Below are 56351 nucleotides of genomic sequence, written 5' to 3' on the forward strand. Positions count from 1 at the left end.
CCGCGGCCGCGGACACCTCGACAACGCTCGTGGCCCGATGGAAGGTGGGGAACGCCCGCACGTCACGGTCACCATCGACGTCGACGCACTCAAGGACGCGGTGGCGGCGACGGCGCCCACCCCCGCGACCGGTGCCTGGGTGGGGAACGGCTGGGACTACCACTCCGACAACGCAACCGGACCCGTCGGCGAGCACGAGGGTTGCACCAGCCCCGCCGGTTTCAGGCCACCCCGCCGGTACCGCCGCAGAAGGCACGCCAGCATGCCCTGGGCAGGCCCCATCTCCGCCGCCGTCGCCGCCCGCATCTCCTGCGACGCGCAGGTCACCGCGATCTTCGTCGACCGGGGCGGCAACCCTCTCGACGTGGGCCGCACCACCCGCGTCATCTCCCCGAAACTACGGAAGGCGTTGGTGGCCAGGGACTGCGGCTGCGCGTTCCCCGGCTGCGGCCGACCTGCGGCGTGGACCGACGCCCACCACATCCGCCACTGGTCCGACGGCGGCCCCACCGCGCTGGCGAACCTGGTGCTGCTCTGCAAGAAGCACCACACGATCATCCACAGGAACCACTGGTCCGTGCAGATCGAATCGGACGGGTTCCCGTCGTTCATCCCGCCGGCCTGGGTGGACCCGTTGCGAAGACCACGGCCGGCTCACAACCGGCGCGCGATCCACGGGGCCTGATCCAAGGCCCGAATACTCACCCACAACCGGACCGGTTGCGGCCGAGACGCACACGGCTGCAACCGGTCTGCGCTGTGTGACAGGCCGACTGTCAACCGCCCTGAACCGACTCCAGCCCAAACGCGATGACCCGCTCCGGGTGGATGCGGATGAGCTCCGGCGACATGCCCGGCGCCCACGGCGCCACCTCGGTCAACGCCTCCGCCCGACCGCGGATCTCCACGCACCGCACCACCCACGGCTGGACCGAGGCCAGGTCGTCCACCACGAAAGCGGCCCGGTCGTTGGTCGCGAGGTTCCGGAACTTCTTGCTGGCGCCCAGATTCCGGCCACCGATGTCGATGGTGCCGAGTTCTGCGTTGTAACGGAACCCGACCGGACTGTTCTGCGGCGCGCCACGTGGGTTGACCGTCGCCAGCCTGCCGAGCCGCTGGGTACCGAGGTAGGCGATCTGGTCCGCGCTGAGTGTTGCCGAGGCTTCTGTCATGACCATCTCCCGTCGCTGAGTCCACGCAGCCGTCACGCTAGGACCTCGACCTCGGTTCAGGTCAAGCCCGCGGCGCCCGCATCTCCCGTCGGCACAGTTCCCCGAAGACCCCCGCCGCCACCACGAAGAACACCAGCCCCACGAGTGGTCCCAGGAACACCCCGGCGACGACGGCCGTCACCGCGAACAACGCGACCTGCACGTACAGCCTGGCCGGATTCGGCAGTCGGCGGCCTGACGTCGGCGCCATCCACACCGCCCAGACGGCCGCCGCAACCACCGGCATGGCCACCGCAAATATCACCTTCCCGAGCAGCGAATCCGTCGACGCGGCGCCGGCCAGCGCCAGCAACACCAGCATCGACAGCTCGCACAGGAAGGAGACGACCTCGAGCGGGCCGACCCGCGGCACCGCGGTGGCATCGCGCACCTCGTGCGCCCCGCTCACTGCTCGGCCATTCCCACGTTGACGACGACCTTCCCGAAGTTGCGGCCCGCGAGCATCCCGATGAACGCCTCGGGCGCATTCTCCAGGCCGTCCACGATGTCCTCGCGGTACTGCACCCGCCCCTGGTGGATCCACTCGGACATCTCGCCGATGAAGTCGGCGTACATCGCGCCGACGAACTCGCTCTGGATGAACCCCCGCAGGGTGAGGCTCTTGGTGAGGATGTGACTCATCAGCGCGGGCGCCCGGTCCGGCCCCTCCGGCCGCGTGGTCAGGTTGTACTGCGACACCAGCCCACACACCGGCACCCGGGCGTAGGTGTTGAGCCGCGGCAGCACCGCGTCCCACACCGCCCCGCCGACATTCTCGAAGTACACGTCGATGCCGTCCGGGACGGCGGCGGCCAACTGGTCGACGAAGTCCGGCGCACGGTGGTCGACGGCCGCGTCGAAGCCCAGTTCCGCCAGGTACGCACACTTCTCCGGCCCACCGGCGATCCCGACGGCCCGGGCGCCCTTGATCTTCGCGATCTGGCCGACCGCGGAACCCACCGGCCCGGTCGCGGCGGCCACCACCACCGTCTCGCCCGGCTGCGGCTTACCGATCGCCAGCAGACCGGCATAGGCGGTGAAACCCGGCATCCCCAGCACCCCGAGCGCCATCCGCGGCGGCCCCAGTCGCGGGTCCAGCTTGCGGACGTGGTGGGCGTCCGCGGCCGCGTACTCCTGCCATCCCGAGAACGCCAGCACGACGTCGCCCTTGGCGAATCCCGGTTCCCTGGACTCGATCACGTCGCACACGGTGCCGCCGACCATCACGTCACCCACCGCCATCGGCGCGGCGTAGGACTTCGCATCGCTCATCCGGCCGCGCATGTACGGGTCCAGCGAGAGATACCTGGTCTTGAGCAGCAACTGCCCGTCGCCGATCGACGGGATCGGTGCCGACTCGATCCGGAAGTCGGACCTCTGCGGCTCCCCTACGGGACGTGACGCGAGCACGATACGGGTGTTCTCGGCAGGCAGGGTCATGCTTCCTGAGGCTAGTCCCGTCGGACGCGAAATGCGCTGCACACGCACCGGCGCTCCATGCTTCAGCCCAGCAGCTTCTTCTGCACCTTGCCCATCGCGTTGCGCGGCAGCGAGTCCACCACCCGCACCTCGCGGGGCCGCTTGTGCGCCGACAGTTCACCGGCCACGTGCGCGATCAGCGCGTCCGGGTCGACGCCCTCGCCCACCACGTACGCCACCAGCCGCTGCCCCAGGTCGGCGTCGGGCAACCCGACCACCGCCACCTCGCGCACCGTCGGGTGCCCGAGCAGCGAGGTCTCCACCTCGCCCGCCCCGATCCGGTAGCCCCCGGACTTGATCAGGTCGGTCGACTCCCGGCCGACGATCCGGTGGAACCCGCCCTCGTCGATCGCCGCCACGTCGCCGGTCTTGAACCAGCCGTCCTCGGTCCAGCACTCGGCGGTGGCGTCGGGCCGGTTCAGGTACCCGTCGAAGAGCATCGGCCCGCGCACCTGCAGACCGCCGATCGACTCGCCGTCGTGCGGCACCGGCGCCCCGTCCTCGTCGACGAGCCGGGTCGTCACCCCCGTCACCGGCAGCCCGACCCAGCCGGGCCGGCGTTCGCCGTCCGCGCGGGTGCTCAGCGTGATCATGGTCTCGCTCATCCCGTAGCGCTCGATCGGCGTCAGACCGGTCAACGCGACCAGTCGCTCGAACACCGGGACCGGCAGCGGGGCACTGCCGGAGACCAGCAACCGCGCGCCGGCGAGGGCCCGGGCCGACTCCTCGTCGCGGGCCACCCGCGACCACACCGTCGGCACCCCGAAGTACATCGACCCGCCGGCCCGCGCGTAGGCCTCGGGTGTGGGGCTGACGGTGTGCACGAGGCGGCTGCCCACCCGCAGCGGACCGAGCAGACCCAGGATCAGCCCGTGCACGTGGAAGAGCGGAAGTCCGTGCACCAGTGTGTCGTTCGAGGTCCACTGCCACGCCTGCGCCAACGCGTCCAGCCCGGCGGCGATCGCCTGGCGGCTCAGCAGCACGCCCTTGGGCGGCCCGGTGGTGCCGGAGGTGTAAAGGACGAAGGCGATCGACGAGGGGCGCGGTTCCGGGTGCCCGTGCCAGTCGCGGGCATTCACCCGCACCGGGATGACCGGCAGGTCACCTGCTCGGGAACTCGGCGCATCGTCACTGCCCTCGGGAGCCTGCCCGAGCCAGGCCTGGGCGCCCGAGTCGGACAGGATGTGTGCGATTTCCGCTGGACCGGAGTCGGGCGGCACCGGTACCACCGTGACCCCCGCGAACAGGCAGCCGACGACCGCGATCACCGTTGCGGCGCTCGGCGTCGCGAGGACGGCGACCCGCTGGGCTCCGGCGATGCGCCGGGCCAGGGCCCCGGCGCCCCCGACGATGTCGCTGCGGGAGAGCACATCGTCGCCGATCCGGACGGCGTCGGGCAGGTCGTCGCCCCGGGCGACGGCGAGGGGGTTCAGTGAACTCAGGAGCACGCCGCCCAGCGTCTCACACCGCGGCGGACGGCCCGTGGACCAGTTCAGCCGTGCGTCACCAGCGAACGCAGGAAGAAGGTGAGGTTGGCGGGCCGTTCGGCGAGACGCCGCATGAAGTAGCCGTACCACTGCGCCCCGTAGGGCACGTACACCCGCACCTGGTCACCCTCGGCCGCCAGCCGTGCCTGCTCGACGTCCCGGATGCCGTAGAGCATCTGGTGCTCGAACTCCGCCGGACCGCGGCCCACCTGCCCCACCAGGTCCTGCGTCTGTTCGATCACCACCGGGTCGTGCGAGGCGACCATCGGGTAGCCCCGGCCCCGCATCAAAATCTCCAGGCACCGCAGGTACGACGCGTCGACCTCCGAGCGGCGTTGGTATGCAACCGATTCCGGCTCGTCGTACGCCCCCTTGCACAGCCTGATCCGCGAGCCCGCCACGGCGAGGTCCCGGCAGTCCCCCTCGGTCCGGCGCAGGTAGGCCTGCAGCACCGCCCCCAGCCAGTGGAAGTCGGCCCGTAGCTCGGTCACCACGGCGAGTGTCGCGTCGGTGGTGGTGTGGTCCTCCGCGTCGACGGTCACCCACACGCCCGCGGCCTGCGCCGCCGTGCACAGCGCGTGGGCGTGCTCGCGTGCCACCCGGAGACCGTCCCGCGGCAGCGCCAGGCCGAGCGCGGACAGCTTCACCGACACCTCCAGGCGGCGGACGCCGCCGACCGTGGCCTCGGGTTGGTCGGCGAGTTCGCTCAGCAGCGCGCGGTACTCGGCGAGCGCCGCGCGGGCCTGCTCCGGCTCGGTGGTGTCCTCCCCCAGGTGGTCGATGCTGATCGACCGGCCCGAGTCGAGGATCGTGCGGGCGGCCGCCAGTGCGGCCGGCCGGTCCTGCCCCGCGACGAACCGGGTGACGATGGACCGGGTGACCGGGGCCCGGGTGATCGCCGACTTCATCCGCGGCGAACGGGCCGCGGCGAGGATCGCCGGCCGCAGCGGGTTGCCCAACGCCCCGGACACGGCGATCAGTCCCGCGGTCCCATGTGCGGGTACCGATAGTCGGTCGGCGGGACGAAGGTCTCCTTGACCGTGCGGGCCGACGTCCAGCGCAGCAGGTTGATCGGCGAGCCGGCCTTGTCGTTGGTGCCCGATGCCCGCGCCCCGCCGAACGGCTGCTGCCCCACCACCGCGCCGGTCGGTTTGTCGTTGACATAGAAGTTTCCCGCCGTGAATCGTAGTGCGGCACCGGCTCTCTCGATCGCCGCCCGGTCGTCGGCGATCACCGAGCCGGTGAGCGCGTACGGGGCGGTGGTGTCGACGATGTCGAGGACCGACTCGAACGCGTCGGGCGCCGAGTCGTCGTAGACGTACAACGAGAGCAGCGGTCCGAAGTACTCGGTGGCGAAGCACTCGTCGCCGGGGTCGTCCGCGAGCAGCACAGTGGGCCTGACGAAGAAGCCCTCGGTGTCGTCGTACTTCCCGCCGACGGCGACACTCACCCCCTCGGCCCCGCGGGCCCGTTCGATGGCGGCGACGTTCTTCTCGTACGCGGCCCGGTCGATCAGGGCGCCGCCGAAGTTCGACAGGTCGGTGACGTCGCCGTAGCTGAGTTGGTCGACCTCGGAGAGGAAGTCGTCACCCATCTCCGCCCACACCGACGCGGGCACGTAGGCCCGCGAGGCAGCGGAACACTTCTGGCCCTGGTACTCGAAGGCGCCGCGTACCAGTGCCGTCCGCAGCACGTCCGGGTTGGCGGACGCGTGCGCCACCACGAAGTTCTTGCCGCCGGTCTCCCCGACGAGTCGCGGGTAGCCGTGGTAGCGGTCGATGTTGGAGGCGACCTCGCGCCACAGGTGCTGGAAGGTCTTCGTCGAACCGGTGAAGTGAACGCCGGCCAACCGCGGATCACCCAGTGCCACATCCGATACCGCGGCGCCGGGGCCGGTCACCAGGTTGATGACACCCGGCGGCAGGCCGGCCTCCTCGAGCAGCCGCATCGTCCAGTAGGCCGCCAGCGTCTGGGTGGTGGACGGCTTCCACACCACGGTGTTGCCCATCAGCGCCGGCGCCGTCGGCAGGTTGCCCGCGATCGCCGAGAAGTTGAACGGGGTGACGGCGTACACGAACCCCTCCAGCGGCCGGTACTCCATCCGGTTCCACACCCCCGGACCCGACATCGGCTGGTCCGCCAGGATCTGCCGGGCGAACTGCACGTTGAACCGCCAGAAGTCGACGAGCTCGCACGGCGCGTCGATCTCCGCCTGCTGCACCGACTTCGACTGTCCGAGCATCGTTGCCGCGGCGATGGTCTCGCGCCACGACCCGGCCAACAGGTCGGCCGCACGCAGCAGCACCGCGGCCCGCTCGTCGAAGGGCAGGTCCCGCCAGGCCGGACCCGCCGCGACCGCGGCCTCCACCGCGGCGTCGGCGTCCTCGTGGGTGGCGGAGGTCAGGGTGCCGAGCACGGCGGAGTGCCGGTGCGGCTGCACCACGTCGATCCAGTCGCCCGAACCCTGCCGGTGGACGCCGCCGATGACGTGCGAGAGCGGTGTCGGTTCGGCGGCCAGGTCCGCGAGCTTCGAGGCCAACCGCGTCCGCTCGGGACTCCCCGGTGCGTAGGAGTGCACCGGCTCGTTGCCCGGACGAGGAACCTGTGTGACGGCATCCATGCTGCCTCCTGCCCACGGTGACGCTCCCGGGACGGTGCCCCGGCAACGAGGTACTCCGCCCCCAGGCTAGCGCAGCGACAGCGCGCAACAGGAAGGACGCGCGCGATCGATGATCATCGATCGCACGGCTCGCCGCGGGTCGCCCACAGGTACAGCCCGGCCTCGGAGTTGTCCACGGTGAACCCGGCGTCCCGCACGGCACCGAGCAGCACCTCACGGCGCATCCGGTACCGCTCACGCTGCTCGTCCTCGTGGTCGTCGTCGCTCAGCGCCGCGGTCATCGCGGCCTGCACGGGCAGCGGCATGATCATGCCGGCGTGCTTGCGTACCTCGAGCAGCTCCGCGACCAGTGCCGGATCGCCGGTGACGAAGCCGGCCCGGTAGCTGGCCAGGTTGGACGTCTTCGACAGCGAGTGCACGGCCAGCAGGCCAGTGTGGTCGCCGTCGCAGACCCGCGGGTCGAGGACGGAGTAGCCCTCCGCCTCCCAGGTCAGCCCGAGGTAGCACTCGTCGGAGACCACGATCGCTCCGCGCTCGCGGGCGAACTCGACCGTCTTGCGCAGGTGGTCGATGCCGAGCACCTTGCCGGTCGGGTTCGACGGCGAGTTCACGAAGATCAGCGCCGGGCTCTCCGGTCCCAGCCGGGTCATCCCGTCGGCACGCAGCACCCGGCAACCGGCCAGCAGACCGCCGACCTCGTAGGTCGGGTACGCGACCTCGGGAATGACGACCAGGTCGTCCGGCCCGAGCCCGAGCAGCCGCGGCAGCCAGGCGATCATCTCCTTGGTGCCGAGCGCAGGCAGCACCGCATCGGGATGCAGTCCGGTGACCCCGTACCGGCGCGCCAGCGCCCCGACCGCGGCAGCCCGCAGCTCGGGGGTGCCGTGCGTCGTCGGGTACCCGGGCACCTCCGACACCGAGGCCAGGGCCTCACGGATCAGCGGCGCGACCGGGTCGACCGGGGTACCGACGGACAGGTTGACGATCCCGTCAGGGTGCGACTCCGCCTTCGCCTTGGCGGCGGCGAGGGAGTCCCAGGGAAAATCGGGCAGAGCATGCGAGACGGCCGAGCGCGGCAATTTAGTCCTCGCCCATGGGCGGAAGTGCCTTGATGAACGGCGGGTCGTAGTCGACCTTGCCCAGCTTGGCGGCGCCGCCCGGCGACCCCAACTCCACGAAGAAGTCGACGTTCGCGCTGACGTAGTCGTTCCACTGGTCCGGGACGTCGTCCTCGTAGAAGATCGCCTCGACGGGGCAGACCGGCTCACAGGCGCCGCAGTCCACGCACTCGTCGGGGTGGATGTAGAGCATCCGGCCGCCCTCGTAAATACAGTCGACAGGGCATTCCTCGATGCAGGCCTTGTCAAGCACATCTACGCACGGTTCAGCAATCGTGTAGGGCACTGCCGCTCCCCTTGCCTTTCTCCACGGACCGGATGTTCTGGGCGCGTTCAAGCTACGAAACGCCCAGGGCCTCCTAGTATCCCCCTTCCTCGGGACCAACGCCCGCGCAGGGTGCCCTCAGCACACGGGTTCCCGACCTCAGACGGTGCTGCCCCTGCGCTCGGTGGCGTCCACCGCACCGCGGACCGTGTGCCCGTCGACCCACCGCATGGCCATCACCGCCGCCTCCACCAGTGCGCCCCGTTCACCCAGGTAGTCGGCGACCGCACCGACGAACGGCACGCGGCCGAGCACCTGGTACGGCCGGGCCGGCAGCGGCCGCTTGTGCAGTTCGTCGGGGATCGCCCGCAGCGTCCGCGCCGTGTTCCACATGCCGCCGAGCATCGCGAACGGCTTCCAACCCTCGCGCGCCGGAGCATCCTCTCGCGGGTTCGTCAGCTCGGTCCGGGCGTCGGTCTCGCGCTGGCACAGCACCGAAGCCAGCAGGTCGACCTGCGCGCTGCGCTCGGTCACCCCCAGCTCCCGCGCGACGGCGATCAGCACCAGCGCCTGGTTGGCGAACCCCAACAGGTCCTGCAGCGGCAGTCGCTTCGCGATCGGACCGAGCACGCCGGGGAAGGCGACCACGATGGTGTTGACCAGGCCGAGCCGGGTCAGCCACCAGCGGGCCCGGCGCTCGTCGCTGGCCCGCTCCCAGGCCGCGGTGCCCGGCACCTGCGCCACGTCGAGCAGCCACGCCGCCGCGTCCAGCGCCTTATCGGCTGCGTTCCGCTGCTCGGCGTTCGGCCGGAACGTGCGGGCCTTGATGCCGAACGGGTCGGACGCGACCAGGTCGAGCACCGGATTGATCCCCCAGGCGGCACGGTCGAGGACCGCCACCACCCGCTCGTTGCCGATCCGGTCCTTGGCGGTCACCGGACACTCACCCGGTCGGCGTACTTGGTGGTGCGTTCGCGGGCCGGACGGCCGATGCCCTCCGCGATCGCGCGCAGTTCGGCCACGGTCTTCTCCGACCCGTGCTGCGAGCCGGCCATCCGCGAAATGGTCTCCTCCATCAACGTCCCTCCCAAGTCGTTGGCGCCACCCTGCAACATCGCCTGCGTACCTTCGGTACCCAGCTTGACCCAACTGGTCTGGATATTGTGGATCCGGCCGTGCAACATCACCCGCGCCAACGCGTGCGCGGCCCGGTTGTCGCGCCGCGTCGGGCCCGGCCGGGAGGCGCCCGCCAGGTACAGCGGCGAACTCTGGTGCACGAACGGCAGCAGCACGAACTCGGTGAACCCGCCGGTCCGGTCCTGGATACCGCGGAGCACGTTCAGGTGGCCCACCCAGTGCCGCGGCTGGTCGACGTGGCCGTACATCATCGTCGAACTCGACCGCAGCCCCACCTCGTGCGCCGTGGTGACCACGTCCACCCAGGTGCTCGTCGGCAGCTTGCCCTTCGTGAGCACCCACCGGACCTCGTCGTCGAGGATCTCGGCCGCGGTGCCGGGGATGGAGTCGAGTCCGGCCTCGCGCAGGTCGGTCAGCCAGTCCCGCACGCTCTGGCCGCCCCGCGAGGCGCCGTTGACGATCTCCATCGGACTGAAGGCGTGCACGTGCATCGAGGGCACCCGGGCCTTGATCGCGCGCACCAGGTCCGCGTAGCCGGTGACCGGCAGTTCCGGGTCGATGCCGCCCTGCATGCAGATCTCGGTGGCCCCGGCGACGTGCGCCTCCCACGCCCGGTCCGCGACCTCGTCGGTCGACAGGGTGAAGGCGTCGGCGTCGCCCTTGCGCTGCGCGAACGCGCAGAACCGGCAGCCGGTGTAGCAGATGTTGGTGAAGTTGATGTTCCGGTTCACCACGTAGGTGACGTCGTCCCCGACCGCGTCCTTGCGCAGGTCGTCGGCCAGTGCCACCAGCGCCTCGAGCCCGACGCCGTCCGCGTTCGCCAGCGCCAGGTAGTCGTCGTCGGAGCAACCCGCCGGGTCGCGCTCGGCGTTGCGCAGCGCGGCCAGCACGTCGGTGTCCACCCGGGCCGGCGCGCTGAGTTCGAGGACCTGCTCCCGCACCGTCTCCCAGTCGCCGAAGGCGCTGCCCAGGTCGCTGCGGGTCTCGGTGTTGCGGCCGTCGGTGTCGATCTCGGTGTTCAGGTCGACGCGCCCACTCGACTCCCATGCCTCGTCGGGCTCCTGCCACGGCAGGCCCACCGGGACCGTGTCGAGCCGGGCCAGGCCGGTCACCGGGTCCGCCAGCGCGTGCACGTGCGCGGCGATCCGCGGGTCGATCCACGGCGAACCAGCGAGTACGTACTGCGGCTGCGCGGCGGTGCGTTCGGTCAGCGTGTAACCGGCCTCGGCGGTGATCGCGGCCAGGTTGTCCAGGTTGGGCCACGGACGTTCCGGGTTGACGTGGTCCGGGGTGAGCGGGGAGACCCCGCCCCAGTCGTCCACGCCCGACGCGATCAGCGCCAGGCACTCCGCGGGTGAGACCAGGTTCGGCGGCGACTGGATACGCATCCCCGGGCCGAGCACCAGCCGGGCCACGGCGATGGCGGCGCGGAACTCCTCGATTCCGGCGTCGGGCGCCGACCGCATCACGGTGTCGTCCTTGGCCAGGAAGTTCTGCACGATCACTTCCTGAACGTGACCGAAGGCCTTGTGCGACTTCCGGATCGCCATGATCGAGTCGGCCCGCTCGGCCATCGTCTCGCCGATGCCGACGAGAATCCCGGTGGTGAACGGCACCGAGAGCCGGCCCGCGTCCGTGAGCGTGCGCAGCCGGACCGCGGGGTCCTTGTCCGGGCTGCCGTAGTGGCACTCGCCCTTGTCGGTGAACAGCCGGGTGGCGGTGGTCTCGAGCATCATGCCCATCGACGGCGCCACCGGCTTGAGCCGGTTGATCTCCTCCCAGCTGAGCACCCCCGGGTTGAGGTGCGGCAGCAGGCCGGTCTCCTCCAGCACCCGGATCGACACGGCGCGCAGGTAGTCCAGCGTGGAGTCGTAGCCGCGGGCGTCGAGCCACTCCTGCGCCTCCGGCCAGCGCGCCTCCGGGCGGTCGCCGAGGGTGAACAGGGCCTCCTTGCAGCCCAGTTCGGCGCCCCGCCGGGCGATGTCGAGGACCTCGTCGACCTCCAGGTACATGCCGTGCCCCTCGGCCCGGAGCTTGCCCGGCACCGTCACGAACGTGCAGTAGTGGCACTTGTCGCGGCACAGCCGGGTCAGCGGGATGAAGACCTTGCGCGAGTAGGTGACGGTGCGGGGCCGGCCCGCGGCCTCGAGTCCGGCGTCTCGCACCCGCGCCGCGGAGGCGCACAGGTCGTCGAGGTCGGCGCCGCGCGCGTGCAGCAGCACGGTCGCCTCGTCGACGTTGAGGGTGGCCCCGTCCCGTCCTCGACGTAGGGCCCTGCGCAGCGCGGACGCCGACGGCCGCTCCAGTCCGGCCGCCGGTCCGGGGCCGGAAGGCATCGCCGGGTCGGGGAGCATCGCGGAGGTGGCCGGGGCGTCGTCGTGGGATGTCACGCGTTCGATCATGCGCCATGACCCGAGACGACGGCCACTGTAGGTCTCGGCTCGATCAGCCGTGGGGGTACTCGTCCTCGTCCGGGACACTCCGCCGCTGCTCGGCGGCGTCGGCCTCGTTGACCTCGAGCGAGTCGGTGGAGTCACTCGTCTCGGCGTCCTCCGGCTCGTCCGGGGCACCCGCCGGCGTCACCTGCTCGACACGGTCCGCCTCGGGGACGTCGGGCTCGAATCGGTCCATGTGGGTTCCCTTCCTCGCCTGCACCCAGGCTAGCCCTCCGCCCGGCTGGCGGACGGTTCCCGGAACAATCGTCGGGCGGGCACCGGCGACTGCGACACCGTCACCGGTTTTTGGCAGGCTGAGGGCGTGAGCACCCCACCGACCACCACCGTGACCATGGCCGACCCGCAGTGGCGGCCCAGCACCAGGGCACCGCTGCTGTGGGCGGTCAACGCCGCGCTGTTGTGGATCCCGGTGTTCGTGGCGCAGCTGGTCTGGGCCGTGGTCGACGGCACCGCCACCAGCTGGCCGCACGTCGGCGTGTTCGCCGCGAGCGTGGTCGCCGCGGTCGCGCACGTCGCGGGCATGCCGCAGTGGCGCTACCGGGTGCACCGCTGGGAGATCAGCGACGACGCGGTCTACACCAAGACCGGCTGGTTCACCCAGGAACGCCGGATCGCCCCGATCTCGCGGATCCAGACGGTGGACACCGAACGCGGGCCGATCGACCGGATGCTGGGGTTGGCCACCGTGACCGTCACCACCGCCTCGTCCGCGGGCGCGGTGAAGATCACCGCGCTCGACGAGCGGGTCGCCGACGCCACCGTCGCGCGGCTCACCGAGATCGCCGGACGCAACGTCGGGGACGCGACATGAGCACCCCCGAGCCGGCGACCGCGCCGACCCCCACCCCGGCACCCGGTACCGCGCCCCCGGAGTCCTCGGGCGCGGCGGCGCTCGCGGCCGAGGAGGACCAGCCCTGGCTGCGCCTCGACAAGCGGATGCTGCTCGTCCACCCCGTCGACGAGATCGTCAAACTTCTTCCCGTGCTGCTGATCTCGGTGGTGGTCGGCAGTCAGAGCGGAAACCACGCGTGGGGCCTGATCGCGGTCACGGTGCTCGTGCTGTTCGCGATCGCGCGGTGGTTCACCACCAGCTACCGGATCGGCCCGGTGCACGTGCAGCTGCGCAGCGGCGTGTTCCAGAAGAAGCTGCTCTCGGTCCCCCGCAACAGGATTCGCTCGGTGGACGTGGAGGCCGGTCTGCTGCACCGGATCCTCGGCCTGGCGGTGGTACGGATCGGCACCGGCCAACGGGCGGAGAAGCCCGGCGACTCGGCAAAGTTCGAACTCAACGCCCTCGACGCCCGGCTGGTCCCGGCGCTGCGTGAGGCCCTGCTGGCCCGCCGCACCGACGACGCCTCCGAGCCGGCGCCGACGGGCGAGCGGCCCGTGGCGCCGGCGACCGAGATCGCGCACTGGTCGCCGGCCTGGGTGCGGTACGCGCCGTTCTCGACGACCGGCGTGCTCACGATTGCCGCGATCGTGGGCGTCGCCTTCCAGTACGGCGTCGGCGCGCAGATCGCGGAGTCGTCGACGGTCTCGCACGGCATCGACTGGGCGCGCGGATTCGGCACGGCGGCGGTGGTGGTCGTGGGCCTGATCGTGCTGCTGACCGCGGCCAGTGCGCTGGCGTGCGTGCGCTACCTCGTCGCGTTCGGCAACCTCACGGTGACCGACGACCGGCACGTCCTGCATGTCAGCCACGGCCTGCTCCGGAGCCGGCAGACGACGCTGGACCGGGCGCGGTTGCGCGGCACCACGGTGCACCTGCCGCTGCTGCTGCGCCTGGCGCGCGGCGCCCGCCTCGACGCGATCATGACCGGCGTGTCCACCGAACGACAGCACTCGTCGATGCTGTTGCCGCAGGCGCCGCGCGCGGAGGCCGAGCGGGTGAACGCCGTGGTCCTGCGCGAGCACGGCTTCCCCGTCGACGTCGCGACGGCGCTGACGGCACACGGCCCTGCCGCCCGCCGTCGCCGCTACAGCCGGGCGTTGCTGCCGGTGGCGGCCGTCGCGGCCGGTGTCGCGGTCGCGGCCGGGCTGGGCGTTCGGGTGCACTGGTCGGTGTGGGCGGTCCTCGCCGCGGCCGCCGCCGCCGCCGCCGCGCTGGCCTGGGACCGCTACCGGGGCCTCGGACACGCCGCCCCCACCGGCTGGCTCGTCACCAGCAGCGGCTCACTCGACCGCGGCCGGCACAGCCTGGAGGCGGACGGCATCATCGGCTGGACGGTGCGGCAGAGCTTCTTCCAGCGCCGCGCCGGCGTGGCCACCGTGGTCGCGGCGACGCCCGCCGGCACCCGCCGCTACGAGGTCCTCGACCTGCCGGCCGAGCGTGCCTGGGGCCTCGTCGAGGCCGTCACGCCCGGCGCCGGCGACATCTGGATCCGCAGGACCTGACCGCGCGGATCGATGTGGACTCCGGGCATTCTCCAGTGCCGACCGTGCCGCAGCTGTTAGAGATGACGGCTGCAGCACATCGTCTGTCCCACAACCATTATCAGGAGTTCACTTGACTACCCGACTCCGCGCGGCCACGACGAGTCTCGCGACCGTCGCGCTGTTAGCCCTCGGCGCCACACTCATCCCGTCTGCGGCCGCCTCCGCGCAGTCGGCCTCATCCGGTTCCGCCGGCGGACAGGGCCAGCTCCCGGGCGTGAACGACTTCGAGTGCGAGTCGCCGCAGCATCCGCGACCGGTCGTGCTCGTGCACGGCACCGACATGAGCATGGAGGAGACCTGGGGCCCGCTGGCGGCGGAACTCAAGCGCGACGACTACTGCGTCTTCGCGTTGAACTACGGCGGGATCCCCACCTTCAACCTCGACACCTTGACGCTGGGGCCGGGCTGGGGAACCGCACCGATCCAGGACTCGGCAAAGCAGCTGGACAAGTTCATCGAGGAGGTGCGCACCGGCACCCAGTCCTCGCAGGTCGATGTCGTCGGTCATTCGCAGGGCGGCACGATGACGCGCCAGTACCTGCGGTTCCTGGGCGGCGCATCGGGCAACAAGGTTCACACGCTCGCCATGCTCGGGCCGTCGACCCACGGGACCGACTTCGGCGGCCGGTACCTCACCGAGGCCGACGCCAAGGCCAAGGGCGAACCGGTGGCAGCCCAGCAGCAGATTCTCGGGTCGAAGTTCCTGACCGAACTCAACGCCGGCAACCAGGAGACACTCCCGGGGATCGACTACACCGTCATCGCGACGAACACGGACAACGTGATCACCCCGAACCCGACGCCCGCGAACCCCACGAACCTCTCGTTCCTCAACCCTGCCCCCGGAACCGAAGGGTCGGTCCACAACTGGACCGTCCAGGACAGGTGCCAGGACCCGGGCCTCGCCATCTTCCACGCTGACGAGTTGAGCCCGGACAAGCACCCCGAGGGCCTCCTCAACCATCCGGCCCCGCTGTTCCTCGTCCGCCAGGCCCTCGACCCGACGCTCGTGGGCACGCCCCCCTGCTAGGACCTACCGCCGCGGTGGGCCCGGGCAACCCAGCAGGCGCCGCGCGCGGACGCCGGCGACATCTGGATCCGCAGGACCTGACTCGGCGACCCCGCCGCACCCACCGAGGGAGGGCCGCGATGCACGACGACCGGCAGATCGTGGAGGACCGCCTGCGCCGGTTCGTGGACCAGAGACTCGGGCCCGCGCTGTACCGAGATTCCGTGCCCGCGACGCTGACGGCCTGGACGGTGCCCGGCGAGCCGGTGCCGTTCGCCGAGGCGGTGACGCAGGAGTTCACGCCCGTCGACGTCGGGGCATGGTGGGGCCGTCCGTGGGGCACGGTGTGGCTGCACGTCACCGGGGCCGTCCCGCCGCACTGGCTCGACCGCCCGGGCCTTGCAGTGGAACTCGTGGTCGACCCCGGCTTCACCGGCGGTCCGGGGTTCAACGCCGAGGCCCTCGCCTACCGCCCCGACGGCACTGTGGTCAAGGCGATCTCTCCGATGAACGCCTACCTCCCGCTGGACCCGCACGCCCCGCTCGACGTCTACCTCGAACTCGCAGCGAACCCGGACGTGGCCAACAGTTCCGGTTTCCAGCCCACCGTGCAGGGCGACCCCGACACTGCCGGGCAGGACCCGGTGTACCGGCTGCGTCGGGTGGACCTGGCGTTGCGCGACATCACCGTGTGGGAGCTGACGCAGGACATCGCGGTACTCGAAGGCCTGATGCACGCACTGCCGTTCGACCTGCCGCGCCGGCACGAGATCCTGCGTGCACTCGAGCGGATGCTCGACGGCGTCGACCCCGACGACCTCCCCGGCACCGCGGCCGCCGGCCGGGACCTGTTGCGGGAGGTACTGTCCCGGCCCGCGTACGCCAGCGCACACAACCTGGTCGCGGTGGGACACGCGCACATCGACTCGGCCTGGCTGTGGCCGGTTCGCGAAACCGTCCGCAAGTGCGCGCGCACCTTCGCCAACGTGGTGGCGCTGATGGACGACCACCCGGGCTTCCGGTTCGCGTGTTCGTCCGCGCAGCAGCTGGCCTGGGTCAAGGAGGGATATCCCGAACTGTTCGAGCGGATCCGCGAAAAAGTGGTTGCCGGCCAGTTCGTGCCCGTCGGCGGCATGTGGGTCGAGGCCGACACCAACATGCCGGGAGGGGAGGCGATGGCGCGGCAGTTCGTGGCGGGCAAGCGCTTCTTCCTCGACGAGTTCGGGGTCGACACCCCGGAGGTGTGGCTGCCGGACTCGTTCGGCTACTCGGCGGCGCTGCCGCAGTTGGTGGTCGCATCCGGGTCGCGGTACTTCCTCACCCAGAAGATCTCCTGGAACCAGAGCAACAGGATGCCGCACCACACCTTTCGCTGGGAGGGCATCGACGGCACCCGGGTGTTCACCCACTTCCCACCCGTGGACAAGTACAACTCGGACCTCTCCGGTCACGATCTCGGCCACGCGCAACGCAACTACCGCGAACAGGGCGTGGGCACCGTGTCACTGGTGCCGTTCGGCTGGGGCGACGGTGGCGGCGGGCCGACCCGCGAGATGCTCGCCGCTGCGGCGCGCACCCGCTCGTTGGAGGGCTCACCCACGGTGACGATCGACTCCCCCGTCAACTTCTTCCGCCGTGCCGAGGCCGAGTACCCGGCGCCGCCGGTGTGGTCCGGGGAGCTGTACTTGGAACTGCACCGGGGAACCTACACCTCGCAGGCAAAGACCAAGCGCGGCAACAGGAGAAGCGAGCACCTGCTGCGCGAGGCGGAACTTTGGGCGGCGACCGCCACCGTCCGGTCCGGCGCTCGATACCCGTACGGCGAGCTCGAGCAGATCTGGCGGCTGGTGCTGCTCCAGCAGTTCCACGACATCCTGCCGGGCAGCTCCATCGCCTGGGTACACCGCGACGCCGAACGCAACTACGCGGCCGTGGCCGCCCGGCTCGAAGCCGTAATCGGCGTCGCGACGGCCTCCCTCACCGGCCCAGGCGAGACATCCCTGACGCTGAACGCGACGCCGGACACGCGGTCCGGTGTGCCGGCTCTCGGCATCGGCGAACCCGACGACTCCGCCGAGCCGACCCGAGTCACCCGGCTCGGCGACAGTTTCGTCCTCGACAACGGGCTGCTTCGCGCGGTGATCTCGGACGCCGGGCTGCTCACCTCCCTGGTCGACGCCGGCACCGGCCGCGAGGCACTGGCGCCTGACGGTGTCGGCAACCTACTGCAACTGCACCGGGACACCCCGAACCAGTGGGACGCCTGGGACATCGACGAGTTCTACCGTCGAACGGTCACCGACCTGACGGACTCCGACGAGGTGACCATCGACGGCGACGCCGTGGTGGTCCGACGCCATTTCGGCGGTTCCAGCGTGGTGCAGCGGCTCACGGTCCCGCCGGGCGGCCGGTCCCTCGAGATTGCCCACGAGATCGACTGGCACGAGAGGCAGAAGCTGCTCAAACTGGCCTTCCCATTCGATGTGCACGCCGACCGGAGCGCCTCCGAGACCCAGTTCGGGCACGTATTCCGGCCCACCCACTCGAATACCTCGTGGGATCGCGCGAAGTTCGAGATCTGCGCGCACCGGTGGGTGCACGTCGGAGAACCCGGGTACGGCGTGGCGGTGGCGAACGACGCCACCTACGGACACGACGTCGGCCGCAACACCCGCGACGGCGGCGGCACCACCACCACGGTGCGCCTGTCCCTGCTGCGCGCACCGCTGTACCCGGACCCGCAGGCGGACCAGGGCCGGCATGCCATGACGGTCTCCGTGCGGCCGGGCGCATCGATCGGCGACGCCGTCACGGAGGGCTACCGTGTCAACCTGCCACCCCGAACCGTCAGGGGCGCCAATGCAGTAGCACCGCTTGTCCGGGTGTCGAACCCGGCCGTGGTGGTCGAGTCGGTCAAGCTCGCCGAGGACCGCAGCGGCGACGTGGTCGTGCGGCTCTACGAGTCGACCGGCGCACGGTCCGTCGGACGGGTGACGCTGGACTTCCCACACACCGGCACCCGGTTCGTCGACCTGCTCGAACGGCCACTGGACCCGCCACCCGACTGCACGGCCGACCACGGTTCCCCGGTGTTGACGCTGCGCCCGTTCCAATTGGTGACCCTGAGGGTGCAGCGGTGACGTTCCCGACGCTCGACGAGATGGACGCCGCGCTGATCGACTGCCGGCGCTGCCCCCGCCTGGTGGCCTGGCGCGAGCGGGTGGCGCGCGAGAAGCGGGCCGCGTTCCGCGACGAGACCTACTGGGGGCGACCCGTTCCCGGCTTCGGACCGACGGATGCCGCACTGCTGGTCGTCGGGCTGGCACCGGCCGCGCACGGCGCCAACCGAACCGGACGGATGTTCACCGGCGACCGCAGCGGCGAGGTGCTGTACGCGGCGATGCATGCCGTGGGCCTGGCCAGCCAGCCAACCGCCACCCACATCGGGGACGGCCTGACGCTGCGCGGCACCCGGATCACCGCACCGGTGCACTGCGCGCCACCCGCCAACAAGCCGACCACCCTCGAACGGGACACCTGCCGCCGCTGGCTCGACGAGGAACTGCGACTGCTGACGCCGACGCTGCGAGCGGTGCTGGTGTTGGGCGGTTTCGGTTGGCAGACACTGCTTCCCACGCTGCCGGCGGCCGGCTGGGCGGTGCCCGTGCCGAGGCCGAAGTTCGGACACGGGGCGCACGTGATGCTCGAACCGGAGACACCCGGGCGAGAACCGCTGCACGTGTTCGGCTGCTACCACGTCAGTCAGCAGAACACCTTCACCGGACGACTCACGCCCGCCATGCTCGAGGCGGTGCTCGCCGACGCCGGACGCACCGCCGGACTGCTCTAGGAGACGGCACTCCCGGCATCAAGGCTCCCGGTATCGAGGCTCCCGGCGCCCCCGACGTCGGGGGTACCGGCCCAACCGGCGGGGACATGCCCGATGCGCACCCGCTGCGGGTGGTCGCCCACGGCCACGGTCGCCACCTTCTGCCCGGTCGCGAAGTCGATCGCGCTGACCGAATCGCTCGCGCTCTCGGAGATGACGCAGTGCGTTCCGTCTCCGTTGACCGTGGCCCAGTAGGGCTTTGCCGCCGGAACGGTCGGGGACTCCTGCAGGGTGACCGTGTCGACGATGGTCACGTAGTCGTCCATCGTCCCGGCGATGCACAGGTTGCCGCCGTCGGGACTGATGGACATGCCGTGGTGGCGTGAGTCGTTGACCCAGGTGGTCCGGTCCGGATTGGTGTCCGGGTTCTTCGGAAGTTCCTTGACCCGGGTGATCTTGTCAGTCGCAACGTCGTACTCGACGAAGCCGTTGAAGAAGGACACCTGGAAGTACAGCTTGCTCTCGTCCGGGCTGAATGCCACGGGCCGTACCGAGTCCGAGAGATCTTGGCGGCCAAAGGCGTCCAGTCGATCGCGCATGTCGATCACCCTGACCGTCTGAAAGGTCTGGGCATCGACCACGGTGATCCTGCGGTCGCCCTTCGTCGAGTCCTGCGACGGGTCGTCCGTCCCGGTGTTCACCTCGCCGATGGACATGTTCCACAGGTAGCGGCCGCCGTCGGTGAAGACATTCTCGTGCGGCTTGTCCCCGGTCTTGAACGACCCGACCTGTGCACCGGTGCGAATGTCGAGCACATGCACCGTGTTGCTGGTGGACGCGGAGACGGCGACCCGGCTGCCGTCCGGCGAGACCGCCATGTGGTCCGCGCGGAATCCGGACACCGGGAAGCGCCAGTTGATCTTTCCGCTGGCCAGGTCGATCGAGACCACGTCGGCGAAACTTGGCCGGGACGCCACCACCGCGGACCCGTCCGGGGTGGTGTACATGTCGTCGACGAACTGGTCGTGGCCCTCGCCGGCGGTCAGTCGCACCCCGAGGAAGAAGGCCAGCTTGACCGGGTCGAGGTAGATCTCCCCGAGTCGCTCCTGCTTGTCCGGGATGATGTTCACCCGCCCGACCTTGGCGTAGTTTCCGGTCGACTCGATGACATCCGCGGTGCCGTCCCAGTTGTTGCCGACGAAGAGCACCTCGGCGAGTCCGGCCGCGGGCTGCGCGACGGCGGGTCCCGCTCCGGTGCCGACCACGAAGGTGGCGGCGACGGCGGTGACCGTTGCGGCCGTGGCCCAGCCCTTCCGGCGGCCGCGGGTCATCCTGCTCGATGCCTCGATCACGTGTCTGCTCCAGTCGTCGCGCTGCCTCGGTCGACCGGACGCTAGCAGCCGTCCGTCCGCAACCAGCGGCAATCGGCGAATCGAACCCCGGAGGTACTTCTAGCTCGGGCGGGCCGATGTACCGCGCGCGACCGCCGCATCCGAGGCGAACTTCAGCAGCAGCAACCCTGCGGGCACCAGCCCGCAGACCAGCAGCAGCAGGGTGCGCCAGTCCGCGAGCAGCAGTCCGTCCCCGCCGGGGCCGGTCATGCACAGCACGATCCCCACGAACCAGCCGATCACCGGCAGCGCCATCCGCGACGTCCGGTCGGTGACGGTCCGCGCACCCAGCACCAGCAGCACATTGACCACCCCGGCGACCAACACGCTGACCGGGAACGGCACGGTACCGAGCCGGGCGGGCAGGAACAGGACGGCGAGCACGGCGGTGAGGATGCCGTCGAACACCAGCAGCGCGAGGATCGCGGAGTCGAGGATTCCGGGCGCGGTGTGGACTGGTCGAACGCTGGCCGTCATACGACGATCGTAGGCGGCGCGGTCAGTCGACCGGCGGGTAGCCGAGCATGGTGAGCAGGTGGCTCTGCATGTCGACGAACGAGTACAGCCCGTTCATGTACATGTCGTGGTAGAGCGGCGCATTCGGCCGGAGGGAGTCGACGAACGCCACGATCGAGTTCTGCAAGTCCCAGTTCACTGTCGGGTTCCTCCCTGGCCGCCACACCGCCACCCATGTGACGTACCGCACACCCTATGCCGTCGGGGGCGCGCTGTCGCCACCCCGACGGCCGTGCGGGGTCAGCCGACCGGGACGCCGGCGAACAGGTCGTGTTCGCGGCCGTCCGCGCCGACCGGGCCGAGCTCACCCCGGGCCAGGGTGAAGTGTTCCTCCCCGAGGATCGGCAGCGCGACGTTGTTCGACAGCGCGTATTCGGGGCCGAGGTCGGAGACGGAGACCTGGGTGGCGTGGGCGGCCAGCGCGGCCCGCTTGGCGGCCAGTACCCCCGTCACGTCCACCGCGGTGGTCACCGTCTCGTCGGCAACACAGGCCCGCTCCCCGGGCTCCGGCAGGCGCCAGGTCTGCGGCAGCTCCCCGATGGCGCAGATCCCGTTCTCGAGCGCGGCGTGCTCGGTGACGGTCCAGTACAGCTTCGCCACCTCCCAGGGTGCGCCCGTGTCCGGGTGGGCGCCGGTGCCCGCGGCCTCGACGGCGGCGGTGACCAGCCGGTGTGCCTGGATGTGGTCGGGGTGCCCGTACCCGCCGTTCGGGTCGTAGCAGACCACCACCTGGGGCCGTAACTCCCGGATCGCCGACACCAGTGCGGCGACCACCTCGTCGCGGTCGGCGTTGACGAACGCCCGGGGGTTCTCCGCGGACGGCGTGCCCGCCATGCCGGAGTCACGCCAGCGCCCGGCTCCCCCGAGGAAGCGCGGGCCCGCGGCCCCGAGCTCGGCCAGCGCGGCGGTGAGTTCGTGGATCCGGTAGCCGCCGAGCTGGTCGGCGCGGTGGGCCACCAGCTCCGCCCACTCGTCGCCGATCACCTCGCCCTCTTCGCCGAGGGTGCAGGTAAGCACGGTCACCTCGGCACCTTCGGCGGCGTAGCGCGCGATGGTGCCGCCGGTGGTGATGGTCTCGTCGTCCGGGTGCGCGTGCACCAGCAGCAGCCGTCGGGCATTTTCATTGCGCGCCATCACTTCTGCTTCCTCGACCAGTGGGCGGAGTCGGCGAAGATGCCGATCTGGATCGGACCGACCAGGGACACGCCCTCCACGTCCGGGCCGGCGGCGACCACGGTGGTGTCCTGCAGCACCGGCAGCACCGCGGCGAGGTCCCACAGCCGGGGCTCGGCCTGGGCGATCACGTGGGCGACGTCCGCGGTGCCGCGCAGTGCGTCGTCGATGCCGACCTGCAGCGCCGGGTCACACAGCCCGGACAGGTTGCTCGGCCCCGTCCCCGGCGTGGACTCGTCTGTGCCGCTGGGCGTTTCGTCGCCGTCGGGCGACACCGTGGTCGGCACCCCGGGCGGCGGGCAGCTGAACCGCGAGGCCAGCGACGTCGCCGGGTCCGATCCGGCGCGAACCCAGCCGACGATCGCGTCGACCTGTCCGCTCAGCACCGCGCGACCGTACAGCTCGTCGGCCCGTAGCGTCTTCACCGTCACCTCGACACCCGCGCCACGGAGCTGGTCGGCGGCGGTGTTCGCGACCGCGATGGCACTGTCGTCGTTCTCCGGTGCACCGATGACGATCCCGAACTGCTTGCCGTCCTTCATCATCCGGCCCAGGGTGCGTTGCGCCGGGTCGTCGACGGCCGGGACAGCGGGCTCGTACAGGTAGCCGGCCCCGGCGAGCAGGGCCAGCGACTGCTCGGGCGTCTTGCGCGGCGGCGCGGTCGGCGCGTAGCCCGGGTCGGACGGCGCCAGTACCTGGGCACGGACCACCGTGGCGTCCGCCCCGTCGGGAGTGCCGACGCGGGCCAGCAGCTCGGGGTCGAGCAGGCCGAGCAGGCCGCTGCGGACACGTGGGTCCGCCAGCGCCGGTACCCGGCCGTTGAGGGTCAGTTCGAGGACCCGTGGCTGGAAGGTGGTGGCGGCGCGGACCAGCGGGATCGCGGCCAGCTGGGACTGCAGGGGCGCCGCGCCCCGAACCTCGGCCACCTGGGCGTCGCCGGACCGCATCGAGTCGGCCAGTTGCGAATTCGAACCGCCGCGGCGCATCAGGATCCGGTCGGCGACTGCCGGCTGCCCCCAGAACCTGTCGTTGCGCTCGAGCAGGATCTCGTCGCGGCCGCGATCGATGGACTTGATGTGGAAGGACCCGCCGGAGACGGGGATGTTCTCCGCCAGGCCGCGGGCGAACCCACCCGGGGTGTCCTTCACCAGGTGCGACGGCAGCAGGTCGGTGAACAGTTCGCGCCACGCCGGGTAGGGCGAGCGCATGGTGACGGTGACGGTCTTGCCGCCCTCCGACGAACCGATGTCGTCGATCAGGGCGTATCCGGCCGGGTCGACAACCCCGGGCTGGCTGGTCATCTGCTGCCACAGGTACCGGAAGTCCTCGGCCGCGATGGGTGCGCTGTCGGACCACTGCGCCTCGTTGCGGAGCCGGTAGGTGACGGTGAACGGCTGCTGCGCGGTGACGTCCGCGGAGATCAGCAGGGACTGGTCGGGAACCCAGTCGGTGCCGCCGGGATGTCCGGGGGTGGGCACCGGGCGGAACGGGCTCGGCAGCACCATCGAGGTCACCGCGGAGGTCACCGGCGACTGGTCGGAGAGCAGGTGCGGGTTGAAGCCGAGTCCCACGTCGTCGATCGCCACCACGACGGTGTTCTTGGTGGTGACGGTGGTGGTCGGCTTGGGGCTGCCGGTGCTCTCCACCGGTGGCGGCGGATTCGCAGTGCAGCCGACCAGGGTCAGACCGGCGACGAGGGCACCGGCGATCGGCAGGATCCGCCGGTCACGGCGGAGCGACTGGGTTGCGCCGGAGCGGAGCCCGCGGAGCGACCGCATTGCGCCGGAGCGGAGCCCGCGGAGCGACCACATTGCGCCGCGTCGTCCTGCTCGGTGCACTCGACCGTCCCTTCGTTTGCGGCTGAACCGACCGTGCGCGAAGCGCAGACTTTACAGCGCGGCCTTGTCACGCGACTTCGCACGCGAACGCTCGCGCGCGCGGTCGGTCTGCGACAGGTGCAGCTTGCGGACGCGGACCACCTCGGGGGTGACCTCGACGCACTCGTCGGCGGCACAGAACTCCATGGCGCCCTCGAGGCTCAGCTCGATCGGCTTGGCCAGGGTCTCCATCACGTCGGCGGAGGACTGACGCATGTTGGTCAGCTTCTTCTCACGGGTGACGTTGATGTCGAGGTCCTCGGCGCGCGGGTTGATGCCCACGACCATGCCCTCGTAGGTGTCCGCACCCGGCTCGACGAAGAACGTGCCGCGGTCGGCCAGCTGGATCATCGCGAACGGGGTCACCGTGCCGGTGCGGTCGGAGACGAGCGAGCCGGTGTGGCGGGCGCGGATCTCGCCGGCCCACGGCGCGTAGCCGTGGAAGACGGCGTTGGCGATGCCGGTGCCGCGGGTCTCGGTGAGGAAGTCGGTGCGGAAACCGATCAGGCCGCGCGACGGGACGATGAACTCCATACGGACCCAGCCGGCACCGTGGTTGGCCATCTGGACCATCTTGCCCTTGCGGTTCGCCAGCAGCTGCGTGATGGCGCCGAGGTACTCGTCGGGGGTGTCGATGGTGAGCTCCTCGAAGGGCTCGTGCACCTTGCCGTCGACGAGCTGGGTGACCACCTGCGGCTTGCCGACGGTGAGCTCGAAGCCCTCGCGACGCATCTGCTCGACCAGGATGGCGAGCGCCAGCTCACCACGGCCCTGGACCTCCCAGGCGTCCGGGCGGCCGATGTCGAGAACCTTGAGCGAGACGTTGCCGACCAGCTCCTGGTCGAGCCGCGACTTGACCATGCGGGCGGTGAGCTTGTGGCCCTTCACGCGGCCGACCAGCGGCGAGGTGTTGGTGCCGATGGTGACGGAGATGGCGGGCTGGTCGACCGTGATGCGCGGCAGCGCGACGGGGTTCTCCAGGTCGGCGAGGGTGTCGCCGATCATGATGTCCGCGAACCCTGCGACGGCCGCGATGTCGCCGGCGACGGCAACCTCGGCCGGCTGGCGCTCGACGCCGACGGTGGACAGCAGCTCGGTGATCTTGGCCTTGGTGACGACCGGCTCGCCGTCGACCTCGCGCATCCACGACACGGTCTGGCCCTTACGGAGCTCGCCGTTGTGGATGCGGACCAGCGCGAGGCGGCCGAGGAACGCCGAGGCGTCGAGGTTGGTGACGTGGGCCTGCAGCGGCGCCGCGGCGTCGCCCTTCGGCGCCGGCACGTGCTCCATCAGGACCTTGAACAGGGCGTCGAGGTTCTCGGCGTCGGGCGCGGTGCCGTTCGCGGGCTGCTCGATGGACGCCTTGCCCTCACGGCCGGACGCGTAGAGCACCGGCAGGCCCAGGGCCAGCTCGGCTGCCTCGGCGGCCTCGTCGGACAGGTCCGACGCCAGGTCGAGGAGCAGGTCCTGCGCCTCGGTGACGACCTCTTCGATGCGGGCGTCGGGGCGGTCGGTCTTGTTGACCACCAGGATCACCGGCAGCGACGCGGCGAGCGCCTTGCGCAGCACGAAGCGGGTCTGCGGAAGCGGGCCCTCGGAGGCGTCGACGAGCAGGACGACACCGTCGACCATGGACAGGCCGCGCTCGACCTCGCCACCGAAGTCGGCGTGGCCGGGGGTGTCGATCACGTTGATGACGGTGACGGACCCGTCCTCGTTGTGCCGGTGCACCGCCGTGTTCTTGGCGAGAATGGTGATGCCCTTCTCGCGTTCGAGATCACCGGAGTCCATCACGCGGTCGACCAGTTCGGCACGTTCGGCGAACGCTCCCGACTGGCGGAGCATGGCGTCGACGAGGGTGGTCTTGCCATGGTCGACGTGTGCGACGATGGCAACATTGCGGAAGGTGGTGCTAGGCACGCTGCGGTCTCCTGGCTGGCTGATTCCGCCACGCGAAACTTAGGCTCGCACGGCTCGGGCGGCCGCGTCGCGAATGCGAATTCAACAGGCACAGAAACGTCCTGTGCAGGCATTGCGGCCAGCTAGATACTACCTGCCAGAACCAATTCCTCCGAAAAGTGCAGCGTAGATCACCCGAATCTGCTAATCCGCGGCCGCTTCCGAGAACCCGCCGGACGGCCCCACGGCACCCCCAGCCGGGGTGCGAAGTGGTCCATGAACACCCTCGACACCAACTCCCGCCCGCTCGAGACGCCGGCCTTGACGACGACCGTCTCGAGGTGGTCCCGCTCCCCCGGGCGGCGCMCGGCCGGCGCCGCCCGGTCAGTCCGAACTCCTCGCTGCCGAGCTCACTACTGAGGGTCCGCTAACGTGGAGGATGTCCCGGACGACCGGGTCTCACGTTCGAGCGGGAGGACCGGGCCGCGCATGGGCAAGGTCAAGGCGAAGAAGGTCTCACGACTCAAGCCCAAGAAGAAGTGCTGCCGCAGCAAGAAGCGGTGCCTCAAGTGTCCCGTAGTCATCATGCGGATGAAGAAGCTCGAAGACGAGGGCGTCAAGGGCAAGGACCTCAAGAAGGGGCTCAAGAAGGCGCGCGCCGCGTGAGCGCACGCCTCCCCGAGCCCCCACCGGGTCAGCCGTTGGGTGTCCTCGGGTGCCCGACGACCCGATCGTCGAGCCACTTGTAGGCCGGCGGGATGCCTGCCAGGCCGTAGGGCACGTGGTCGACTCCGGGACCGAGGCGTACTGGACGTCGACTCGCGGCCCTGACGAACGGCCCGCTACTGCCGGGCGCTCTCCACCCGTAACAGCGTCAACAGGTCCGGCAACCAGACCCGGTCGTTCGGGACCAGTTCCGCGGCCGAGAGTTCCTCGGGCCCGACCCAGCGCACCGCCGAGTGCTCGAGCGCCGCCGGCTCGCCGTCGAGCAGCGTCACCCGGTAGGCGCGCAGCACCATCCCGTTCGGCAACGGGACGTCCACCCCGACCCTCCCGCCGACCGCGGTCAGCACGCCGAGTTCCTCGACCAACTCCCGGCGCAGCCCCTCGGCGGGCGTCTCCCCGGGCTCGACCTTGCCGCCCGGCAGCTCCCAGAGCCCGGCCAGCTCGGGCGGGCCGACACGCTGCGCGAGCAACAGCCGACCGCCCGCGACGATCGCCGCCGCCCCGACTTCTCGCGCTTCGTCGCTCTGCATGGGACCATCATTGTCATGGCTGACTTGCTGCCGGACACCGAGGTCGACGCCGCGCTCGCCGCACTACCCCACTGGCACCGCGCCGGTGACACGCTGGTCCGCACGATCAAATCGCCGACCTTCCCGGACGCCGTCGCACTGGTCGACCGGGTCGCGGTGGCCGCCGAGACGCGCAATCACCACCCGGACATCGACATCCGGTGGCGAACCGTCACCTTCACCTGCTCCACCCACGCCATGGGCGGAATCACGGCACTGGACGTGGAACTCGCTCGGGAGATCGACCGGCTGGCCGCGGGCTGACCCGCCGCGCCCAGATCAGCCACAGGTAGAACGCCACGGCGCCGATCACGTTCACCGCACCCAGCCAGGCCAGCACACCGGGCCGGGAGATGAGCCAGATCGAGTCCTGGAAGAAGCTGAGCACCCACGGCACCCCGACCAGGATCGCGGTCAGCCAGCAGGCCGCCAGGACCCGCGAGCCGCGCCGGTCCGAGAGCGGGCCGTGCACCAGCCAGATCAGCATCGGGATCAGCCACACCCAGTGGTGCGACCACGAGATCGGCGAGATCAGCAGACCGAACACCTGGACGACCACCAGGGTGCCCAGCAGGTCCTCCGCGCCCAGCGACCGCCACGCGAGCAGCGCCAGTACCGCGGCGACGGCGACGGCGGTGAGCCACAGCCACCCGCTCTCCACGTCGTGGCCGAGCAGCCTGCTCAGTGCGCCGCGCATCGACTGGTTCCACACCGACCCCACCGGACCGATCCGGGAGGCGTCGCCGAGCAGGTGCTCGAAGTACCGCCGCGCTTCCGACCCGACGACCAGGTAGCTCAGCCCCACGGTCCCGGCGAACGCGACCGCGGAGAAGGCGGCGGCCCGCCAGCGCCGCCGCAGCACGAAGTACAGCCCGGTGATCGCCGGGGTGAGCTTGATACCCGCGATCACGCCCACCAGCCCGCCGGCCACCCACCACCGACTGCTGCGGACCGCGACCATCGCACCGAGTGCGAGGAACACGTTGACCTGCCCGTAGTCGAGCGTCGAGCGCACCGGCTCGGTCCACATCCCGATCGCGGTCCACACCATCGCGATCGACGTCCAACGTGGGTCGAGCGCACGCGAGCCCAGCAGCAACTCCAGGCTCATCTTGACCAGCAGGTAGAGCGCACCGATGGTGAGCAGTTGCCAGAGCACCCCGACCAGTCCGAACGGTAGGTAGTGCAGTGGGAGGAACACCAGCGCCGCGAACGGCGGGTAGGTGAACGGCAACGGGAAGTCCGGCGTCAGCTCCGAGTAGGTGTAGTCGTACAGGTTGCCGTCGAGTAGCGCGGCCGAACCGTCGACGTACACGTGCAGGTCGACGAGATTCATCCCGTTCTGGCTGAGGAATCCCCAGGCCATCCGGACCAGCACGGCGACCGCCAGCAGGACCGGCGCGAACCGCAACAGGCGCTCCGCGCGCGGTCCGGTGCGGGGGCTGCGCGCCTCCGTGAGAAGCGCAGGTGCGTGAGGTGTCTCGGACACAGTGTCGGGCTCTCCCGTGTGGTGTGGGGCGACGGGTCGAACCCGAAGTAAGTTCGCGGGCGAGCCTACGGCAGTCACGCGGCGGGCCGCGAAGCCCCAAACCTCCTCCATAACAGTTGCATCAACAACCTCTGGCTTCACTCTGTTCACAGGCTATGGTCACCAGACAGCCGTCAACCGCAGTATGTTGAATAGAATGCCTGGCGACAGCCGAATCGCCGTGGACATGGGCCGCAGATCGGCACCGCCGCGAGGCTGGTTTTTCTAACGCTGTACAACCGCCAGGCTGCCTGCATAGAGTGGCCGCTCGACACGAGTGGCCGGCCAGGCCGGCCGACGCTTGAGAACAAGGATGGGGAGACCGTGCTTCGTACGCGAGGAACGCGCAGAACGATCACCGGGTTGGCGATTGTCGCTGCCGCCGCAATGGCGGTGCCGGCAGGCGTATCCGCCCAGCCCGCACCGGCTCCGATCCCCGAGGGCATCGAGTCGCTGGCGGCCATCGCGCCGGCCATCATCGGCGCCGCTGCCGGACCGATGGACATCGCCGGCGGCCCGCAGGCCGATCTCCTGGCCCAGGCCAAGGCCATGCTGGAGGCCGCGAACCTTCCGCCGCAGACCAAGGCGACCCTCGAGAAGGTGATCACCTTCCTGGACGGCAGCGGCGGCGGCGGCCCCGAGCTCCCCCCGGCTGACGGCCCGGCCATCGCCCAGTTCCTCTACCCGTCCATCGGCAAGGGCTGCATCGACGGCACCGGCGACTCGATCGCCACCGCGCTCGCCGTGCCCGGCCCCGCGCACCTCCCGCCTCCGGGACCGACCGCCGAGCAGGCCGGGTTCGTCTTCACCGCGCTGGGCACCAGCAAGGCGACCGCCGAGCAGCCCAACCCGCTGACGGTCTCGTGGGTCAACATCGACAACCAGCGGACCGGAACGGACACGCTGACCACCGCGTCGCGGATCAACCCGGACGGCCCCGCCACCCTGTCGGCGATCGCCAACACCGGCCGCGGCCGCGTGCTCGCGGTGATCTCCGGCGGTCTCACCACCGAGTCCACCCCCGCACCGGTCACCTGCAGCTTCCTGCCGACCCTCGGGATGGTCACCGTCGGCTGACACCGACACCAGATCCACGTGTGAAGGGCCCCTCGCCTCGGCGAGGGGCCCTTCCGCGTGCGCCGGCCAGGTGGTCGAGCCGGGAGTCCTGTGGTAGACCGAGGAATGACCTCCTCCTCCAGACGCTCCGGGTCCGGTCGTTCGTGGAAGTCCAACCACTCCCGACGCTCGATCCTCTCGATCCGCTCGGAGGGGTCGATCCTCTCGATCGGCTCGTCCTACTCGATTCTCTCGATCGGCAGTGTCGGCTCGATCCTGTCGATAGGCTCGATCGGATCGGCCGGCTCGGCGCTGTCCACCGGTTCGTTCGGCAGCATCGGCTCGGCGCTGTCGGGGCTGTCCCAGTGGTCGGTGCTGTCGTGGCGCGCCACCCGCGAGAGCCCCGGCGAACGTCCGCTGCGCGTGCTGCCCGAGGAACCGGAACTGGCGGCGTCACCGCTGGCACACACCCAGACCTGAGCGAGGGAGAAGATCCACGTGACCGAGCCGACCAGGCCCGAGACCGACCGGCAGACGACGAGTCCGCGCTGGAGCAGGGCCGAACTGGAGAGCGCCTTCGAGGGCTACCAGCGCACCGTCGTCGAGGCCACGGAAACCGGGAACTGGAACCTCTTCGCGGACATGTTCACCGAGGACGCGACCTACATCGAGCACGCGTACGGGAACTTCGCCGGGCGCGAGGAGATCCGCGAGTGGGTGGTCCGCACCATGACGTCCTTCCCCGGCAACCACATGCCCGAGTTCCCCGCAGCGTGGTACACGGTGGACGAGGACCGTGGCGTGGTCATCTGCGAGATACGCAATCCCATGCGCGATCTCGGCGACGGCAGGACCCACGAGGCCTCGAACCTGACCATCCTGCACTACGCGGGCGACGGTCTGTGGTCGTGCGAGGAAGACGTCTACAACCCCATGAAGTTCCTCCAGATGGTCAAGCGGTGGTGCCGCAGCGCCGATGCCGCGGGAACCCTGCCGGACGAGGCCCGGAAGTGGCTCGCCGCGGTCGGCGTGTAGCGGACTACTCCGGCGTCGCCTGGGTGGTCGGCGGCGTGGCGGGGGCGGTCGATCCCGCGGAGATCCCCGCGTAGAGCTCTGCGGCGACCGTGTACAGCAGGTTCACGATGACGTCCATGTCTTCTCCGATTCCGTTGTGGGCATGCGTGTCTGACGACGGTACCGGGCTGACGGGCTGCTTCGGCACGAACCGCCCGACCGTCGACATCCGGCGCGGAGCGCTCTGACGGGGCTACGCTCCGAACATGAGAATCGCAGCAGCTGTAATCACCGCCTCTGCCATTGTCTTCGCCGTCGCGGGCTGTAGCTCGAACAACAATGGCAGCACCGAAACCACCCCGAACAGCGCCAAGGACAACGTGTCCGCCGCGCTCAGTTCAGCGGCCAACGCGGCTGAGGGGGCGGTGTCCTCGGCCAGCGCGGCGGCCGGGTCGGCCATCTCCTCCGCCGGCGCCGCGGCCMGCACGCTGGCCAGTCAGGCCCGAGGCGCCGTAGACACGGCCAAGGTCTCGACCTTCACGGTCGCGTTCAAGACCAGGTACCCGAGCCTCGCGGAGGGCCGTGACGACGCGGTGATCGGCGACATCCTCAACCAGACCTGCGCCGACATCAACGCGAACAAGCCCGAGTCCGAGGTCGTCACCTCGCTCGAGGCCAGGGCCGGGAACGAGGGCACGGCCGCGACCCCGGAGCAGGCGCAGGAGATCTACAACATGGCCAAGCCGCTCTGCTGATCCGGCGACCCGACTGAACCCGGGTGGTGGTCGTTGACCGGTCAGGCCAGCGACCACTGCCCGTAGTCGGCGCGCAGGATCGCATTGAGGTCGACGCCGACGCCGTCGACGGCACGCTTGTCGATCTCGTACTGGTGCAGGTGGGCGTCCGGGTGCACGTAGCCCTTCGGCGTGCCCCAGTTGTGCTGCCAGTAGAACGAACCCAGTCCCGCCGCCCGCAGCGCGTCCAGCGTCCCCGAGTTCGCGTACACGCCGGTGTTCTCGTGTCCCACCACCGACTCCCAGCCCTCGATGTACGGCAGGACCTGGGTCGCGATCTCCGTCGCCGTCGGCTTGTCGTCGATGGACGCGTAGATCGGCCGGTTCTCCGGTCCGCCCGCCGCCAGGTGCAGTTCGAGTCCGCGCTCGGCGTGCCGTCGGCCAGCCTCGAACCCGCCGTGCCAGTCCGCGGTCGCGGCCTTGCCGAACTGGTAGCAGGACACCACCTCGAGGCCGGCATCGGTGAGTGCGGTCGCCTCCGCTGCGCGCATCGGCTTGCCGGTCATCCACGTCGCGTCGGGCCTGGGGTCGGAGACGTAGCGGATCGCGCCGGTGTGCCCGGCGGCCAGGATCGCCGCCGCGTCGGGCACGCCGCCGGAGTAGTCGACGAGTGTCCCCAGGCGGGGCGCGGCGACGGCGGGGGTCCCACCGAGCGCGGCCACCCCGATCGCGGCGGAACCGACCGCCGCATACCTGAACAGATTCCGACGTGACACGTCCACGTTTGCCTCGCAATTGCTGAAGGGGTCGGCCCACCGAAGATCCTGTGCATTCCATCACACCACCGCCAGCCTCGCCAGTTCACTTCCGTTCCACCAGTCACATCGTTCGGTCGCCGTGCGCAAGCCCCCCCAATGCTCCACACAACCCGTCACCACGATGATCGCCCCCTGTACCCTCTCCGCCGGGGGTCGTAGAGGCAGGCACACCGGTGCCTGCCGCCGCGATGGGAGGGATGTGCCGTGCCGTACCTGGCATTCGGGCTGTTGACGCTTGCACTGTGGGTTTTCTGCCTGGTGGACGTACTGACCCGGCAGGACTGGGAGGTACGTCATCTCCCGCGACTCGCATGGTTGTTCATTGTCCTGCTGGTGCCGACCGTCGGATCGCTTCTGTGGCTGATCCTCGGCCGCCCGCAGGGCCCGCCGCGGCCGGCGGCGCAGCGACAGTATTCGTCGCACTTCGGAGAGTACGAACGGCCCGGCCGCCACGTCGCACAGAACCCGGCCGACGATGAGGCCTTCTTACGGCAGTGCCGCGAGCGCGCGGAGGAGCAGCGCCGCATCGCCCGACAGCAGCGCCTGGCTCGCGACCCCGAACAACCCGACGAGCGCTAGTCGCTCGGGTCGTTTCCCGCCACCGTCCGGCGGGCAATCTCGAGCAGGTCCGGACGGCCGAGCACCGTCACCACGTCGCCGACGCACAGGACCGTCGAGGCCGTACCCGGCAGCACGGCCTCACCGCGCTGCACCGCAAGCACGAGGCAGCCGCTGGGCAGCACACCCTGCCCCAGCGGGCGTCCCAGCACCGTGGCGCCCACGCCGACCCGCGCCTCGAGGACCTCCACGTGCGAGCCCACGTTGGCGACTCGCCGCTCCTCTGCCTCCACCTCGGCCCGGTACCCGTGGACCAGATCGCGGACGGCGACGATGCCTCGGACCCGCCGACGGCCGTCGACCACCGTCGTCCACCGGACTCGATCCGACATCGCGTCCAGCGCCTGGTCCAGGTTCCCCGCGACGTCGACGGTCGCGGCGCTCGCATCGACCCGGCGCGCGAGCGGTCCGGTCGCCTGGTCGTCGGGCAGGCCGTCGAGGTCCGTGCGCGTCACCGTCCCGGTGAAGCGCCCCTCCCCGTCGACCACCGGGGCCCCGGGCACGCCGGCCGCGTGCATCCGCTCGGCTGCCGTTGCGCAGGAGGTGTCGGCGCCGAGGACCAGCCGGGGCTCGGACATCGACCCCGCCACCGCGACCCGGCCGAGCAGGGGCATCCCGAGCCGCAGGCGCGCCGCGCGGGACTCTTCGCGGGTGCCCAGTTGCGAGCGGTAGATCGTCTTCCCGGTGCGCTGGACGATGAGGTACGACAGCCCGACGGCGAGCATCCCGGGCGCGAGGACGGTCAGGCTGCCTGTCATCTCCCCGACCATCACCATCACCGCCAGCGGCGCGCGGGCGATGCTGCCGAAGCAGGCCATCATCCCCACGATGACGAACGGCGCCGGGCTGTCCGGGATGCCGGGCGCGAAGGGTTCGAGCAGCCGCCACACCGCGGCCCCGATGAACGCGCCGATCACCATGCCCGGACCGAAGATGCCGCCCGAGCCGCCGGTGGCGATGGACAACGAGGTGGCGAGGATCTTCGCAACCGGCAGCACCAGCACCACCCACAGCGGCATCGCCATCAGGGACTCGCGCCCCAACGACTGCTGCACCCAGCCGTACCCGCTGCCGAGCACCTCGGGCAGCGCGAGCGCGAGCACGCCGACCAGCAGCCCGCCGATCGCCGGCTTGAGTATTCGACTGCACGGGACCCGGGCGGACAGGCCCGCGACGCCGTAGAACATGCCCGCGTACAGCAGCCCGATCAGCCCGCCGAGGACCCCGATGACGGCGAACCACACCAGGTGCAGCGGATCGGTGAACCGGTAGTCCGCCGCCGCGTAGCCGAACAGCGGCTCGAAACCCAGCAGCGAGCCGAACACCGAGTAGCTGACGATCGACGTGATCAGGCCCGGGATCACGGCGTCGAAGTCGAAGTCGTCGCGGTAGGCGATCGAACCGGCCAGCAACGCACCGCCGAGCGGTGCCCCGAAGATCGCGCCGATGCCGGACCCGATGCCGACCGCGACCGCGATCCTGCCGTCGCGTGGCGAGAGGTCGAGAAACCGGGCCAGCAGCGAACCGAAGCCGGCCGAGATCTGCGCGGTCGGGCCCTCCCTGCCGCCGGATCCGCCGGACCCGATCGTGATCGCGGAGGCGACGAGCTTCACGACCACGGCGCGGACCCGGATCTTCCGGGGGTTGTGGTGGATCGCGTCGATCGCGTCGTCGGTGCCGTGGCCGGCGGCCTCCGGGGCGAACGTGAACACGATGAAGCCGGACGCCAGCCCGCCCAGGCACACGATCAGCGGGATGGCCCACGGCCGGGTGAAGCCGCCGCTGCCTGCGCCGCCGCCCTCGCCCGCCGCCTCGGGCGGGGTGTAGCCGCCGAGCACCCCCAGCAGCAGGTGGGTGGCCTGGGTGAGTGCGAGGTAGAAGACGACGGCGCCGAGGCCGGCGATGACACCGATCGCGGCCCCGAGGACGAGCCACTTGCGCAGGTAGCTCGACCGGCCGATCCATCCGCCCAGCGAGGTTCCGGCCGACCGCACGGTCTCGTGCCATCGGTCCGTCGCCGCGCGGGCCGCGGACACCTCAGCCCGGCCCGGCCGTCATGGCACTCGAAGTCGACAGTCGCTGGCCGTCACGATTTCTGAGCCTACGGCAGCTTTTGCCTGCTCGGCGGGGGTTCCCGGGCCAGGGCCGGGCAGCGCCCAGGAAAGGGTCGGGTCAGGACACCGACATGTGCCAGACGACCGCCGCCGCCAGCGCACCGATGCCGTTGAGCGACCAGTGCAGGGCGATCGGGGCGAGCAGGCTGCCGCTGCGCCGGCGCAGCCAGGTGAACACGAATCCGGCCGCCGCTGTCGCGAGCACGGCGCCGACGATCCCGGCGACCTGCCCGAACACTCCCCCGCCCAGGAACCCGGTCAGTCCCTTGTTCCCACTGGTCAAACCCATCGACGACGCGATGTGCCAGAGCCCGAACAGCAGCGACCCGGCGGCGAAGACCCCGCGGGCACCGGTGATCCGGTCGAGGGTGCCGTGCAGGACACCGCGGAATGCCAGCTCCTCGGGGATCACGGTCTGCAGGGGGATGACGATCATCGACGCGATCAACGCGCCCGAGACGGTGGCGTAGCGGTCGGCCATGAAGAACGGCCGGGTCAGGGGAAGCAGCACGCCGATCCCCACCACCGCGAGCACCAACCCGACGGCGCCGAGCGCGTACATCGAGCCCTTTCGCCAGTGCCGCGGCGAGAGCCCCAGCTCCGCCCAGCCGAGCCCGCGCCGCCTGGTCAACGCGACCAGGACGACCGCCGCGATCGGCACGCTGGCGATGCTGGCCCACGCGTTGGTGAAGTGTGCGATCAGGTTCGTGCCGACCAGGACCAGGACCACCACGGCCACGTCGAGGTAGGCGTGAAACGCGTGGCGCTCGGCCGACGGAGCCGGCGCGTCCGCGACTGCCACACCGGCGCCAGGGAGGGCTGCGACTCCCGAAGCGGGCAGGGCAGCGACTCCCGAGGCGGGGAGAGCTGGGCCGAGTTCCCGAAACTGCATTGGACCCAGTGTACGGACGCGCCGTCCGGGGCCACCCGATCCGCGACCTCGGTGTCGGTGTCCTCCCCTACACTCGCGCCATGCCGACCGGGGTGGACCGCAGACGGGTGCTGGCGTACCGCTGGCACGCCCAGCAACTCGACCGCGCTCCCGGGACCGCGGGTCCGACGGACTGCGACATCCTCGACCTCGGCGTCCAGAACACCGGCCCCGACGGCGCCGCCTGGGCGCTGCGACTGCGCGGCGCGGCCGAGCCGGGGCCCGACGAGCGCGGCAGGCTCGCCCTCGCGTGGACGCTGCGCGGAGCGCCGCACCTCTACCGTCGCGGCGACCTGCCCGCGGTCGCCGTCGCCACCGCACCGCTGTCCGAGACCGACGCCGGCAAACGCATCTTCGACGCCAACAAGCCGCTGAAGGCGGCCGGCATCCCCGCGCTCGACGCCCTGCGCACCGTGGCCGGCCTGATGGACGAGATCGTCACCGAACCCACCGTCAAGGGCGCCATGTCCAGCGCCCTCACCGCCCGCGTCGAGGCCCCTTACCTACGGTTCTGCCGGCCCTGCGACGCCACCCACGTGTACGAGATGCCGTTCCGGCTGGCCGCCCTGCAGGCCGGGCTCGAGCTTCGGCCGGGCACCTCCCCGCCGGTGCTCGAGAAGATCCCCGGCTGGCGGCAGGCCGCCTTCGCCGCGTCGGGCGCCGAGGCGGACCCGCGGTTGGACGTCGTCCGCGGCTACCTGCGGTTCTACGGCCCGGCGGCCCCCGCGCAGGTCGCGGCCTTCCTCGACGCCCCGGTCCGGGACGTCAGGGCGCACTGGCCCGAGGACGCCGTCGACGTGCTCGTCGACGGCCAACCCCGCTCGATGCTCGCCGCGGACCTGGACGCGCTGCTGGCACCGCCGGACGACGACTCGGTCCGGTTGCTCGGCCCCTTCGACCCGTACCTGCAACTCAAGGACCGCGAGACGCTGGTGCCGGACCCCGACCACCGCAAGTCGCTGTGGCCCACGCTGGGCCGGCCGGGCGCGATCGCCCGCGGCGGCGAACTGGCCGGACTGTGGCGGCCGCGGGCGTCGGGCCGCAAACTCACCGTGGCGATCACCCCGTGGGGCCGGCTCTCCGCGGCGGTCCGCGCCGGCGTCCTCGAGCAGGCCGAGGCGCTGGCCGAGCATCGTGGCGTCGCGGCGGCCGGGGTGACCGAGGAGGCCTGACCGGGGCCGTCGAGCAGGGCCGATCGGCGCACCATTAGCCTGGACGAGCACTTCGTACCCCCTTGCTCAGGAGAGATGATGGCCGACTTCCTCTACGAGGACCTGCTCCCGATCGGTGAAGACACCACCGAGTACCGGCTGCTCACCGCCGAGGGGGTGTCCACCGTCGAGGGACCCGACGGCCGCACCTTCCTGCAGGTCGAGCCCGAGGCGCTGCGGCTGCTCACCGAGACCGCGCTGCACGACATCTCGCACTACCTGCGCACCGACCACCTGACGCAGCTGGCCAGCATTCTCGACGACCCCGAGGCGTCGAACAACGACAAGTTCGTCGCGTTGGACCTGCTCAAGAACGCAAACATCGCCGCGGCCGGCGTGCTGCCGATGTGCCAGGACACCGGCACCGCGATCGTGATGGGCAAGCGCGGCCAGCAGGTGCTCACCCCCGGTGACGACGAGGAGTCGATCGCCCGCGGCGTGTACGACGCCTTCACCCGGCTGAACCTGCGGTACTCGCAGAACGCCCCCATCACCATGTGGGACGAGAAGAACACCGGCAACAACCTGCCCGCGCAGATCGAGCTGTACGCGGACACGGCCAAGGGCCACGAGAACGCCTACAAGTTCCTGTTCATGGCCAAGGGCGGCGGCAGCGCCAACAAGTCCTACCTGTTCCAGGAGACGAAGGCGATCCTGAACCCGGACTCGATGATGCAGTTCCTCGAGGCCAAGATCCGCGCGCTCGGCACCGCGGCCTGCCCGCCGTACCACCTCGCGATCGTCGTCGGCGGCACGTCCGCCGAGTTCGCGCTCAAGACGGCCAAGTACGCGTCCGCGCACTACCTCGACGAGCTGCCCACCGAGGGCGCGATCACCGGCCGCGGCTTCCGCGACCACGAGCTGGAGAAGCAGGTCTTCGAGCTCACCCAGAAGATCGGCATCGGCGCCCAGTTCGGCGGCAAGTACTTCTGCCACGACGTCCGCGTCGTGCGTCTCCCCCGCCACGGTGCGTCGCTGCCCGTCGCGATCGCCGTGTCCTGCTCGGCGGACCGTCAGGCCAAGGCGAAGATCACCCCCGAGGGCGTCTTCCTCGAGCAGCTCGAGTTCAACCCGGGCCGGTTCCTGCCCGAGGTCACCGACAGCCAGCTCGATGCCGACACCGACGGCATCTCGGGCACCGGCAAGGGCGCCGCGGTCAAGATCGACCTCACCCGCCCGATGCCGGAGATCCTGGCCGAGCTGTCCAAGCACCCGGTCAAGACCCGCCTGTCGCTGACCGGCCCGCTGGTCGTCGCGCGCGACATCGCGCACGCGAAGATCAAGGAGCGTCTGGACGCCGGCGAGGAGATGCCGCAGTACCTCAAGGACCACCCGGTGTACTACGCCGGTCCGGCCAAGACCCCCGAGGGCCTGGCGTCCGGGTCCTTCGGACCCACCACGGCCGGCCGCATGGACTCCTACGTCGAGCAGTTCCAGGCCGCGGGTGGCTCGATGATCATGCTGGCCAAGGGAAATCGGTCCAAGCAGGTCACCGACGCGTGCAACACGCACGGCGGCTTCTACCTCGGTTCCATCGGCGGCCCGGCCGCGCGCCTGGCCCTGGACTGCATCAAGAACGTCGAGATCGTCGAGTACGAAGAGCTCGGTATGGAGGCGGTCTGGAAGATCGACGTCGAGGACTTCCCCGCGTTCATCGTCGTCGACGACAAGGGCAACGACTTCTTCGCGCACACCGGCGAGGTCACCGTGACGATCGGCAAGCGCCCCGGCCTCTAGAACAACACGAAACCGGGCCCCCCGGGATTATTTCCGGGGGGGCGGGTTTGGTGTGGGGGCGGCTCGCCTGAATGTCGGCCAGGATGTTCACCCGCCGCTGCAAGTAGCGCGGAGTCGACCCAAACCAGATCGCCGACCGGGCTGTCGGTGAAGTCGGCCAGTTCCCCTGCCACCCGGTCGAACCAGACGAGGTAGTAGATCCCGAAGGTTCCGGTCAGACCTCTTCCAGCGCCTGCCCGCGACGTTCCGGCAGCGCCGTCGTCGCGACCGCGGCGATCGCGAAGGACACCGCGAACACCCCGAACACCAACGGATTTCCGCCTCCCGTCAGCAGCCACGGCACCATCAGCGGCGCGATGATCGACGCGATCCGGCCGAATGCCGCCGCCGCCCCGGTCCCCGAGCCCCGCGTCGTCGTCGGGTAGAGCTCGGGACCGATCGCGTACAACGCGCCCCAGGCGCCAAGGTTGAAGAACGACAACGCCATTCCCGCCGCCACGATCTGCGTCGGGGTGTCCGCCAGCCCGAACGCGCCCGCCGACACCGCGGAGCCGACCAGGAACAGCGCCAGGGTGCCGCGGCGCCCCCACGCCTCGATCAGCCAGGCCGCGACCGCATAACCGGGCAGCTGGGCGAGGGTGATCACGAGCGTGTACTGGAACGACTTCACCAGGTCGAAACCCTGCTCGACCAGCAGGCTGGGCAGCCAGATGAACGCGCCGTAGTAGGACAGGTTGATGCAGAACCAGACGGTCCACAGCGCCCCCGTGCGCCTGCGCAGCCGGGGCGACCAGAGAGACTCGGCGGCGCCGTCGACGCGGGCCTCTGCCGGCGCCCGGGGCACAGGCTCGGGCTCGGGCGTCAGGACCGCCCGCCCGATCGGGGGCGACTCCTCGAAGGACCGGACCGCGGCCTCCGCCTCGGCGTGGCGGCCGCGCCGTTCGAGGAAGCGGACCGACTCGGGGAGGCCGAGCCGGACCACCACCGCGTACGCGGTGGGCACCACCCCCACCGCCAGCGCCCACCGCCAGCCGTCGTCGCCGAGCGGCACCACGTAGTAGCCGATCAGGGCGGCCAGGATCCAGCCGACCGCCCAGAACGCCTCCAGCGCCACCACCATCCGGCCACGCAGGCTGCGCGGGGCGTACTCGCTGACCAGGGTCGACGCGACGGGCAGCTCGGCGCCGAGGCCGAGCCCGACCACGAAGCGCAGCGCCATCAGCACCGCCACCGAACCCGCCAGCGCGGTGGCGCCGGTCGCGACGCCGTAGATCAGCAGGGTCGCGGCGAACACCTGCCGCCGGCCGATCCGGTCCGCGAGCAGCCCGCCGACGCTGGCCCCGACTGCCATCCCGACGAAGCCGATCGAGCCGATCCAGGACAGCTGGGTCCTGCTCAGCTCCCAGTGCACGGCCAGCGCGGCCATCACGAACGAGATCAGCCCGACGTCCATCGCGTCGAGCGCCCAGCCGACGCCGGACCCGAGCAGCAGCCGGCCGTGCCTACGGGTGAACGGAAGCGCGTCGAGGCGCTCGGTGCGGGTCCGGGTTTCCGGACCCGCGGGCTCCACTACGACGTCCAGAGCGCCGCGACCAGGACGGTGACCACGGACAGCCCGCCGACCGCGTGCACCAGGTTGACGTTGGGCTGGCCCTTCTTCTGCTTGGCCCGGGTGATCTCCGCGAGGGCGACGATGACGAGGGAGAGCACCAGCTTGACGGCGATCTTGGCGTGGATGTAGTTCTTGTCCAGCGCGCCCTCACCGAGGCCGACGATGATCAGCCCGGTCACGAACTGGGCGCGGGCGCCCCACACCATCACCTCGGAGACCCGGGGCGCGTTCAGCACGGCAAAGTAGCCACCGACCAGCGCCGCCATACCGAGCAGGTGGCACACGACGAAGATGTTGTACACGACAGTCATGCCCGCACCCTATCGCGGTGGACGAGTTCCGCCCTCCCCGATCGCGTCTGATCGGGAAGGGCGGAAGGACGTGTCTGCTGGCCGCTTTCGGGCTAGACGGTGCCGGCGAGCCGGGTCGCGAGCAGCGTGGTGAAGCGGGCCGGGTCGTCGAGCTCCCCGCCCTCGGCGAGCAGCGCCATGCCGTAGACGAGCTCGGCGGTGTCCGCCAGGCCCGGGTCCTCGGCACGGTCGGCGTGCGCCGCGCGCATCGCGGTCACCAGCGGGTGCGTCGGGTTCAGCTCGAGGATGCGCCGTGACGGCGGGACCGGCTGTCCGGACGCCCGGTACATCCGCTCGAGGGTCGGCGACATGCTGAAGGCGTCGCCGACCAGGCAGGCCGGGGAGGAGGTCAGCCGGCTGGACAGGCGCACCTTCGTGACCTGCTCACCGAGGGACTCCGTCATCCAGTCGAGCAGTCCCGCGAAGTCCTTCTCCTGCGCCTCGCGCTCGGACTCGTTGGCCTTCTTGTCGTCCTCGCTGTCGAGATCGACCTCGCCCTTGGCGATCGACTGGAACGTCTTGCCCTCGAACTCCGGGACCGACCCGACCCACATCTCGTCGACGGGGTCGGTGAGCAGCAGCACCTCGAGCCCCTTCGCACGGAACGCCTCCATGTGCGGGGAGCTCTCGAGCAGCTGCCGCGACTCGCCGGTCGCGTAGTAGATCTGCTCCTGGCCGTCCTTCATCCGCGTGACGTACTCGGCGAGGGAGGTCGACTCCTCCTCGCTGTGAGTCGACGCGAACGACGAGATCTCCAGCAGCGCATCGCGATTGTCGGTGTCGGAGAGCAGGCCTTCCTTGACCGCGCGGCCGAACTCCGCCCAGAAGGTGCGGTACTCGTCGGGGCGCTGCGCCTTCATGTCCTTGACGGTGGCGAGCACCTTCTTGGTGAGCCGGCGACGGATCGCGCGGATCTGCCGGTCCTGCTGCAGGATCTCGCGGGAGACGTTCAGGGACAGGTCCTGCGCGTCCACCACGCCCTTGACGAACCGCAGGTACTCCGGCATCAGCTGGTCGCAGTCGTCCATGATGAACACGCGCTTGACGTAGAGCTGCACGCCGGTCCGGCCGTCGCGGTTGAACAGGTCGAACGGCGCGTGCGACGGAATGAACAGCAGCGCCTGGTACTCGAAGGTGCCCTCCGCCTTCATCGGGATGATCTCCAGCGGCTCGTCCCAGGCGTGGGCGATGTGCCGGTAGAACTCCTTGTACTCGTCGTCGGAGACCTCGTCGCGCGAGCGCGCCCACAGCGCCTTCATCGAGTTGATCGTCTCGGCCTCGACCGTGACCTGGTCGGCCTCGCCGTCCTCGGTCGCCGGTGTGCGCCGCTCGACGTCCATCCGGATCGGCCAGGCGATGAAGTCGGAGTAGCGCTTGACGAGTTCCCGGATCTTCCGCTCCGACGTGTAGTCGTGCAGGTGGTCCTCGGTGTCCTCGGGCTTGAGGTGCAGCGTCACGGCGCTGCCCTGCGGCGCGTCCTCGACCGTCTCGATCGTGTAGGTGCCCTCGCCGGTGGACTCCCAGCGCGTCGCCTGGCTCTCGCCGGCCCGACGGGTGAGCAGGGTGACCTTGTCGGCGACCATGAACGTCGAGTAGAAGCCGATGCCGAACTGACCGATCAGCTCCTCCGAGGCCGCGGCGTCCTTCGCCTCGCGCAGCTTGCGGCGCAGCTCCCCGGTGCCGGAGCGGGCCAGCGTGCCGATCAGGTCCACCACCTCGTCCCGGGACATGCCGATGCCGTTGTCCCGGACGGTGAGGGTGCGCGCCTGCTCGTCCACCTCGATCTCGATGTGCAGGTCCGACGTGTCCACGTCGAGGTCCTTGTCGCGGAAGGCCTCGAGCCGCAGCTTGTCCAACGCGTCCGAGGCGTTGGAGACCAACTCCCGCAGGAAGGAGTCCTTGTTCGAGTAGACCGAGTGGATCATCAGGTCCAGCAGCTGGCGGGTCTCCGCCTGGAACTCCAGCTGCTCGCGTTCTCCGGTGTGCACGTTCAATCCGATTCCCTTCGACAGCAGAACCTCTGCGCCAGATTTGTCGACGGAATGATACGCCGCACCTCACGGCCGTTCGGGTGGTCCCCGAACACGGGCGAGGCCCGGAGGAGCGATTGCTCCGCCGGGCCTCTTCCGTGGGATTCGGCGGGCTTGCTACGGACCGACAGCCCACAGGGTTGCCAGGTGGGTGGCCGCGTCGGCCCCGAGGAAGGGAAGAAGTGCGTCGAAAATGATCGTGGACATCTGTTGACTCCGTTCGAAGACTCGTCGAGTCGTCACGTGCTGGCCGGAAACCCGCGTACTGGTAGCAGGGTATCGGCGGTGGGGCCGCTCCGCCACCGATTCCCTCAACCCGCCACCGGCTCCTAGAAGACGAAGGGAATCAGCCGCTTGGTCCGTCGCATGTACTCCCGGTACGGATCGCCGAGGCCCTCCGCGAGCACCCGCTCCTCGTACGGGATCCGGACGGCGTAACCGAGCACCAGGCCACCCACCGCCAGCGGGGACAGCCAGTTCGTGTACGCGATCGTGAACCCGAATGCGCAGATCAGCGCGCCGGTGTACGACGGGTGCCGGATCCGCCGGTAGAGCCCGGTGTCGACCACCCGCTGCCCCGCCGTGGTCTGCACCCCGAAGGTGAACGACGCGCCCAGCTCTTGCACGGCGCGCAGTCGCAGCCCCTGTCCGGCGACCGCGATCGTCAGGCCGGCGACGAACAACCAGCCGGCGCCGGTCGTGATCACCGTGGCGGGCACCAGCAGGCTGACCGCGAGGCCACCCAGGTACGCCACCAGCAACCCCAGACCGACCGCCAGCCCGCTGCCCCGGTCAGGGCTCTCGGGTGCGCGATGGCGACGACCGATCCAGATCTCCGAGGACACCAGGGCCACCCCGGCCAGGGCGAGCACCGCGCCCGCCGCCGGGTGCGAGGCGAAGTACGGCTCCGCCGACGTCATCGCCGGAACCGCACAACTGCGGGACGAGCGTCGCCGCACCTCATGCCCCTAGACGATAGGTTCTCCGCGCCGGTTCGGCGTCGACACTGCGTCGCGAACCTCGTCGACCGCCTGGTGGAGCAGTCGCTCGTACTCGTCGACGTCGTCGAGGACGGCGGGGCTGGTGGCGACGCCGATGGTGACGGTGTCACCGATGCCGTGCACCCCGTGGGTCAGGCCCATGAACTGCGAGAGCGCCGGGAAGCCGGAGGTGAACCGGACCGCGCCGCCACCGAGGCGCAGGTCCGCGGGGCCGCGGTCGACGCTCGAGACCACGGTGTCGCCGGTGACGGCGTCGGGGACGGCCGTGAAGTCGAACTGCTCGACGCCCCACCGCACCAGCGGTCCTGGGACCCCGCGCAGCGCACGGTCGGCAGCCGCGGCGGCCGGGTGCTCGCCCCGCACCCGCGCTCGTGCCAGCGACGCGGCGATCGCGGCGGCGCGCTCCCCCAGGTCCGCGGTCTCCGGGTGCAGGTCCACCGCGACATTGCGGAAGTGGTTGCGGGCCAAGGCTGCGCCGGGCTTGGCCACGGTCACCTCGGCGACCAGCCCGTCCGCCCTCCCCCTCGCCTGCAGGTAGCGGGTGAGCGCCAGCGAAATCGCGGTCATCGCACCCACCGTCACGGTGACGCCGTCGCCCCGCAGGTCCGCGGCGTTGCGGACCACCGTCCGGATCTGTCGCCGTTCGTCGGGCCGGGCGTTCGTGAGGCCCTTGGGACGGCTCGGCGGCGACGGCGGGATGCTGCCGTCCGCGGTGCCGCGCTCCAGGTCCTGGTGGGTGCGGTGCGCCCGCGGCGCGGCCGCGGCGAGTTCGGCCAGTTGCATCGGCAGACGGGCCACCGCCCGCACCAGCGCCGACGCCGGTCGCCACGGCTCGGGCCGGGTACCGGACCCGGTGGGGTGCGGGCCGAACAGTTCGCGGGCCAGCCCCGCGGCGCGTCGGCCGTCCGCCAGTGCGTGTGCCACCTGCAGCACCGCCACCGCGGCCGCCTCGTCGCCCCCTGGCGCGCCCTCGGCGACTCCGAAAAGGTGCAGCCGCCAGGGTGTTTCACGTGGGTCGAGCCGGCCGGTGAGCAACCCCTCGACCGCCGACCGGCATCCCGCCCAGTCCGTCGCGGTCTCGTGCAGCACCACCTGGCTGCCGTCGATCTCCCCCGGCACCCAGTACGGGTAGTCCGCGCGGAACGGCACCTCGCGGACGCGTAGTCGCAGGTCCGCGACGGCGCCTGCCCGTGCGAGCAGCTCGATCCGGACCGCGTCCAGGCCGCGCTCCGGGGCGTCGAAGCAGTACAGCAGGAACTGGTCGGTGGGAATCTTCCGCGAGATCCAATAGGTCTGGGCGTCAGGGGGACTCATCCGCGGCACCGCCGGAAGATATCACCGACCGCCGACGCCGGGGCGGCCGCCGTGGCAGGCTCTGGCGGGACCCGGCACCCGCCAGGCGAGGGAGGTTCAGTCGATGCGATTCCCGTGGCGCTTGCCGGCGGCAGGCGCGGTGACCGTGCTGCTCGCGACGGGTCTCGGTGTCGCCGCTCCCGGCACCGCCTGCGCATGCTCATGTGCGGCATTCGCCACGCCGGAGGAGGCCGTGAGCCACGCCTCGGGGGTGTTCGTGGCCCGTGCCACCGACGTGGCATCCGGCGGGTTCACCGACACGTACCAGTTCGCGGTCTCGGAAGTGTTCAAGGGCGACGTCGGGCCGACGACCACGGTCGGCACCCTCTCGGACGGCAACGGCTGCGGAACCGGTTTCGAGGTCGGCCGGGAGTACCTGCTGTTCGTGTCCCGGCCGTACGACGTGAGCGCGGCCTGGGAGGCGTACTCCTGCGGGCCGTACACCGGGACCCCGTTCGACGTGCGGGCGGCGACCGAGCGGGTCTACGGCGCGGCCCGTGCGCCGTCGGCGGACGGGCCGGTCCACCGGATCACCCCGTGGACGCGGATGACCGCCGCCGTCCCGCTGCCGTTGCTGGCAGTGGGCGCGGCGGCGGCCGCCGGGCTGTCCTGGTGGGTCGTCTCGGCGATGCGCAGGCGGCGCCGGTCCACCGACTGACGGCTACTTGCCGGTCAGCGCGCCTCGGCCACCGCCGCGAGCTGCGCCAGCCCCTTCTCGAAGTCCTTGCCCACCATCTTGTCCATGCTGAAGGCGAACCCGAACAGCTTGAAGAACCAGTTCTTCCGGCCGGTCATCTGCCAGCGGACCGTGGTGCCTGTTTCCGTCGGCTCGAGCAGGAAGGTGGTGACGTTCTCGGCCTTGAACGGCTCGAGGAATGTCAGGTCCAGCTTCACCTTCCGCCCGGGCACAGATTCGGTGACGGTCATCGACCCCGACCCCGCCTTCTAGTTTCCCTGCCAGGCGTAGGACGCGCCGACCCCACTGTCGGGCCCGGTGTACGTGCGCGTCATGTCGGGGTCGAGGCCCTCCCACGGCGACCACGCGGTCCAGTGGTGGAAGTCGTCGATCAGCGCGTGCAGGGTCGCCGGATCCGCGGCGATCTCAGCGGATCGTTCGACGAGGAAGGTGTCGGCCGCCATGGGCGTCTCCTGCTTCTGCGTGCGGGGTCTCGGCCCCTGGCTGGTCTCCGGATGCCTCGACGGTCAGCCGGCGGCATCCTCTTTCAGCGTGTGCGCGACGAGGGCGTTCGCGTGTCCGTGGCCCATCCCGTGTTCGGCCTTCAGCCACGCGACGAGTTCCATGTGCCCGCTCAGCTCCGAGGCACGGATCATCGACTTCCACTCACTGATCGGCCGGCCGTACTTCTTCTCGATCGACGGGAAGTAGGAGGCCGGACCCTGCACTGGCTCAGTCATGTTCGCCGACGCTACCGCCCGGGTCCGACATGCGCCCACTCTCGGCGGGCGCCCGGAGCCCCGTGTGCCACGCCGAATTGCCAGGGTCCTCTCAGTCGCTCCTGTCCGGATTCTTACCCGCGACGAGCAGCATGGCCTCATGAAGCAGGTAACCGTCCTCGCCGTCGGCGGCACCGGGGAGTCCCACCCCGACGACCGCCGCACCGAGGTGACGGGCCTGCTGCGCGAGGTCACCGGCGCGCTGGACGCTCGCTTCGACTCGCGGTGGGTCGGCTACCCGGCGTCGTACGGCCCGGTCGCGGCGGGCGGTCTGAGTTTCCGGCGCAGCACCGAGGTCGGCGTCCGGCGGGTGCTCGACGCACTCGAGGTCGCCGACGGGCCGGTCATGCTGATCGGGTACTCGCAGGGCTGCAGCGTCATCCGCGAGGTGCTGGGACACATGGCGGACGGACGCGTCCGCTGCGATGTCGCCGCCGCGGGCCTGATCTCCGATCCGCAACAGCCCGAGGGCGCGGTGCCGGGGTGTCGCGGCCGCGGTGTCGCCGGGACGGGACCTGCCGTACCGGAATCGGTTCCGGTCCTGTGGATCGGACACCCGGAGGACATGATCTGCAACGCCAGCGACGACAGCCTCGTCCGCGACATCGCCGACCTCACCCGCTGGATGTCGATGCGGGACCTGCGCACCTGGCTCGCGAAGACATGGGAACTGATCCGTCGCAACAGCTTCCAGAACGCCACCAAGACCCGCGTGAGCGTCCGGCAGTGGCGCACCGACCTGCGGCGCCTGCGCACCGCGATGCTCGAGGTGCTGGGCTACCTACCCCCGCGCCTGACCTGGCGCGGCATCCAGGTGGCCAACCCACGGGGCGGTCGGCACGTCGCGTACGCCACCGAGCCGCTGGACGCGAGAGGACTGTCCGGATGCGAGGTGCTGGCGCAGTGGATCCAGGTCCAGGCCACGTTCGGACGGTGCCCGACCGGCCGGGCATCGCTCCGCGCTGCTTGACCGCGGCGGGCCGGGGCAACAAAAAACGCCCCCGTAGCTCAACCCGAGTGTGTGAACATCCGGGAGCGACGGAGGCGTCTTTGCATTCCCCTACCAAAGAGCCTGCAGGCTCACTGTAGCCGATCCGGTCCGGGCCGCCGACGGCGGTCGGCACGCACCATCTCCACCAAAAGCGCTGAGTGCCATGAACGGATGAATCCGTACCGCTTGACGCACGGGCCGCCCGATCACCTGGTAGGGATGCGGTGACCTGAAACGAAGGAACGCCGTTGTACCGCCCACCAGCACCGCCACCGGAACCCGTCCCGCGCACCAAACGCGCCCGCAGCCTCCTCCCCTGGATCGCGGGCGCAGTGGGCGTGGCTGCGGCTGTCGGGTTCTTCGCACCCGACGCGCCCGCCCCGTCGTCTACGACGACAGCCTCGACGACGGCGCAGACCACGGCCCCGACGACGACCCGGCGGGCGGACAAGCCGCTCTCCACGCCGACGGAGAAGCCCCTCGCCGCACCGGCCGTGACCGGAAGCGCCGACACCTCAGACTCCGCGACCGGCGCGCTCGCCACCCTCGGCACCCTGCCGGTCAAGGGTCGCGCCCCGAAGACCGGTTACGACCGCGCCCTGTTCGGGCAGGCCTGGTCCGACGACGTGACCGTCGACGGCGGCCACAACGGCTGCGACACCCGCAACGACATCCTGCGACGCGACCTGACCGCGGTCGCGCTCAAACCCGGCGCCAACGGCTGCACCGTCCTGTCCGGTACCCTCGCCGACGCCTACACCGGTGCCACCATCGACTTCACCCGCGGCCAGGACACGTCGCGGGCAGTGGAGATCGATCACGTGGTGGCTCTGTCGGATTCGTGGCAGAAGGGCGCGCAGCAACTCGACGAGCCGGCGCGCCGCAACTTCGCGAACGACCCCCGGAACCTGCAGGCGGTCGACGGCCCGACCAACCAGCGCAAGAGCGACGGCGACGCCGCCACCTGGCTGCCACCGAGCAAGGCGTACCGCTGCACCTACGTCGCCCGACAGGTCGAGGTGAAGGCCGCGTACCGCCTGTGGGTCACCGAGGCCGAGCGAGACGCGATCGCGCGGGTGCTCGGGGACTGCGGCGCGGCACCGGCCCGGGTGGTGCCGGCGGCCGCCGACGAGCAGTCCGACGACAGGGACCGTGCGGTGGCGCCGCGGACGGCACCCGAGCCGGTGCGAGAGCAGGTCCCCGCTCCCCCGGCACCCGCACCGCGCCAACAAGCCCCGGCGCCGGCCCCGCCCGTCGTCGCTCCCGCGCCCGTCCCGTTGGTCGCCCCGCCGGAGCCGGCGCCCCGCGCGGCCGTGTCGTACGCCAACTGCAGCGCCGTCCGCGCCGCGGGTGCGGCCCCGATCCACGCCGGCGATCCCGGCTACAGCAGCAAGCTCGATCGGGACGGCGACGGGGTCGCCTGCGAGTAGCTCCGCCGAACTCGCCGCAGCGGACCCGCCACTCGTGATAGAACACGTTCTAATTGTGTGCGGCGGATCACCGCGCGGCGCACGGCCACGACCGCACGCCACCGAAGGATCTCGATGCACTGGTACACCGGGAACACCGCCTACGACACCGTCCTGACGATCGCATTCGCGTTCGCCGCATTCGTCATCGTCGGCGGTCTCTTCGCGCAGAGTTCGTACGGCCGATTCTCTTCGACCACACTGGGATTCAATCTCAACCCGAAGCTGGGCTGGTGGTTGATGGAGATCCCCGCGACGGTGGTCTTCGCGGTCTTCTACCTCTCGGGACCGAACCGTTTCGAACCCACGTCGCTGGTGCTTGCCGCGATCTGGCTGCTGCACTACGCCAACCGCGGTTGGTTCTTCCCGCTGTCCATCCGGCAGGTTCCCGGCAAACGCAGCACGTTCAACGTGTCGGTCATCGTCATGGGCATGCTGGTGACCTGCATGCACGGCTACCTCAACGGCGCCTTCTTCAGCCACGACTACCTCGGCCAGTACGGCACCGAGTGGCTCACGGACCCGCGCTTCCTGACCGGCGTCGTGATCTACCTCGGCGGGTTCGTCCTGCTGGTGAACTCTGAGTCCATCGTGCGCAACCTGCGCGACAAGGCGAACCCGGGTGCCACCGAGTACAAGGTTCCCTACGGCGGCGGGTTCCGGTTCGTCACCAGCCCCGCCTATCTCGGCGAGCTGATCGCGTGGGCCGGCTTCGCACTGCTGACCTGGTCGCTGGCGGGAGTCGTCATCTTCCTGATCACCGCGGGCAACCTGATCCCCCGAGCCGTCGCCACCCACAAGTGGTACCGGGAGAAGTTCGCCGACTACCCGGACGACCGGAGGGCGCTCGTGCCGTACCTGGTCTGAGATGACAGGTCAGGTCCACCGCACTTCTCCGGAGACGAGCAGTAGGTCGGATTCGCGCACCCGGCGGACACCCTCATCGCGAATCCGACCCACCACGATCGTGACAGCCCGTCGCCGACGGGCTGAGTGAACAGCCTGCCTAGGCCAGGAAGCGGGCCAGCGTCTCTGCAATGCAGACCGGCTTGGCCGCGCCCTCGCATTCGACAGTCACCTTCAGCAGGACCTGGACTCCCCCGGGCACCTCGTCCACGGCAGTCAGCTTCCCGTGAGCCCGGACCCGCGCGCCGGCGGGGACGGGTGCGGGGAAGCGCACCCGGTCGAGTCCGTAGTTCACGGCCGCCGTCACGTTCTCGACGCGGATGATGTCCTCCAGGAACCGGGACAGCAGCGAAAGCGTCAGGTACCCGTGGCCGATCGTTCCGCCGAAGGGGCCCTCGGCCGCCCGCACCGGATCGGTGTGGATCCACTGCCGGTCCTCGGTGCATTCGGCGAAGGTGTCGATCCGGTCCTGCGTCACGCTGACCCAGTCACTGGTTCCGAGATCGGTGCCGGCCGCCGTTCGCAGTTCGTCGAGGGAGCCGAAGGTGGTCCCCCCCGTGATGGTCCGCCCCGTCTTGGTCAGCTCCGTCACGGTCCCCTCCGTCATATGGAGACTCCACCGTCCACGGGAAGCACGACGCCGGTGATGTACCCGGCCTCGATCGAGGCGAGGAACGCCACGGCGGCGGCCATCTCGCGCGGGTCGGCGAACCGGCCCATCGGGACCTGCGAGTTCAACTCGGCCCTCTTGTCGTCCGGGATGGAGGCGATCATGCGGGTCTCGGCGTTCGGGGAGATCGCGTTGACGGTGACGCCGAATCGGGCGAGTTCCTTGGCCGCGGTCTTGGTGAAACCGATGATCCCGGCCTTGGCCATCGCGTAGTTGGACTGACCGGGGTTGCCGCGCAGACCTGTGTACGAGGTGACGTTGACGATGCGGCCGTACCCGCGGTCACGGAAGTGCGGCACGCACGCCCGGGTGAACCGGAAGGTTCCGCCGGCGTGGACGGCCATCACCTGCTCGTAGTCGTCGTCGCTGAGCTTCCACAGCACCCGGTCGCGGAGAATGCCGGCGTTGTTGACGAGCACGTCGATCCGGCCGGTCTCGCCGACCACCTTGTCGACGACCGCCTGAACCGACGCGCTGTCGCTGACGTCGGCCACCGCCGAGCGGCACCCCACGTCCGCCACGGCCTCCACCAGGGCGTCACCGTCGAAGTCGACGAGGTACACCACGGCACCGGCCTCGTGGAAGAAGCGACCCAGTTCCAAGCCGATGCCGCGCGCGCCACCGGTGACGATCACGGACTGCCCCGCGAAGTCGAAGGACAGGCTCGATGCGCTCTGCCGCTGTTCCACAATGGTTTCCGTCATGATCAGTTCAGCCTTTCGAAGATGATTGCCATGCCCTGGCCGCCGCCGATGCACATGGTCTCGAGACCGAACTGCCGGTCCCGTTCCTGGAGCGAGTGCAACAGGGTGGTTGTGATCCGGGCGCCGGTGGCCCCGAACGGGTGCCCGAGCGCGATCCCGCCGCCGTTGACGTTGAGCTTGTCGATGTCGATGCCGAGTTCGCGGTAGGAGGGGATCACCTGCGCGGCGAACGCCTCGTTGATCTCGACGAGGTCGATGTCGGAGATCGACAGACCGGCCTTCGCCAGGGCCCGCCGCGACGCCTCGACCGGTCCGAGACCCATGATCTCCGGCGACAGCCCGCTGACCGCGGTGGAGACGACCCGCGCCAGCGGGGTCAGTCCCAGCTCGGCGGCGCGGCGGTCGCTCATGACGACCAGTGCGGCGGCGCCGTCGTTGAGGGGGCACGCGTTGCCGGCCGTGACGGTGCCGGACTCGCGGAACACCGTCCGCAGCGTCGACAGCTTCTCGACGGTGGTCCCGGCGCGGGGTCCGTCGTCGGCCCGCACGACGGTCCCGTCCGGCAACACGACCGGCGTGATCTCCCGGTCGAAGAACCCGTCCGCGATCGCCTTCTCGGCCAACTGCTGTGAGCGCGCGGCGAACTCGTCCTGCTCGGCCCGGCTGATCCCGCGCAGCGTCGCGACGTTCTCCGCCGTCTGCCCCATCGAGACGTAGATGTCGGGAAGTGCACCCTCGGCCCGCGGATCGGTCCACGCCCGGTTGGTCGCGGCGAGCTCCGCCGTCCGTGCCTGAGCCTGCGCGAAGAACGGATTCTGGAACTGCTCCTCGCCGACGCCCACGCCGTACCGCGAGACGCACTCGACACCGGCCGAGATGAACACGTCACCGTCACCGGCCTTGATCGCGTTCACCGCCATCCGCGTGGTCTGCACGCTCGACGCACATGCGCGGTTCACCGTGGCGCCGGGGACAGCGTCCATGCCCAGCTGAACCGCGACACGCCTGGCGATGTTCTCGCTGTGCTCGCCGCTGTGCTCCCAACCACCCAGGTACAGGTCCTCGACAGAGTTCGGGTCGAGCGCCGGCACCAGGTCCAACGCCGCCCGAACCATCTGCGCTGCAAGATCGTCCGGCCGCATCCCGGTCAACGACCCCTTGCCCGCTCGGCCGATCGGCGAGCGCGCGGTCGCGACGATGACTGCTTCGGTCATGATTCGTAACTCCCGTTCCGCCGGCAGCAGCCGGCACAGGTCACAGCGCCATCGCGCGTGATGACTTCCTTGCGTCCTTCACGGACTCGGTCGAACCGGTCCCCGCCCGCCGCGTCGGCGTTCACCCGAGCGGGCGGGCGGGGCTCCAGTTCCGTTTACTTCAAACCTTTTTCACCGGCGAGTCCGTCGATCCACCGGGAGAGCGCGGCGCGGGTGGCGTCGACATCTCGGTGGTGCACCGCACGGAGGCCGAACTGCGAGGCCGCGTCGGTGTTGACGTCCGCATCGTCGACGAAGGCAACCTTCTCGCTCGGCAACTCGAGCAGGTTCAGCACATGCTCGAAGGCGTCCCGGTCGGGCTTGCGCTTCCCGATCTCCCCCGAGATGACCACCGGGGAGAACAGCGCGTCGATCTGTGCGCGGGGGTAGGTGTTTCCCCAGCTGTTGGACAGCAGGGCCACGCGGATGCCGAGTGCTCTCAGGTCTGCCACGAGTTCGAGCATCTCGGGTGCGAGTCGCATCTCGGCAAACATCCCGGCGAGCAACCCGGTGGACTCGACGGGTCCGTCGTCACGGGAGCGGAGTTCCGCCGCCAGCAGCGAGTCGAACTCGGGGATGCTGATGTGGCCCTTCTCCAACCGGTGGATCGGGGTGCCGTCGGGGGCATCGCGGGACATCCACGACTTCAGCACCCGCGAGAACGAGTCGGGATCGATCCGATCCCGGTCCATCCACGCACGAAGGGAGTCGCCCACCGGCGTGGTCAGAACTCCGCCGTAGTCGAACACGACGGCTTCGACGGACGCCGCGTCCAACCCGGTCCGAGAACCGGCAACCTGCGGGCCCATACCTACTCGGCCCCGCCGACGAGGGTGAGGCCGCCGTCGACCACCATTGTCTGACCGGTGATCCAGGACGCGTCGTGGGACAGCAGGAAGGCGACGGCGCCGGCGATGTCACTCGGGTCGCCGAGTCGCTTGAGCGGGTACACGGAGCTCACCGCTTCCTCCCGCCCCTCGTACAGGGCGGAGGCGAACTTCGTCTTGACCACGGCGGGAGCGACCGCGTTGACCCGGATCCCGGGCCCGTTCTCCACCGCGAGCTGCGAGGTGAGGTGCGTGAGCAACGCCTTCGTGGCTCCGTAGAAGCCGATACCGGGCGACGTCTGCAGGCCGGCCACCGAGGTGACGTTGACGACGGATCCGCCGTGTTCACCCATCCAGGCTCTGTGCGCCTTCTGGATCCACGACAGCGTCGCCAGGCAGTTCACTTCCACGATCTTGCGGGCGGCCGCCGGGTCCAGGTCCATCAACGTCCCGTACACGGGGTTGATGCCGGTGTTGTTCACCAGGAAGTCGAGGCTCCCGAAGTTGTCGACGGCGCGCTGCACCGCCTCGCTCTGGTGATCGGCGTCGTCGCTGCTGCCGGCAACCGCGATGGCGTTCTGCGGACCGCCCAGCGCAGTGACCGCATCACCGAGGGATTCCGGATTACGGGCGGTGACAACAACTTTCGCGCCCTCGTCCACCAGGCGTTGGGCAATTCCCAAACCGATGCCCCGGCTCGCGCCGGTGACGATGGCAACCCGGCCCTCCAGTCGCTTACTCAATGCCTACTCCTTGATGGTCTGAAGGTGGCCCTACTGGACTGACTGCGGCACCCGCCGCTTCCCTCCTCCTCGAGCGGAGGAGGATCGCCGCCCTCCTGGCCGACAAGGTCCGACGACCAGGAGGGCGCGGCGTCGAACTCAGGGTTCGACGATCTGCTTTCCGAAGTTCCCGCCGCTCAGCATGCTGATGAATGCCTTGGGCGCGTTCTCGATTCCCACAGCGATGTCTTCCTTGTACTTGATCTTGCCCTCGGCGAGCCAGCCACCGAGCTCGGAGACGGCCGCCGGCCAGTACTCGCGGTGGTCGGCGATCACGAAGGAGTACACGTTGACGCGGTGCATCAGCAGGTGCCGCAGCCCCTTGACCCCGTAGGGCTCGGTGGCGTTGTACTGACTGATGTTGCCGCACAGTGCGATGCGTCCGTGATCCGCCATCCGGCCGAGAACCGCGTCGAAGACCGGGCCGCCGACGTTCTCGAACAGGACGTCGACGTAGTCGGGCGTCGCCGCCGCGAGGTCCTTCTCGAAGGTCTCCGACTTGTAGTCGACACACACGTCGAAGCCGAGCTCCTCGACGACGTACCGGCACTTCTCCGGTCCACCGGCGATACCGACGACGCGGCATCCCTTCAGCTTCGCGATCTGGCCGACCACGCCGCCGACCGCGCCGGAAGCGGCGGTCACGACGACGGTCTCGCCGGCCTGCGGCTTGGCCAGTTCCAGCAGACCGTAGTGCGCGGTGGCACCGGTCATCCCGAGGACGCTGAGCGAGGCCGAGAGCGGGCCGTTGGCCGGGTCGATGATCCGGACAACGTCCTTGGTGACCAGACCGTGGGTCCGCCAGCCCAGCGAGCACACGACGGTGGAGCCCACCGGCAACTCGGGATCCTTGCTCTCGATCACCTCGGCGACCGTCGTTCCGGGCATCACGTCGCCCGGGTTCAGGTGCGGCACGTAGGAGCGGATCGGATCCATCATGGGCCGCATGTAGGGGTCCAGGGACAGGTACAGCACCTTGACCAGCGCCTGACCATCGGCCGGGACGGGCAGGGCCGAGGACTCGACGAGGAAGTCGTCGACGGTGAGGTCTCCGGCGGGGTGCCGCCGCATCTTGACCTGAATGTTCTGGGTCATCGCGAGCCAGCTCCGTTCAGCAGCGCCTCGGCGTTGCGGTACATGTAGGCGTCCAGTGCGTTCTCGTCGATGTCGAGCGCGAGGGTCGCGTGCACCGACTCCTCGATCCCGGCGAACGAGTAGGCCGAGGCGTAGAGGAAGCGGCTGGGGAGCCAGTTCAGGCCCTGACGGAACGCGTCGCCGCCGGCGGCGAACATGTAGACGTCCGGGGAGATGAAGACGTTGTGCACGCCGGTCGCCTCGCTCTTGAACGCGAGGGCGATGGCCTCGTTGGCGTACGGGAAACAGCCGTGGCCGAGGATGACGGGCATGCTCGGGTGGCGGCGCGCGACGCGGTCGAAGCGAACCGGGTCGGTGTGGCTGATGTCGGGGCCGGCCAGCGGGCCGGACATGAACATCAGCGGCACGCCCAGGTCGGCGACCTTCTCGTAGATCGGGAACAGGCGCTCGTCGTCGGCATACATCGCCTCACGGGCCAGGCCCGGCTCCATGCACACGCCGGCCAGACCGTGCTCCTTCACCGCTACGTCGAGGCCGGCGACGATCTCGTCGACCGACTTGTCGAAGTCGATGCCCGCCAGACCGATGACCCGGTTCTCGGTGCGCGTGGTCAGCTCGGCCAGGTCCGCGTCCTCGATGTGCACGGGCACGGGGCGGTTGACCGAGTGCCGGCCGTTCATCACGCCCAGGCGCACGCCCGCGGAGTCCATCTCGGCGAGCATGGCGCGCAGCGCGCGATCCTCGGCGTTGGGGAACGGGTCCGTGCTGATCGTGTAGGAGCGCGGGGTCGGCATGCCCAGGATCCGGTTCACGGCGCCCACGACCGTGGGGGTGAAGAACCCGCGGTACGGGCCCGTCGGGGGACGCAGACGGAAATCGATGATCTTGCCGTCG

53 protein-coding genes and 3 pseudogenes (1 of these 56 running past the window's edge) are annotated in these 56351 nt (G+C 70.3%); 19 read left to right on the forward strand and 37 right to left on the reverse strand.

Annotated features, from left to right (window positions below; all coding sequences use genetic code 11):
• A partial coding sequence (locus AC1DWC_RS23065; protein WP_477911783.1) for an HNH endonuclease signature motif containing protein occupies window positions 1–685 on the forward strand: 685 nt, incomplete at its 5' end.
• Between the two features lie 91 nt (window positions 686–776).
• Here the strand turns inward: AC1DWC_RS23065 and AC1DWC_RS23070 are convergent.
• The 11 genes and pseudogenes from AC1DWC_RS23070 to AC1DWC_RS23120 form a co-directional block, all read right to left on the reverse strand.
• Entirely contained in the window at window positions 777–1172 is a 396-nt protein-coding gene (locus tag AC1DWC_RS23070; RefSeq protein ID WP_477911785.1) for a PPOX class F420-dependent oxidoreductase, read from the reverse strand.
• A 61-nt stretch (window positions 1173–1233) separates the two neighbouring features.
• A complete protein-coding gene (locus AC1DWC_RS23075) occupies window positions 1234–1620 on the reverse strand; it encodes a DUF2568 domain-containing protein (RefSeq protein ID WP_477911787.1) in 387 nt (128 codons plus the stop codon).
• A complete protein-coding gene (locus AC1DWC_RS23080) occupies window positions 1617–2651 on the reverse strand; it encodes an NADP-dependent oxidoreductase (protein WP_477911789.1) in 1035 nt (344 codons plus the stop codon). The genes AC1DWC_RS23075 and AC1DWC_RS23080 overlap by 4 nt, the downstream gene beginning before the upstream one ends.
• Window positions 2652–2713: 62 nt before the next feature.
• Window positions 2714–4138: an acyl-CoA synthetase gene (locus AC1DWC_RS23085; protein ID WP_477911791.1), complete on the reverse strand. Its 1425-nt coding sequence runs from the start codon at window positions 4136–4138 to the stop codon at window positions 2714–2716.
• A gap of 44 nt (window positions 4139–4182) precedes the next feature.
• A complete protein-coding gene (locus AC1DWC_RS23090) occupies window positions 4183–5085 on the reverse strand; it encodes a proline dehydrogenase family protein (protein WP_477840072.1) in 903 nt (300 codons plus the stop codon).
• 68 nt (window positions 5086–5153) lie between these two features.
• Window positions 5154–6797 (reverse strand): L-glutamate gamma-semialdehyde dehydrogenase, encoded by a 1644-nt coding sequence (pruA, locus tag AC1DWC_RS23095; protein ID WP_477911793.1) that lies wholly within the window; start codon window positions 6795–6797, stop codon window positions 5154–5156.
• A gap of 122 nt (window positions 6798–6919) precedes the next feature.
• A pseudogene (dapC, locus tag AC1DWC_RS23100) lies at window positions 6920–7876 on the reverse strand (succinyldiaminopimelate transaminase); the annotation flags it as partial.
• Window position 7877: 1 nt separating this feature from the next.
• Window positions 7878–8201, reverse strand: coding sequence for a ferredoxin (gene fdxA, locus AC1DWC_RS23105; protein WP_072847084.1), 324 nt, complete (start codon window positions 8199–8201; stop codon window positions 7878–7880).
• 138 nt (window positions 8202–8339) lie between these two features.
• Window positions 8340–9116 (reverse strand): hypothetical protein, encoded by a 777-nt coding sequence (locus AC1DWC_RS23110; RefSeq protein WP_477911795.1) that lies wholly within the window; start codon window positions 9114–9116, stop codon window positions 8340–8342.
• Window positions 9113–11671, reverse strand: a complete 2559-nt coding sequence (locus AC1DWC_RS23115) for a bifunctional FO biosynthesis protein CofGH (RefSeq protein ID WP_477911874.1) — start codon at window positions 11669–11671, stop codon at window positions 9113–9115. Before AC1DWC_RS23115 ends, AC1DWC_RS23110 begins: the two co-directional genes overlap by 4 nt.
• Before the next feature lie 91 nt (window positions 11672–11762).
• On the reverse strand, window positions 11763–11948 hold the full coding sequence (locus AC1DWC_RS23120) for a hypothetical protein (RefSeq protein WP_477911797.1): 186 nt from the start codon (window positions 11946–11948) through the stop codon (window positions 11763–11765).
• A 156-nt stretch (window positions 11949–12104) separates the two neighbouring features.
• Here AC1DWC_RS23120 and AC1DWC_RS23125 point away from each other — a divergent pair, with 156 nt between their 5' ends.
• The 5 genes from AC1DWC_RS23125 (at window position 12105) to AC1DWC_RS23145 (ending at window position 19068) form a co-directional block, all read left to right on the forward strand.
• On the forward strand, window positions 12105–12584 hold the full coding sequence (locus tag AC1DWC_RS23125; protein ID WP_477840076.1) for a PH domain-containing protein: 480 nt from the start codon (window positions 12105–12107) through the stop codon (window positions 12582–12584).
• On the forward strand, window positions 12581–14167 hold the full coding sequence (locus AC1DWC_RS23130; RefSeq protein WP_477911799.1) for a PH domain-containing protein: 1587 nt from the start codon (window positions 12581–12583) through the stop codon (window positions 14165–14167). Before AC1DWC_RS23125 ends, AC1DWC_RS23130 begins: the two co-directional genes overlap by 4 nt.
• Before the next feature lie 112 nt (window positions 14168–14279).
• On the forward strand, window positions 14280–15239 hold the full coding sequence (locus AC1DWC_RS23135; RefSeq protein WP_477911801.1) for an esterase/lipase family protein: 960 nt from the start codon (window positions 14280–14282) through the stop codon (window positions 15237–15239).
• A 119-nt stretch (window positions 15240–15358) separates the two neighbouring features.
• The gene (locus tag AC1DWC_RS23140) at window positions 15359–18358 is read left to right on the forward strand and encodes an alpha-mannosidase (protein ID WP_477911803.1); all 3000 of its coding nucleotides are present in this window, start codon (window positions 15359–15361) and stop codon (window positions 18356–18358) included.
• 20 nt (window positions 18359–18378) lie between these two features.
• A complete protein-coding gene (locus tag AC1DWC_RS23145) occupies window positions 18379–19068 on the forward strand; it encodes a uracil-DNA glycosylase (protein WP_477911876.1) in 690 nt (229 codons plus the stop codon).
• Here AC1DWC_RS23145 and AC1DWC_RS23150 read toward each other — a convergent pair.
• From AC1DWC_RS23150 to typA, 6 genes are all read right to left on the reverse strand, one after another.
• The gene (locus AC1DWC_RS23150) at window positions 19065–20399 is read right to left on the reverse strand and encodes a YncE family protein (protein ID WP_477911805.1); all 1335 of its coding nucleotides are present in this window, start codon (window positions 20397–20399) and stop codon (window positions 19065–19067) included. The two genes, AC1DWC_RS23145 and AC1DWC_RS23150, sit on opposite strands and share 4 nt — an antisense overlap.
• A 99-nt stretch (window positions 20400–20498) precedes the next feature.
• Window positions 20499–20915 carry a hypothetical protein gene (locus AC1DWC_RS23155; protein WP_477911807.1) on the reverse strand — a complete coding sequence of 139 codons (417 nt, stop codon included), beginning with the start codon at window positions 20913–20915 and terminating at the stop codon, window positions 20499–20501.
• Between the two features lie 22 nt (window positions 20916–20937).
• Window positions 20938–21093 (reverse strand): hypothetical protein, encoded by a 156-nt coding sequence (locus AC1DWC_RS23160; RefSeq protein WP_477911809.1) that lies wholly within the window; start codon window positions 21091–21093, stop codon window positions 20938–20940.
• 101 nt (window positions 21094–21194) lie between these two features.
• The gene (gene mshB / locus AC1DWC_RS23165; protein WP_477911811.1) at window positions 21195–22088 is read right to left on the reverse strand and encodes an N-acetyl-1-D-myo-inositol-2-amino-2-deoxy-alpha-D-glucopyranoside deacetylase; all 894 of its coding nucleotides are present in this window, start codon (window positions 22086–22088) and stop codon (window positions 21195–21197) included.
• Window positions 22088–23905: an ABC transporter family substrate-binding protein gene (locus AC1DWC_RS23170; protein WP_477911813.1), complete on the reverse strand. Its 1818-nt coding sequence runs from the start codon at window positions 23903–23905 to the stop codon at window positions 22088–22090. The genes mshB and AC1DWC_RS23170 overlap by 1 nt, the downstream gene beginning before the upstream one ends.
• A gap of 111 nt (window positions 23906–24016) precedes the next feature.
• Window positions 24017–25924: a translational GTPase TypA gene (gene typA / locus AC1DWC_RS23175; RefSeq protein WP_477839980.1), complete on the reverse strand. Its 1908-nt coding sequence runs from the start codon at window positions 25922–25924 to the stop codon at window positions 24017–24019.
• Between the two features lie 468 nt (window positions 25925–26392).
• Between typA and AC1DWC_RS23180 the strand changes: the two genes are divergently transcribed.
• Window positions 26393–26569 (forward strand): hypothetical protein, encoded by a 177-nt coding sequence (locus tag AC1DWC_RS23180; protein ID WP_092776476.1) that lies wholly within the window; start codon window positions 26393–26395, stop codon window positions 26567–26569.
• A 176-nt stretch (window positions 26570–26745) separates the two neighbouring features.
• Here the strand turns inward: AC1DWC_RS23180 and AC1DWC_RS23185 are convergent, their stop codons facing one another.
• Window positions 26746–27159: a (deoxy)nucleoside triphosphate pyrophosphohydrolase gene (locus tag AC1DWC_RS23185; RefSeq protein ID WP_477911815.1), complete on the reverse strand. Its 414-nt coding sequence runs from the start codon at window positions 27157–27159 to the stop codon at window positions 26746–26748.
• A 15-nt stretch (window positions 27160–27174) separates the two neighbouring features.
• On the opposite strand from AC1DWC_RS23185, the gene AC1DWC_RS23190 reads away from it, so the two are divergent.
• Window positions 27175–27462: a 4a-hydroxytetrahydrobiopterin dehydratase gene (locus tag AC1DWC_RS23190; protein ID WP_477911817.1), complete on the forward strand. Its 288-nt coding sequence runs from the start codon at window positions 27175–27177 to the stop codon at window positions 27460–27462.
• Here the strand turns inward: AC1DWC_RS23190 and AC1DWC_RS23195 are convergent.
• Window positions 27407–28687, reverse strand: a complete 1281-nt coding sequence (locus tag AC1DWC_RS23195; RefSeq protein ID WP_477911819.1) for a mannosyltransferase — start codon at window positions 28685–28687, stop codon at window positions 27407–27409. The two genes, AC1DWC_RS23190 and AC1DWC_RS23195, sit on opposite strands and share 56 nt — an antisense overlap.
• 363 nt (window positions 28688–29050) lie before the next feature.
• Between AC1DWC_RS23195 and AC1DWC_RS23200 the strand changes: the two genes are divergently transcribed.
• The 4 genes from AC1DWC_RS23200 (at window position 29051) to AC1DWC_RS23215 (ending at window position 31551) form a co-directional block, all read left to right on the forward strand.
• Window positions 29051–29803 carry an Rv1157c family protein gene (locus AC1DWC_RS23200; protein ID WP_174556745.1) on the forward strand — a complete coding sequence of 251 codons (753 nt, stop codon included), beginning with the start codon at window positions 29051–29053 and terminating at the stop codon, window positions 29801–29803.
• Window positions 29804–29908: 105 nt separating this feature from the next.
• Window positions 29909–30262, forward strand: a complete 354-nt coding sequence (locus tag AC1DWC_RS23205; RefSeq protein ID WP_072847070.1) for a hypothetical protein — start codon at window positions 29909–29911, stop codon at window positions 30260–30262.
• An 18-nt stretch (window positions 30263–30280) separates the two neighbouring features.
• Window positions 30281–30817: a nuclear transport factor 2 family protein gene (locus tag AC1DWC_RS23210; protein ID WP_477911822.1), complete on the forward strand. Its 537-nt coding sequence runs from the start codon at window positions 30281–30283 to the stop codon at window positions 30815–30817.
• Window positions 30818–31062: 245 nt separating this feature from the next.
• Window positions 31063–31551, forward strand: a complete 489-nt coding sequence (locus AC1DWC_RS23215) for a hypothetical protein (protein WP_477911824.1) — start codon at window positions 31063–31065, stop codon at window positions 31549–31551.
• Window positions 31552–31592: 41 nt separating this feature from the next.
• Here the strand turns inward: AC1DWC_RS23215 and AC1DWC_RS23220 are convergent, their stop codons facing one another.
• Window positions 31593–32312 (reverse strand): DUF1906 domain-containing protein, encoded by a 720-nt coding sequence (locus tag AC1DWC_RS23220; protein ID WP_477911826.1) that lies wholly within the window; start codon window positions 32310–32312, stop codon window positions 31593–31595.
• Window positions 32313–32552: 240 nt separating this feature from the next.
• On the opposite strand from AC1DWC_RS23220, the gene AC1DWC_RS23225 reads away from it, so the two are divergent.
• The gene (locus AC1DWC_RS23225) at window positions 32553–32927 is read left to right on the forward strand and encodes a PLD nuclease N-terminal domain-containing protein (protein ID WP_477911828.1); all 375 of its coding nucleotides are present in this window, start codon (window positions 32553–32555) and stop codon (window positions 32925–32927) included.
• Here the strand turns inward: AC1DWC_RS23225 and AC1DWC_RS23230 are convergent.
• From AC1DWC_RS23230 to AC1DWC_RS23240, 3 genes and pseudogenes are all read right to left on the reverse strand, one after another.
• Window positions 32924–33580 (reverse strand): CBS domain-containing protein, encoded by a 657-nt coding sequence (locus AC1DWC_RS23230; RefSeq protein WP_477911878.1) that lies wholly within the window; start codon window positions 33578–33580, stop codon window positions 32924–32926. The genes AC1DWC_RS23225 and AC1DWC_RS23230 overlap by 4 nt on opposite strands.
• 15 nt (window positions 33581–33595) lie before the next feature.
• A pseudogene (locus AC1DWC_RS23235) lies at window positions 33596–34960 on the reverse strand (chloride channel protein); the annotation flags it as partial.
• 178 nt (window positions 34961–35138) lie between these two features.
• Window positions 35139–35972: a lysostaphin resistance A-like protein gene (locus tag AC1DWC_RS23240; RefSeq protein WP_477911830.1), complete on the reverse strand. Its 834-nt coding sequence runs from the start codon at window positions 35970–35972 to the stop codon at window positions 35139–35141.
• Window positions 35973–36052: 80 nt separating this feature from the next.
• Here AC1DWC_RS23240 and AC1DWC_RS23245 point away from each other — a divergent pair, with 80 nt between their 5' ends.
• Both AC1DWC_RS23245 and AC1DWC_RS23250 read left to right on the forward strand, forming a co-directional pair.
• On the forward strand, window positions 36053–37183 hold the full coding sequence (locus AC1DWC_RS23245) for a DNA glycosylase AlkZ-like family protein (protein WP_477911831.1): 1131 nt from the start codon (window positions 36053–36055) through the stop codon (window positions 37181–37183).
• Between the two features lie 78 nt (window positions 37184–37261).
• Window positions 37262–38959: a fumarate hydratase gene (locus AC1DWC_RS23250; protein WP_477911880.1), complete on the forward strand. Its 1698-nt coding sequence runs from the start codon at window positions 37262–37264 to the stop codon at window positions 38957–38959.
• Between the two features lie 214 nt (window positions 38960–39173).
• Here AC1DWC_RS23250 and AC1DWC_RS23255 read toward each other — a convergent pair whose 3' ends face one another.
• The 5 genes from AC1DWC_RS23255 to AC1DWC_RS23275 form a co-directional block, all read right to left on the reverse strand.
• Complete coding sequence (locus AC1DWC_RS23255; RefSeq protein WP_477911833.1) at window positions 39174–40529, reverse strand: MFS transporter; 1356 nt, start codon at window positions 40527–40529, stop codon at window positions 39174–39176.
• The gene (locus AC1DWC_RS23260) at window positions 40529–40882 is read right to left on the reverse strand and encodes a hypothetical protein (RefSeq protein ID WP_477911835.1); all 354 of its coding nucleotides are present in this window, start codon (window positions 40880–40882) and stop codon (window positions 40529–40531) included. Before AC1DWC_RS23260 ends, AC1DWC_RS23255 begins: the two co-directional genes overlap by 1 nt.
• A gap of 92 nt (window positions 40883–40974) precedes the next feature.
• The gene (gene htpG / locus AC1DWC_RS23265) at window positions 40975–42909 is read right to left on the reverse strand and encodes a molecular chaperone HtpG (RefSeq protein ID WP_477911837.1); all 1935 of its coding nucleotides are present in this window, start codon (window positions 42907–42909) and stop codon (window positions 40975–40977) included.
• A 371-nt stretch (window positions 42910–43280) separates the two neighbouring features.
• A complete protein-coding gene (locus AC1DWC_RS23270; protein ID WP_477911839.1) occupies window positions 43281–43871 on the reverse strand; it encodes a methyltransferase family protein in 591 nt (196 codons plus the stop codon).
• A 48-nt stretch (window positions 43872–43919) separates the two neighbouring features.
• Entirely contained in the window at window positions 43920–45266 is a 1347-nt protein-coding gene (locus AC1DWC_RS23275) for a wax ester/triacylglycerol synthase domain-containing protein (RefSeq protein ID WP_477911841.1), read from the reverse strand.
• Between the two features lie 103 nt (window positions 45267–45369).
• Here AC1DWC_RS23275 and AC1DWC_RS23280 point away from each other — a divergent pair, with 103 nt between their 5' ends.
• Complete coding sequence (locus AC1DWC_RS23280) at window positions 45370–45963, forward strand: hypothetical protein (RefSeq protein WP_477911843.1); 594 nt, start codon at window positions 45370–45372, stop codon at window positions 45961–45963.
• A gap of 14 nt (window positions 45964–45977) precedes the next feature.
• Here AC1DWC_RS23280 and AC1DWC_RS23285 read toward each other — a convergent pair.
• Together AC1DWC_RS23285 and AC1DWC_RS23290 are read right to left on the reverse strand one after the other, a co-directional pair.
• A pseudogene (locus AC1DWC_RS23285) lies at window positions 45978–46445 on the reverse strand (SRPBCC family protein).
• A 63-nt stretch (window positions 46446–46508) separates the two neighbouring features.
• Window positions 46509–46721: a DUF4287 domain-containing protein gene (locus AC1DWC_RS23290; RefSeq protein ID WP_072847269.1), complete on the reverse strand. Its 213-nt coding sequence runs from the start codon at window positions 46719–46721 to the stop codon at window positions 46509–46511.
• Window positions 46722–46860: 139 nt separating this feature from the next.
• On the opposite strand from AC1DWC_RS23290, the gene AC1DWC_RS23295 reads away from it, so the two are divergent.
• The 3 genes from AC1DWC_RS23295 to AC1DWC_RS23305 all read left to right on the forward strand — a co-directional run bounded on the left by AC1DWC_RS23295 (window position 46861) and on the right by AC1DWC_RS23305 (window position 50087).
• The gene (locus tag AC1DWC_RS23295) at window positions 46861–47730 is read left to right on the forward strand and encodes a PE-PPE domain-containing protein (protein WP_477911845.1); all 870 of its coding nucleotides are present in this window, start codon (window positions 46861–46863) and stop codon (window positions 47728–47730) included.
• A 359-nt stretch (window positions 47731–48089) separates the two neighbouring features.
• Window positions 48090–49181, forward strand: a complete 1092-nt coding sequence (locus AC1DWC_RS23300) for a GmrSD restriction endonuclease domain-containing protein (RefSeq protein ID WP_477911847.1) — start codon at window positions 48090–48092, stop codon at window positions 49179–49181.
• A gap of 114 nt (window positions 49182–49295) precedes the next feature.
• Complete coding sequence (locus tag AC1DWC_RS23305) at window positions 49296–50087, forward strand: phosphatidylethanolamine N-methyltransferase family domain-containing protein (RefSeq protein WP_477911849.1); 792 nt, start codon at window positions 49296–49298, stop codon at window positions 50085–50087.
• Window positions 50088–50226: 139 nt separating this feature from the next.
• Here the strand turns inward: AC1DWC_RS23305 and AC1DWC_RS23310 are convergent, their stop codons facing one another.
• From AC1DWC_RS23310 to AC1DWC_RS23340, 7 genes are all read right to left on the reverse strand, one after another.
• A complete protein-coding gene (locus AC1DWC_RS23310) occupies window positions 50227–50733 on the reverse strand; it encodes a MaoC family dehydratase (protein WP_477911851.1) in 507 nt (168 codons plus the stop codon).
• Window positions 50730–51500, reverse strand: coding sequence for an SDR family NAD(P)-dependent oxidoreductase (locus AC1DWC_RS23315; protein WP_072847264.1), 771 nt, complete (start codon window positions 51498–51500; stop codon window positions 50730–50732). Before AC1DWC_RS23315 ends, AC1DWC_RS23310 begins: the two co-directional genes overlap by 4 nt.
• 2 nt (window positions 51501–51502) lie before the next feature.
• A complete protein-coding gene (locus AC1DWC_RS23320; RefSeq protein ID WP_477911854.1) occupies window positions 51503–52714 on the reverse strand; it encodes an acetyl-CoA C-acetyltransferase in 1212 nt (403 codons plus the stop codon).
• 155 nt (window positions 52715–52869) lie between these two features.
• Complete coding sequence (locus AC1DWC_RS23325; RefSeq protein WP_477911856.1) at window positions 52870–53562, reverse strand: HAD family hydrolase; 693 nt, start codon at window positions 53560–53562, stop codon at window positions 52870–52872.
• Window positions 53563–53564: 2 nt separating this feature from the next.
• Window positions 53565–54323 (reverse strand): SDR family oxidoreductase, encoded by a 759-nt coding sequence (locus AC1DWC_RS23330; RefSeq protein WP_477911858.1) that lies wholly within the window; start codon window positions 54321–54323, stop codon window positions 53565–53567.
• A gap of 138 nt (window positions 54324–54461) precedes the next feature.
• Window positions 54462–55457, reverse strand: a complete 996-nt coding sequence (locus AC1DWC_RS23335; RefSeq protein WP_477911860.1) for an NADP-dependent oxidoreductase — start codon at window positions 55455–55457, stop codon at window positions 54462–54464.
• Window positions 55454–56351, reverse strand: partial view of an amidohydrolase family protein gene (locus AC1DWC_RS23340; RefSeq protein ID WP_477840029.1) — the 3' portion only. Its footprint extends 35 nt past the window's final position; only the last 898 of its 933 coding nucleotides appear in the window; its start codon lies off the right edge, out of view; it ends in the stop codon at window positions 55454–55456. The genes AC1DWC_RS23335 and AC1DWC_RS23340 overlap by 4 nt, the downstream gene beginning before the upstream one ends.

The sequence above is a fragment of the Rhodococcus sp. P4_C10 genome, assembly GCF_056402135.1.

Bases quoted from the DNA above. Each gene is read 5' to 3' on its own strand.
- AC1DWC_RS23070 (WP_477911785.1), bottom strand. From the start codon at position 1,172: ATGACAGAAGCCTCGGCAACACTCAGCGCGGACCAGATCGCCTACCTC.
- AC1DWC_RS23080 (WP_477911789.1), bottom strand. From the start codon at position 2,651: ATGACCCTGCCTGCCGAGAACACCCGTATCGTGCTCGCGTCACGTCCC.
- AC1DWC_RS23090 (WP_477840072.1), bottom strand. From the start codon at position 5,085: ATGAAGTCGGCGATCACCCGGGCCCCGGTCACCCGGTCCATCGTCACC.
- pruA (WP_477911793.1), bottom strand. From the start codon at position 6,797: ATGGATGCCGTCACACAGGTTCCTCGTCCGGGCAACGAGCCGGTGCAC.
- AC1DWC_RS23115 (WP_477911874.1), bottom strand. From the start codon at position 11,671: ATGCTCCCCGACCCGGCGATGCCTTCCGGCCCCGGACCGGCGGCCGGA.
- AC1DWC_RS23120 (WP_477911797.1), bottom strand. From the start codon at position 11,948: ATGGACCGATTCGAGCCCGACGTCCCCGAGGCGGACCGTGTCGAGCAG.
- AC1DWC_RS23125 (WP_477840076.1), top strand. From the start codon at position 12,105: ATGGCCGACCCGCAGTGGCGGCCCAGCACCAGGGCACCGCTGCTGTGG.
- AC1DWC_RS23130 (WP_477911799.1), top strand. From the start codon at position 12,581: ATGAGCACCCCCGAGCCGGCGACCGCGCCGACCCCCACCCCGGCACCC.
- AC1DWC_RS23140 (WP_477911803.1), top strand. From the start codon at position 15,359: ATGCACGACGACCGGCAGATCGTGGAGGACCGCCTGCGCCGGTTCGTG.
- AC1DWC_RS23145 (WP_477911876.1), top strand. From the start codon at position 18,379: ATGGACGCCGCGCTGATCGACTGCCGGCGCTGCCCCCGCCTGGTGGCC.
- AC1DWC_RS23155 (WP_477911807.1), bottom strand. From the start codon at position 20,915: ATGACGGCCAGCGTTCGACCAGTCCACACCGCGCCCGGAATCCTCGAC.
- mshB (WP_477911811.1), bottom strand. From the start codon at position 22,088: ATGGCGCGCAATGAAAATGCCCGACGGCTGCTGCTGGTGCACGCGCAC.
- AC1DWC_RS23170 (WP_477911813.1), bottom strand. From the start codon at position 23,905: ATGCGGTCGCTCCGCGGGCTCCGCTCCGGCGCAACCCAGTCGCTCCGC.
- AC1DWC_RS23180 (WP_092776476.1), top strand. From the start codon at position 26,393: ATGGGCAAGGTCAAGGCGAAGAAGGTCTCACGACTCAAGCCCAAGAAG.
- AC1DWC_RS23185 (WP_477911815.1), bottom strand. From the start codon at position 27,159: ATGCAGAGCGACGAAGCGCGAGAAGTCGGGGCGGCGGCGATCGTCGCG.
- AC1DWC_RS23190 (WP_477911817.1), top strand. From the start codon at position 27,175: ATGGCTGACTTGCTGCCGGACACCGAGGTCGACGCCGCGCTCGCCGCA.
- AC1DWC_RS23205 (WP_072847070.1), top strand. From the start codon at position 29,909: ATGACCTCCTCCTCCAGACGCTCCGGGTCCGGTCGTTCGTGGAAGTCC.
- AC1DWC_RS23230 (WP_477911878.1), bottom strand. From the start codon at position 33,580: ATGCCCCTGCTCGGCCGGGTCGCGGTGGCGGGGTCGATGTCCGAGCCC.
- AC1DWC_RS23240 (WP_477911830.1), bottom strand. From the start codon at position 35,972: ATGCAGTTTCGGGAACTCGGCCCAGCTCTCCCCGCCTCGGGAGTCGCT.
- AC1DWC_RS23245 (WP_477911831.1), top strand. From the start codon at position 36,053: ATGCCGACCGGGGTGGACCGCAGACGGGTGCTGGCGTACCGCTGGCAC.
- AC1DWC_RS23250 (WP_477911880.1), top strand. From the start codon at position 37,262: ATGGCCGACTTCCTCTACGAGGACCTGCTCCCGATCGGTGAAGACACC.
- AC1DWC_RS23260 (WP_477911835.1), bottom strand. From the start codon at position 40,882: ATGACTGTCGTGTACAACATCTTCGTCGTGTGCCACCTGCTCGGTATG.
- AC1DWC_RS23270 (WP_477911839.1), bottom strand. From the start codon at position 43,871: ATGACGTCGGCGGAGCCGTACTTCGCCTCGCACCCGGCGGCGGGCGCG.
- AC1DWC_RS23275 (WP_477911841.1), bottom strand. From the start codon at position 45,266: ATGAGTCCCCCTGACGCCCAGACCTATTGGATCTCGCGGAAGATTCCC.
- AC1DWC_RS23280 (WP_477911843.1), top strand. From the start codon at position 45,370: ATGCGATTCCCGTGGCGCTTGCCGGCGGCAGGCGCGGTGACCGTGCTG.
- AC1DWC_RS23290 (WP_072847269.1), bottom strand. From the start codon at position 46,721: ATGACTGAGCCAGTGCAGGGTCCGGCCTCCTACTTCCCGTCGATCGAG.
- AC1DWC_RS23295 (WP_477911845.1), top strand. From the start codon at position 46,861: ATGAAGCAGGTAACCGTCCTCGCCGTCGGCGGCACCGGGGAGTCCCAC.
- AC1DWC_RS23305 (WP_477911849.1), top strand. From the start codon at position 49,296: ATGCACTGGTACACCGGGAACACCGCCTACGACACCGTCCTGACGATC.
- AC1DWC_RS23310 (WP_477911851.1), bottom strand. From the start codon at position 50,733: ATGACGGAGGGGACCGTGACGGAGCTGACCAAGACGGGGCGGACCATC.
- AC1DWC_RS23315 (WP_072847264.1), bottom strand. From the start codon at position 51,500: ATGACGGAAACCATTGTGGAACAGCGGCAGAGCGCATCGAGCCTGTCC.
- AC1DWC_RS23320 (WP_477911854.1), bottom strand. From the start codon at position 52,714: ATGACCGAAGCAGTCATCGTCGCGACCGCGCGCTCGCCGATCGGCCGA.
- AC1DWC_RS23325 (WP_477911856.1), bottom strand. From the start codon at position 53,562: ATGGGCCCGCAGGTTGCCGGTTCTCGGACCGGGTTGGACGCGGCGTCC.
- AC1DWC_RS23335 (WP_477911860.1), bottom strand. From the start codon at position 55,457: ATGACCCAGAACATTCAGGTCAAGATGCGGCGGCACCCCGCCGGAGAC.